Here is a 57671-nt window from a genome sequence, read left to right on the forward strand (position 1 = left end):
TCGAGGATTGATGCAGGGTTATGTTTAGCGAGCTCTTTAATAGCTCTCTTTCTCCATAATCTATCAATCTCTAATGACAAGCTATGGTTAAGGCTGTCATAAGTGGGAGCAATGTTATCAAACATTTGCTCCACTTGTTTGCCTTTATCTTCGTCACCTTTATAAGGTTTAATGTTCTCTTGTTTGTACATTAAATGCTTATTTTCTAGTTGCAAGATAGTTGTTAATGTTATCTTGAATACGTTTGTTTATATCCTCTGAATCTGTGGGCTTTACAAACTTATTGCCTGTAATATGTTCGTATAGTTCAATGTATCTTTCGCTAACACTGTTAATGTATTCGTCTGTCATTTCTGGCATAACTTGTCCAGGTTCATTCATAAAGTTATGACTAATGAGCCATTGACGTACAAACTCTTTTGATAATTGGCGTTGTGGTTCACCTTTAGCTAGCTTTTCTTCATAACCTTCTGCATAGAAATAGCGACTGCTATCAGGTGTATGAATTTCGTCGATGAGATAAACTTTACCATCTCTCTTACCAAATTCGTATTTAGTGTCAACGAGAATGAGACCGTGTTTTGCAGCTATTTCTTGACCACGAGCAAAGATCTTGCGTGTGTAGTCTTCCATAATAGCATAATCTTCAGCAGAAACAAGACCTTGTGCAATGATCTCTTCCTTTGAAATATTTAAGTCGTGGCCTTCGTCTGCTTTTGTTGTTGGAGTGATGATAGGCTCTGGGAAACGCTCATTTTCTTTCATTCCGTCAGGTAGTTGAATACCGCATATCTCACGAACTCCATTCTTATAATCTCTCCAAGCACTACCAGTTAAAATCGAACGGATAATCATTTCAACTTTAAAACCTTCGCATTTTAAACCAACTGTAACCATTGGGTCGGGTGTTGCCAATTTCCAGTTAGGACAAATGTCGGTTGTTGAATCTAGAAATTGTGCTGCAATTTGATTTAATACTTGTCCTTTAAATGGAATACCTTTTGGTAAAACCACGTCAAAGGCAGAAATTCTATCTGTAGCAACCATCACGATTAAGTCGTCGTTGATATTGTAAACGTCTCTTACTTTGCCATGATAAACACTCTTTTGACCATCAAAGTTGAAATTGGTGCTTGTTAATGCTTTCATAATTAATTCTTTGTTTTGAAGTTAATTTATTGGGGTTTCTTTCTTTTTGTCTTTAGAGTTTGCTTCAGTCTTATTGGATTTGTCGAATACTTCGTATGCTTTCACGATTTTGGTTACAAGCTTGTTTCTCACAATGTCTTTCTTGTCAAAATGTACAAACGAAATATCTTCGGTGGCTGATAGTATTTTTAAAGCTTCTTTTAACCCGCTTTTATGCCCATTGGGCAAGTCTATTTGGGTTATATCTCCAGTTATAATCATTTTAGTATTCCAGCCCATACGAGTTAAAAACATTCTCATTTGAGCAGGAGTGGTATTTTGTGCCTCATCTAATATCACGATAGCATCGTTCAAGGTACGTCCTCTCATGAATGCCAAAGGTGCTATTTGAATGACATTCTTTTCAATCATGTCTTGCAGTTTAGCAGAAGGAATCATATCTTCTAATGAGTCATAGAGTGGTTGAAGATAGGGATCGATTTTGTCTTTCATATCTCCTGGTAAGAAACCTAGCTTTTCTCCTGCTTCAACGGCAGGTCTACTAAGAATAATTTTTCTTACCATTTTCTCTTTTAAAGCCTTTACTGCAAGTGCAATACTTAAGTAAGTCTTTCCAGAACCTGCTGGTCCTATAGCGAAAATCATATCATTTTTGTTGAAAGAGTCAATTAGTTGTTGTTGATTCTTTGATTTCGCTTTGATAGGATTTCCAGATATATTATAAGCTAAAACACCTTTTATTTCATCTTTACGAGTGGTTCTACCTTTAATAATATCAAGTATGTCTTCCTCGGCAATGTTGTTGTATTTTGATATATGGCTACACATTTTATCAATTTGTAATTCTAGTTTAGCCATCTCTTCTTCATCGCCTATAATCTTAATGATATTGTCTCTGGCAACAATACGCAACTTGGGATAAAGTGACTTGATTATTTGAAGGTTACCATTGTTGGCACCATATAACATCAAAGGGTCGATGTCGCTTAATATGATATGCTTTTCTGTCAATGTTTTGTTGTGATTTAGCTACTATATTAATAATGTGATGCAAACTTACATAAAAAGTTTGATATATTGATTGCTTAGTGTAAAAACTTTAATAAAAATAAGTTAGTGTAGCCTTATTATTCTTTTTCTCTCTAGAAATTTACTAACTTTGCAGTAGACGAATAAAAAATAAGAAGACAATGTCGAAGAAAAGATATATACAAGGCTTTCTAATGGTAGTTGTATTATTAGCTATTGTTAAGTGTGTTTTCCCAGGAATAGCTTCTAATAAAGATACTCTTGCAAAAGAATTACTTGCTGAAACTGATACGGTTACTGCAAAGTCTGATTCTGTTGCTACGCAAACACGAGTGAACGAAAGCAATATATCGCTCTTAACATCAAAGTTTTTTAATGCAGACGGCTCTGAAGTTAAACACAGAATATACAGTGTTCCTAGTTATAAAGATGCTTTCCCCGACCAAAATGACGTGCAACTTCTTTCCGCACAGAAGTATGGTGTGCCTCCAGTTACTAACAGAGAAGAGGCTGAAACACGTAAGTCTGAATTGGTTTATGTAGGTAGTAATCCTTATTTTTATGTAGAAACACTTAAACAAAGTATTCCTTATCTCGTGCCAAGGGCATCAATCTTGTTACAAGATATTGGTAGAACATTCTTCGATAGTTTAACCGTTAAAGGTATTCCTTTGCATAAAATTATTGTAACCAGCGTAATGCGAAGCAAAGATGATGTTACAAAATTGAGAGGACACAATAGAAACGCCACAGTAAATAGTTGTCACTTGTATGGGACAACTTTCGATATTTGTTATAATAGATATCAAACTGTTGAGGCTCCCGATGGTGTTCAACGTCGCAAAGTGCGTAATGATACTTTGAAATGGGTATTGAGTGAGGTGTTGAATGATATGCGTTTAAGTAAGCGTTGTCATATAAAATACGAGGTTCATCAAGGTTGTTTCCATATAACAGTAAACTAAATGATAATGAGATAATTATTAATTTTAGTTCAATTAATAGTGAAATAGAAAAATAAACGAATTTATATAGGAAATAAAGGCGGATTGGAATGGTTCTAATCTGCCTTTATTTGTTATTGTAGTGTTATCAGATTGTAAAATAAAAGCATTCTTCTTATATGGTAAAAGCATTGCTTTTGAGGTGTAACTAATCAAGGAAAATGAAGAAATATCGAAAGATATGCAAACTAATTGGTAATGAGGTAGAAACGAGGCAATTTGCATAAAACTGCTCTATTTGTAAAAGGCAGGAAAGTGCGGATTTAAGCAGAAGTTCAGTTACTAAATCATTACCAAGATTTGAAGTAGGTAACTAAATGCAGATGTAGGTAACTGAAATTGTTTCTCTCGTGTGTTTGTTGCTTTGGTCGGCAGTTTTCTGCATAAGTGAGGAACGCTTTAATTTGGGTAACTTTGCCCATAAAAATTAAAGCGTATGAAAACAGAAAAGATGAAGGTGTTGCTCTACCTCAAAAAGAGCGGAAAGGATAAGCAGGGTAAAGCTCCCATTATGGGACGTATCACACTTGGAAGGAGTATAGTACAGTTTAGTTGCAAGCTATCTTGTGATATAGATTTGTGGAGTCCTCGTGAAAGTAGAATGAGGGGCAAGAGCCGTGAGGCGGTGGAAGTGAACGGAAAGCTGGATAGTTTAGTACTTTCCATTCAGTCCGCTTATCAAACATTGCTGTCCAAAGGACAGGCATTTACTGCCACGGACATCAAGGAGCAGTTTCAAGGGAGCGTACAATCTCGGTGTATGCTTATAGAACGCCTTGATAGGCTTATCAGGGAGAAAGAAGAACACGTTGGAATAGATATTAAGAAAGATACGCTATCTAATTATCACTCTACACGAAGCAATCTTTGCACATTCATCGAAGAGAAATATAAGGTAGAGGATTTAGCTTTCTCACAACTATCTGAAAACTTTATTTATGATTTTAGAGATTTTTTCTTGGGGACATTAGGTTTTCAAGAGAGCAGTTTCTATGGTGCAGCTTCCCAAATAAAAACCGTATGTAGGTTGGCATACCGTGAGGGATTGGCTGACACCTTGTTGTTTGCTAATGCAAAAATAGTAAGAGGAGATAAGAAGCTACCCAAAGCTCTTGATAGGTGTTCGCTTGACAAACTAATGAAGATACAGTTTGAAGAGTTAGAGGAGGAAATGGAAACCGCAAGGGACTTGTTTGTCTTTGCTTGCCATACGGGTGCAGCCTATTGCGATTTGATGGAGTTAAGCAGATTGCATCTTGTCCGTGATGATGAGGGAAGTCTTTGGCTGAAGTTCAACAGGCAGAAGACAGGCGTACTTTGCCGTATCAAGTTGTTGCCCGAAGCCATCAGGATAATAGAGAAGTACAAGAGCGATGAAAGGGAAAGCCTATTGCCACAGATGAAATATGCCACCTATCAATCGTATCTTAAAGCATTGCGCCTAAGAATCGGCATAGCCTTTCCCTTTACCACGCATACGGCAAGACATACCTTTGCCACGCTCATCACACTTGAGCAGGGAGTGCCGATAGAAACGGTGAGCAAGATGTTGGGGCATAGCAACGTGAGTATGACCGAACGGTACGCAAAGGTTACACCACAGAAACTGTTTTTGGAGTTTGAGCGTTTCCTTTCTTTCACGGAGGATATGCAGATGAGTATTTAGCAATAGTAGTATTAAAACTAAAATCATGATTAGAAGTACATTCAAGACACTGTTTTATATCAACAGACAAAAGACCAAAGCAAATGGTCTGACCTCCATACTCTGCCGTATCACGATAGATGGCAAGAACTCTGTCATTACTACAAACGAAGAATGTAAGCCTGCGGAGTGGAATGCCAAGCAAGGAATAACTACAGATAAGAAAACAAACCTTCGCCTGCAAGCATTCAGAGAACAAGTAGAAAAGACCTATCAGGAACTGCTCCTAAAAGACGGAGTGGTAAGTGCTGAACTGCTTAAAAACAGATTGCAAGGCATAGCAACTTCTCCCACCACTTTGTTGGAGCTAAGCAATACAGAACTACAATCGGTAAAGGAAGGTGTGGGCAAGTCTAAGGCAGAAGGTACATACACTAACCTTTGCTATGCTAACAGGATGCTGTGCGAGTTTATAAAGGACTTAGGTAGTACGGATATAGAAATCCGAAGTATAACGGAGGAACTGTTTGAAGAATACCGCTTCTTTCTTAAAAAGAAAGGGTTGAAAGGTTCTTCTATCAACAATTATCTTTGTTGGCTGAGCCGTTTGATGTTCCGTGCGGTAAGCCAGCGCATCATTCGTTATAATCCATTTGAGCATGCAGAATATGAAAAGGTGGAAAAGGCTATCCGCTTTCTTAGTAAGAGTGATGTGAAAAAACTGATGGCTATGAAGATATGTGATAGTGATGCCGAGCTTGCCAGACAGATGTTTATCTTCTCCTGCTTCACAGGTTTAGCCATTACGGATATGGAACACTTGACGTTTGGGCATATCAAGAGCGCAGCGGACGGACAGATGTATATAAGAAAGGAACGTCAGAAAACAAAAGTAGAATTTATAGTGCCGTTACATCCCATAGCCAAGACGATTATTGAGCAGCAAAGGCAACTAAAAGCGGTGAAAGAAGAAGGCAATAACACGGATATGGATAATCGCCTTATCTTTCAGCCCTGTTGCAGCAGAAGTGTGTTAGCAGCGAAGCTAAGCATCGTAGGCAAGGCTTGTGGTATCAAGCAACGCCTGTCCTATCACATGGGAAGACATACCTTCGGAACGATGTGTCTAAGTGCAGGTATTCCCATAGAAAGCATCGCCAAGATGATGGGACACACATCAATTGCAAGTACACAGATTTATGCACAGGTAACGGACTGCAAGATTTCCGAGGACATGGACAAACTCATCGCCAAACATCAGGAAAAGAACAAAGAAAACGATACAATGGAAACGGAAGCGATTACCATAGGGGCAATGACGATTGTCAACGCAAGCAGAAACAAAAGCATGGAGGAAACGGCATGAATACGGAAGATGGAATAAAGACCAAGGCTGAAATCCGTCTGGACACGGGGCGCAGCTACTTCGAGTGGGGAAATGGTATGCAGGTTATCCGCAGGGGAAAAGGCGAAGTAGCCATGACCGAGGGCGAGCTTGCAAGGTTCTTCGGAGTTACATGGAGAAAAGTCAATGGCAGACTTCGGACGATAACCGAAGAATCCGTCCTGCATCCAGAAGAAAGGGGCGCAGACGAAAGGAAAATAGTCACGGATAAGGAGGTAAGGGGCTACGCACCGCTCTACCCATTACCTACAATTATCGCCCTTTCCTTCTTGCTTGACAGCGTAGAAGTCCATCTGTTCAGAAAGCATGTGTGCAGTGAGTTGATGCGTCCAAGGAACTCTGTCATTCCTATCATCATATATGACAGGGGTGTCAATAGCTGAATATGTACCAATCCTTTTTCTTTCACTGTTATCTTACTACATCACTACAATACAAGATAATACGGTGAAAGAGAAAGGATTACGTTGTAGTTGGTAGATGACTATATGTGCACCTACGGTATGACTACATACTACCGATCCATGAACGGAAAGGATATGTTTTTTAGCCGTGGAATGCGGTCAGAGAGGTTTATGAACCTTCAGATATTTCAATCTATAAAATGGAGGAAACGGCATGAATACAAAAAACAAATCACAGATAGAAGTAAAATCCATTCAATACAAAGAGCGCAGTTATTATGAATGGGGCAGCAATATGCAAATAGTCCGCAAAGGAAATGGAGAAATTGCCATGACTGAGGGCGAACTTGCGAGGTTCTTCGGTGTAACGTGGAGGAAACTCAATAATAGACTTCAAGAGATAATTCACAATCCCAACCTGTACCCTGATGAAAGGAGTGCAGGTGAGAGGGTAATAGTCAGAGATAACGAGTTGGTAGGCTATGTACCGCTTTACCCCCTCCCAATCATCATTGCCTTGTCCTTTCAGTTGGATAGCACAGAAGCCCATTTCTTCAGAAAGTATATCATCCATGAGCTACAACGACCGTCCGCAACCATAACACCGATATTCCTTTTTGGAAGTACACACCATTAAATTATCTCTATCCTTTTCTTTCACCGATATTATCCTACTACATAACTACAAAAGGGATAAAACAGTGAAAGAAAAAGGATTATGTTGTATTTGGTAGTTGTTTATATGTACTACTACGATATGACTACATACTACCTATCCATGAACGGAAAGGAAACGCTTTCTTTAATAGTGGAATAAAGTCAAAACTATGGTATACCCCTCGGGCATGAAGAGAAAGAAACTGAACTTATCAAGTTTGCCGATAACTTTGAAGTACGGTGGAATGCAAGGCAAAATAGCTGAGTCCACTTTTAAAAGTCAAAGAACTCGATTTTTAAGTTCGCAACCCACCGATTATCAGTAGGAGATTTTTGGAGAAATCATTTTTTTAAGTGGACGCATAACCTTGATAATAGTGAACGAATCAGAGAAATTTATTTAGATAATAGGCATGCCATATTTGTTTTGAAGTTGGGAGTATCTTCTTTACTGGGCAGATGACGTTTAAGTAATAAAAATATTTATTAGGAATTATTCGTGCGTCATAGCGTATCTTTGCAACTAAGTTCAAAAGTTATTTCGTATCTTTGTTGCCAAATATGAAATTGATAGCATACATACTGAGCATTTACGTCTTTTTGTTGGCAGTGATTCCCTGTCAATGCAAGGAAGTTGTGTATGCACAAATTCAACATACAGAATCTGTGGCAGAATTCCATTCTGTCAACAATTACGAGAGCGGCATGCAGAAGTTTGATGCTGGTACGTGCTCACCTTTCTGTGTAAATGCCAGAGTGCATGCTTTCACCTTATATGTAACTAACGATTCTTTCCAACTATCCAAATTTGCGGCTATTGTAACAAATCCGCAAATAGTGCATTATGAGGCTGTTCTTCTGCAGGCGTATACTGCGGGCGTATGGCGTCCACCTATAGCTTTGATGTTTTATCCTTGTTCTTTTTTGATAAAATATTAATAGCTAATCCATCATGTTTGAAAAAATCATCAATTTTTCCATACAGAACAAATTGGTGATTGGTATCATGACATTGCTTCTTATAGTATGGGGAGCCGTGTCACTGGGCCAATTGCCATTTGATTCCACACCTGATATTACCAACAATCAGGTACAAGTCATCACTCAAGCTCCCACGCTTGGCGCAGAGGAGGTTGAGCAGTACGTAACCACGCCACTTGAAATGGCTTTTGCCAACATTCCCGACATTGTGGAGCGTAGAAGTATCAGTCGCAGCGGATTGAGCGTTGTGACGCTCGTATTTCGCGACAATGTGGACATTTACTGGGCGCGTCAGCAGGTGAGCCAACAGCTGAAGGAGGCAGAGGAGGAGATTCCACGCAGAGCAGGCAAGGTGAGCTTGGCTCCTATCTCCACTGGACTCGGCGAGATTTACCAATACACCATTCATCCAGAGAAAGGATATGAGAAAAAATTCTCTCTATCAGACATCCGTACCGTACAAGACTGGATTGTACGAAAGCAGTTTGCTGGTACCGAAGGTGTGGCCGAGGTGAACGGATGGGGCGGCTATGTAAAGCAATATGAAGTAGCCATTAATCCTGACCGTCTTGCCTCATTCGGTCTCACGGTGGTCGATCTTTATAAAGCCATAGAAGGTAACAATGAGAATACGGGTGGCAGTTATATAGAACAAGGCAACAATCAGTATTTTATCCGTGGTATCGGACTGGCGCGCACGTTGGATGATATCCGGCAAATTCCCGTAAAGACTGTCAATAGTATTCCTGTGCTTGTGAGTGATGTAGCAGAAGTGCGATATGGTTCGGCCATGCGTTATGGAGCTGTAACACGCAATGGTGAAGGCGAAGTGGTGAGTGGTATCACACTGATGCTCAAGGGAGAGAACTTCCAACAAGTCATCAAAAACGTAAAGGAACGCATGAACCAAGTGCAGAAGAGCTTGCCCAAAGGCTTGGTCATTGAACCGTTCATAGACCGCACGCAGTTGGTAGACCGCGTGACGTTCACTATCACCGAGAACTTGGTACTGGGTTTACTTATTGTGATATTTGTACTCATGCTATTTTTGGGCAATATCCGAGCAGGATTAGTGGCAGCATCGGTCATTCCGCTTGCCATGCTCTTTGCTTTCGGTATGATGAAGGCTTTCGGTGTGGGAGGCAACTTGATGAGTCTTGGTGCGCTCGACTTTGGAATTATTGTCGATGGTGCAGTCATCATCGTGGAGTGTATCACCACCTATATAGTCTCTTATGGCAAGAGTATCAATAAAAGTGTACTTTCGCAGGACGATATGGATCATGTGGTAAGCATGGGTGCCAACAAAATACGTAAGAGTGCAGCATTTGGTGAAATTATTATCATGACAGTCTACGTGCCCCTCTTCACATTGGTAGGCATCGAAGGAAAAATGTTCAGACCGATGGCAATGACAGTATTCTTTGCCGTTCTCGGAGCGTTTATTCTATCGCTCACGTATGTTCCTGCTGCCAGTGCATTGTTTCTATCACGAAAAACGGAGCATGGAAAGAATTTCTCTGATCGTATGATGCATCGTATCAGTGAGGTTTATTTGCCATTACTACGCGTCAGTCTTAAGCACAGCAAAGTCATCGTGGCAACAGGTATTGCCCTACTCGCCGTAGCCTTATTTATCTTCTTGCGTATGGGCGGCGAGTTTATTCCCAATTTAGAAGAAGGTGACCTCTGCGCCGAAGTAAGCATGAAACAGGGCACGAGTCTGTCGAGGATGATAGCCAAAACCACAGAGGCAGAGAAAATACTGAAGAAGCGTTTCCCCGAGGTGAAACAGGTGGTGACGCGCATCGGTAGTTCAGAAATTCCCACCGACCCCATGCCTATGGAGCGTGGCGACATGATGATACAACTCAAGCCCAAGAGTGAATGGACGAGTGCTAAAACGCAGGCAGAACTTTCTGAAAAGATGGAAGAGGCAATGAGTGAGGTAGAGGGATTGCGCGCGGAAATGTCGCAACCCATACAGATGCGTACCAACGAGCTCATTACGGGTGTAAAGCAAGATGTTGCCATCAACATCTATGGCAACAACATCGACTCGCTGGCAAACATTGCTAAGCGTGTGGCAGAGAAAATAGAAAATGTGGAGGGTGTCGGGACGCCTATCATGGAGCGTGTATCGGGACTGCCACAGTTACAAGTCATCTACGATCGTAGTCGCCTATCGGCTTATGGAATATCCATCAAGGAAGCGAATAGCATACTGGAATCAGCTTTCGCTGGAATAACGGCAGGCAGTATTTTCGAGGAAGACAAGAAGTTCGACATCGTGTTGCGCTTGGACGAGAAGATGCGCAACAAGATTGAAACCTTACAGAACCTACTACTCACTGTGCCAAGCGGAGGAACCGTACCTTTGTCGCAAGTGGCAGAGATAAAATATGTAAGTACACCATCGCAGATTACCCACGACGAGGGGCAACGACGCATCTACGTGGGCTTCAACGTGCGAGGCAGAGATGTGGAGACAACCATTGCCGATATAGAGAAAAAGTTGAACATTGAATTGCAGTTGCCAACAGGCTATCATTATACCTACGGCGGACAGTTTAAGAATCTCAAGGAGGCAAAGGCACGTCTTTTGGTTGCTGCACCAGCTGCATTAATCATCATTCTCTTCCTCCTATTCTTCACACTGCGCAGCATGCGTGAGATATTGATTGTGTTCACCGAAATTCCGCTTGCAGCCATCGGTGGTATCCTCGCCCTATGGTTGCGCGGCATACCTTTCAGCATCTCTGCTGGTGTTGGCTTTATTGCCCTGTTCGGCGTTGTGGTGCTTAACGGTATTGTGCTCATCAACCAGCTCGACGAGTTCAAGCGTAAGGGTATCACCGACATCAATCGCTGTATCATCAACGGCTGTATGGAACGTCTGCGCCCCGTGCTGATGACAGCACTCGTGGCTTCGCTCGGCTTCCTACCCATGGCCATCTCGACAGGCGACGGTGCTGAGGTGCAGCGACCTCTTGCCACGGTAGTCATCGGTGGTCTGCTCATTGCCACCATTCTCACGCTTGTGGTGTTGCCCTCTATGTACAAAATCTTTTCAAAGACAAAATAGATATGAAGAAACAATATATCATTTTCAGCCTATTCCTCTTTCTTCCCATCTTAGTATCGGCACAAAGCCGACAGATGACGTTGCAAGAGGTGTTGGCAATGGCTGCCGAGCGTAGCCTAACATTGCAGAACTCACGTATGGAGGTGGATAAGACCCGTATCCTTCAAGGTACTGCTTTTCATCTGGATGCCACATCCGTGTCGCTCTCTCAGGACCCCACCAGTGGCGGAAGTCCCGACAATGCCATCACGGTGAGTCAGTCGTTTGCTTTACCCAGTGTTTATTCTGCCAGACGCTCATTGCTCAAGTCCGAAACCAGCGCTGCCCAAAGTCGATTGGCGGTGAGCGAGAATGAGCTGCGACGAGAGGTGAGCTTGGCTTTCTACGACTTGCTCTACGCACAGGACGTGTTACACATTTATGCCCGTCAAGACAGTATCTATAAAAATTTCAACCGTGTGGCAGAGGCTAAACTCGGAGCTGGAGAGACTGGACGATTAGAGCAGATAAATGCAATCCGACTGAAACAGGAGAACGATATCAAAAATGACATTGCGCAGCGCGACTTTCTCACTGCCCAATTACAGTTGATGAAGTGGCTCAACAGCGATACGCTGGTAATACCTCTTGCCACAGCGACTAATGAACTCATATTTGCCGACCATTCCATTGCAGACGTTCCCCTCCTCGCCTTAGCGAAGAGTCAAGAAGAAGTTGCCAACCGACAACTGAAATTGGAGAAACGCAACGGACTGCCCACATTCTCTGTAGGAGCCAGCGTGCAGACCGTCATCAAGGGATTCAATCCCTACAACATTGACCGCAGCGCGTATGGTGGTGGCAACTTCATGGGCTTCTCCGTGGGAGTGAACATCCCCTTAGCATTCGGTGCACAAAAGGCGCGGGTGAAGGCGACTCGCAAGGAAGTGGAGATGGCACAACTCAACGTGCGCAATCAGGAGTACGTGCTCCGCAAAAGCTACGATGCAGCCTATAACAACTATGTGTCGGCATACAAAGCCTACAACTATTATCAAAAAATAGGAGTGCCCCAAGCTCGCGAGATGGAACGAATCTCTAAAGTGAGTTATGAATATGGACAGATAGGTTATGTGGAGTTAATGCAAAACCTACAGAGTGCATTGGAGGTTTGGAAAGACTTTGCTGATGCTACTCGCCAATATTATAAAGCTATTGTTGAACTGAATTATCTTCAAGGAAAATGAGAAAAATAGGATTTTATCTACTGATACTGCTTGCCATGGTTATGGTGATAAGCTGTGGTAACGATAAGAAAAGTGACAAGGAAGAGAATGCTGCTTCCGAGAAAGTGGAAACAGAAGAAGGTGAAGAGGAGGCTGATGCTGATCCAGCACCCGACTTAAGTAAAACTGTTAATGTTGTGCGTGTGACTGGAACATTGGCACTTGATCCACAAAACAAAGCAGAGGTTTCTCCCATTGCAAGTGGGGTGGTGCGGCGCATTACAACTAGGGAAGGTATTAGAGTGCGCCGCGGTCAAGTGGTGGCTTATATAGAAAATACACAAATAGTCGAACTGCAACGCCAGTATCTCACGGCTGTAAATGAGCTTTCTGCAGCCAAAACAGAACTTGCCCGACAGCAGGCGCTGATGAAACAAGATGCAGGTGTGCTGAAAACTTTGCAACAGGCTGAGTCGACCTATGCTATTGCTAATGCGCAAGTAGTAGGTATTGGACGTCAGTTGAGTCAGCTCGGCGTGAATCCGCCTTCAATATCAGCAGGCAAGCTCACCACTCTCATTCCTGTCACATCTCCCATCAGTGGTATTGTTGGGAAGATAAAAATCAGTATGGGCAGCTTCGTGGACATCTCCACTTCGCTCATGACGGTGGTCAACAACGTAAACCTGCATTGCGACCTGAAAATGTTTGAGAAAGATTTGCCCAAGGTGCGCATCGGTCAGATGGTGAAGCTGACGCTCACCAATGCCCCCGAGGTGACCTTCTGCGCCAAGATCTACGACATAAACTCCGTCTTCGACAACGATTCCAAGTCGGTCACGGTGCATGCCCGTATCATTGACCACCCCGCTACCAAGCTATTGCCCGATATGTTTATCAATGGTGTGATAGAATGAAACAGGTTATTATGATGTTTCTTCTCATGGTCAGTACTCTCTTGTCAGTAGAGGCACAGATTATGAGCATATATTGGCTCTATCCTAAGATTTTTACAGAGAAACGCAATCGCAAAGATGTATTCGTAGCCCCTTTATACGATGAGAAGAACATTGGTGCGACTGCGCAAATTATCTTTTAAATCAGATGTAGGGAATCTTTGCAAAAAAGTAGAAGTTGTGAAATTATGGAAAAGGAAAATAGAAACAAACTTATAAGGATAATCTCTGCTAGTGTACTCTTAGCAGGATCGGTATTGGTAGAACGGACAATGAACCTGCTGATATGGCAACTATTGCTTGTCTATCTTGTGCCTTACTTGGTTGTGGGCTACGACGTGCTAACGGAAGCTGCCGAGGACATTGCACATGGCAAGGGCATGGACGAAGACTTCCTCATGGCTATAGCTACATTAGGTGCCCTTTGCATCGGTTTTATGCCGGGGGCAGAACCACAGTTCACTGAAGCGGTGTTTGTGATGCTCTTCTTTCAAGTGGGCGAACTCTTTGAAAGTTTTGCCGAGGGTAGAAGTCGTAAGAGTATCTCTCAGCTGATGGACATCCGTCCCGACATCGCCCATGTAAAGCGTGGTGAAGAGCTGGTGGACGTGAATCCTGAAGAGGTGAAGGTGGGCGACATCGTTGTAATTCGACCAGGAGAGAAAGTACCGATGGACGGTATCGTTATCGATGGTGCATCAAGTCTGAATACAGTTGCATTGACAGGCGAGAGCGTACCGCGTACCATTCGTCCTGCCGATGAAATCATGTCAGGATGTATAAATCTCAATGGTGTGGTGACAGCAAAAGTAACCAAGGCATTTGGCGAGAGCACGGCGGCAAAGGTGCTCAACCTCGTGGAAAATGCCACAGAAAATAAGTCGAAGAACGAAAACTTCATCACCAAGTTTGCCAAAATATACACGCCCATAGTAGTTGTACTTGCCTTGTTGGTGGCAGTTATACCACCGTTGCTCGTCAATGAGCAGTTGTGGAGCGTGTGGATCTATCGCGCTCTCACATTCCTTGTAGTGTCATGCCCTTGTGCTCTCGTTATCTCCGTGCCTCTCACTTTCTTTGGAGGCATCGGTGGAGCATCGCGAAAGGGTGTGCTCATTAAGGGCTCTAACTATATGGAGACATTGGCAAAGGTGCGCACGATTGCCTTTGACAAGACTGGCACCATGACACACGGTGTGTTTGACGTTACTGCTATTCATCCCGAAAATATTGCCCCCAATGAATTATTGCACTTAGCTGCTCATGCGGAACGATATTCCACGCACCCCATTGCCCTCAGCATTCGCAAGGCTTTTCCTGACAAAAACGACGGCTGCGATGTAAAGGACATAGTGGAGACGGCTGGACAGGGCGTGATGGCTCGTATAAATGGCAAGTCGGTAAGTGTGGGTAATACGAATTTGATGAAGAGCGTGGGCGCAAAGTGGCAACCCTGTGAAAAAGTGGGTACCATTCTCCACATTGCCATCGATGGAGAATATGCAGGTCATATTGTAGTGTCAGACAAAATTAAGGAGGATGCCGCTGATGCGGTAAATGCTCTCAAGGCAGAAGGTGTGAAGAGATTGGTGATGCTCACGGGCGACAAGGAAGAAGTGGCTGTCGATGTGGCTAAGACCGTTGGACTTGCGGAATATCATGCTGAACTCTTGCCAGGCGACAAAGTGAGTCAAGTGGAAACAATTCTCAAAGAGAATGCAGAAGGGACAATGGCCTTCGTTGGCGACGGCATCAACGATGCTCCCGTGTTAGCACGTGCCGATGTGGGCATTGCGATGGGCGGACTGGGCAGTGATGCCGCCATCGAAGCAGCCGACGTGGTGTTGATGGACGACAAGCCGTCGAAGATAGCCGTAGCTATCCGCCAGGCTCGACGCACACTGCGCATCGCAAGGGAGAACACTTGGTTTGCCGTTGGTATCAAAATAGCAGTGCTCATCCTCGCTTTCTTCGGACTGGCTACCATGTGGATGGCAGTATTCGCTGATGTTGGTGTAACGGTGCTTGCTGTGCTGAATGCAGCTAGGACTCTGAAATAACAATCTGGCCACAAATGCCAACTAACTAAAGAGCCATAATGATAGCATGTAATTCCCCAAATTTCCATCGTCTATCATTATGGTTTTTTGTGCAAGTCATCGAAAAGGTGAAGGAAATAAAAAGAAGTTTGCCCATAATATGTAGCAACTATGTGCTAAAGTGCCAAGTGTCCAAAGTGCAAGCCTAAAAACATAAAGTTTTCATTTTTTTACTTTGACCAAGTATTACAATTAATGCAAATCATCACTATTAAAACTTGTTGGTTGAATTAAATTAAAGCATACTTAATTTGCCCGATAGGCCGATAATTGATAAAACTTGTATATTGCATAAAAGTCATGGCACCTATCTTGCATACCGTTCTTGTAAAGAGTCCGCGAGTTTGCTTGGCATAATTGCGTATCATCATCAGTGTGTCGTCCAATTGTGCGAATACGGTCTCGATACGCTTTCGGAACAAATTAATTCAACCAACGAGTTGTTAAAGACGGTTTTTATTCGTATTTCTTAAAATTCTTCTCCAGTAGCCTTTCCAAGTCCAAAACCTTATAGAGTATCTTCCCTGCAAACTGCGTGTAGGGAATAATCTTTCTGTCTCGATAGTCTTGCAAGGTGCGAGGGCTTATATACAGCCGCTCGCACACCTCCTTGCCCGTTAGGAAATGCTCACCGCCAAATAGAGGCTTGTGCGTTTGTGCCACTTCCTTAATTCTCCTGTTCACACTGTGGATAGCGGACAGCACTACCTGCATATCGTCCGTGTCCATGTTCAAATCTCTAATTGTTTCCATCTTTTCATTGTTTGTCTATTTGTTGCTCTTGGTTTTCTCTGATTTTGTCTGTAACAACCGCTCCACATCTTCACGCTTATAATAGCACTTGTGTCCGATTTGTGCAAACGGCAGCATGCCCGTATCTCGGTAATGCTGTAAGGTGCGCTTGCTGATGCCCAGTAGCCTACACACATCACCATTGTGCAGCCAATCTGTGTGCTTACTCGATTCTCCAAATACCTTATGGCAGGTCTGGGCAAGAGCGAGGATTTCGTCCCTAAGCATCGCCCATTGTTTGTCGGTAATGATAAAATATCCCATAGTGTTATATTGTTTTGTTTATATTTTCCTTTTGCGATTTGCTTTTCATCGCATGTTTCTGCGTGCAAAAGTATGCGCTTATTTCCAATCTGCAAAGCAGTGGGGAACAGCAGGGAAGAATAGGGAAACCGAAGGAAATGCGGTTATCTTTCTTACTATTCTGTAGTTCCCTATCTTCCTTTTTCTAGGTTTGTTTTAGTCAAAGCAATACAGTGCAGATTGGAGTAAATAAGTACATACTTTTCTTGTAGTATTTCTATACTTGCTCCCTTATATTAGCCTGAAATCCTTATTTTCCAGCTTCTTTCTGTCAGAAATCCGTGAGAAATTCATTGCCAATGAGTGCAACATTATGCAAGCATGCTCAGATTGCTTGGAACATTGATATTCTCACCGTAACTTCACTCTTGGAAACCAAAACGGGTAAACAATGAAAAATGAAGCAGATAAAAGCAGAATGAAAACAACAGGCAATTCTACCGAACGCAGGGGAAACACCTCCAAGAACAGCGAAATAGAAACCTATCTCCGTGCGCACTATGTGTTCAGGTATAATACCGTGCTGGACAGAACGGAATACCGTAGCAATAAAGATGTAGACTGTCGTTTTACAAAGGTTGGTCGCTATGAAATCAATTCTCTCCGTAGGGAGCTTGATTTAGATATGGGCATCATTACCTCCTCCGACAATCTCTATTCCATCATCGAAAGCAGCTTTTCTCCACGCATCAATCCCATACAGGAATACTTCAAGGCTTTGCCAGAGGTTGATGCTTCAGAAGTGCTGCACAAGATAGAGGTAAACCAAAGCACAATAGCCAACCTTGCATCGTGCGTTATCGTCCGCAACTCTGAAAAGTGGCTGCCATACCTTACCAAATGGCTGGTTGCAGTGGTTACCAACGCTATGGACGACCGTGAATGCCGCAACCATACCTGTCTTGTACTAACAGGGGAACAAGGAAAGTTCAAGACTACCTTTCTTGATTTGCTTTGTCCGCCCGCGCTTAAAGGTTACAGCTACACAGGAAAAATATATCCGCAGGAGAAGGACACACTTACTTATATCGGTCAGAACCTTATCGTAAACATTGACGACCAACTGAAAGCCCTCAACAAGCGTGATGAGAATGAACTCAAGAACCTTATTACCTGTCCTATGGTTAAATACCGTATGCCTTACGACAAGTATGTGGAGGAACACTCTCACTTGGCGAGTTTTGTAGCATCGGTAAACGGCAATGACTTTTTGACCGACCCGACAGGAAGCAGGCGTTTCCTGCCCTTTGAGGTACTTGCCATTGACATAGAACGAGCAAAGGAAATTTCTATGGATGCCGTCTATACCGAAGCGAAGGCCCTTTTAAAATCAGGCTTCCGCTATTGGTTCAATGATGACGAGATAGCGGAGCTATACAGGGAGAGTGAGGACTTCCAAGTGCAGACCGCTGAAATGGAACTACTATTACGCTGTTTTGAAAAGCCAACAGAGGACAATCCTCATTGTGCTTACATGACCACTACCGAAATACTCGCTTATTTAGGTGTTTATACGCATCAACCTTTGACATTCAAACGTATGGGCGAAGCACTCAAAAGAGCTGGCTTTGAAAAGGTAAGCAAGAGGCGTGAGGGTTGTAGTCCTGTCTATGTGTATAAGATTAGGAAAATCCACCCCTGCCCACTGGTAAATAGCTGTGGTAGTTTGATGTAGTAGCGTGTGTAGTATTGTTGTTTACTACAACTTATACCTGAATGTCAATCACTTACAATCAAAATATATGTAGTAAGAAAAAAGTGAAAAAAGTTTTTAGGGGAAAAACTTTATGAAACGAAAAAACATAAATGAAGTTTGCGCTATCAGCATAATCAAAATATAATCCGATATTAAAATCAGAATGAATAAATGTTCAACTAATAATTATAATGACAATGAAAGAAGAAGATTTATCACGCATTAAGCGATACCCCATAGTGGAGTATCTTGAAAGGAAAGGTATCAAACCAGTGCGCAGGACACCTGCCTATGCTCTCTACCGTTCACCATTTCGTGAAGACACGCATCCAAGTTTCAAGGTAGACACAGAGAAGAACCTCTGGATAGATTATGCCGAAGGCAAAGGCGGAAGTATTATCGACCTTTGTATGCGGTTAAAGGGCTGCACACTGTCGGAAGCCATCCGCATTTTGGGGCAGAATGCTCCCGATATAACGCACGTTCCTCGTAGAGAAAGTGTTCAAGGCTCTTCCAAGCAAGAAAGTATCAGACAAGCAGTGTCTACAAGTGGAGTAAGGAGACTGATAGAAGTATCAGACACCTTACCTCCACACTTATTAAAGTATCTTGAGGAAGACCGCTGCATCAATTTAGAAAAGGCTATGCCCTTTCTGCGTTGTATCAGCTATGAGGTAAGAGGGCAGCACTATCAAGCCATCGGCTTTGCCAATCAATCGGGAGGTTATGAGCTTCGAGATAATGGAACGTTCAAGGGAACAATAGCACCAAAGGACATTACTCCGATATTTTCGGACAGAGCAGAGCCAGTTTGCATATTCGAGGGATTTATTGACTTTCTATCCTTCCTTTCAATGAAAGAAGAAGTTATCAACCATTGTCTTGTGATGAACTCCGTGAGTAATGTGGCAAGGAGCATTTGCTATCTCAATGACAGGCAAGTATCCTCCATTCGTACCTTCCTTGACAATGACGAAGCTGGACGGAGAGCTACGGAGGATTTTATGGAGGCTGGTTTCAAGGTAGATGATATGTCCGTGCATTACAGGAACTTCAAAGACCTCAACGAATATCACATCCACAGGATGCGTGAACAGCAGAAAAGCCTATCATTGACGATGTCACAAACACAAACCAATCCCATAAAGGTAAAACAAGTTAAACATAAAATGAGATAAAGACATGGAAAAGAAGAAAACAACAGAAGAAGAGTATGACCTTTCATATTATTTGGGTGGTAACGAAGAAGATACCTATTCAAAGCCTAGCAAACAAAAAGACAAGTTTATCCCTGAACGGGAAGTGGTCAGGAAGCAGGAAAAAAGAACACCCATGAACCAGTCGGGTATTCCATCGGAGAACTCGGAACATGAGCAGCATGTTGTATCATCACAGGATGCAGTGCCATCACAGCACACAGAGAACACAGCCGTTCAAAGACGCATCAGCGCCAAGATGAGAAAGGAAACGCTTGAAGCCTACAAGCAAGCCTATCTTGTTCCAACTAAATTGATAGGCCGAAAGGCGGTCTATCTGAGCAGGGAGACACAGGAACGGGCGGACTTCATCGTGCGCAGATTGGGCGACAGGGGCAGCAACCTTTCAAGTTTTGTGGAGAACATCGTGCGCCTTCATCTGGAGGAATATGGTGAGGATATAGAGAAATGGAGAAGATTGTAAACCGACAGAAAGGGACGAGGGGGATAAGAGGAGGAACATCTCTTTCATTTTCACTTCTCCATCAACCCTTTTTCGGGAGTATGAAAACGGACATTTGTCAAGCATACTGAACGGTGGGAATGCCACGAACGCAGTCAGACACGGAATGTCGTGCATTCACTTTTTGGCAACAAAACGCCTTATGCGTAAACGGTCTGTTAGGGTAGCATTGCAAGACGTCAGTTTGTACCCACAAACTGCTCTTGCTCCCCTTGCTAAACTATCGGGGAGGTTAGACCGTAATCACTCCGGTCTCATCGGTCATCATTCAGAAATTAAGCAGCAACGAATCATCCATACTGATTAACTTTCAGAGAAACTTATATGAAGAAATACAGAAGAAAAGCTACCCAATGGCAGCAGAAGGACAATGAAGAAAAACAGATGAACAAGAAGGAATTCATCAAGGTTAGGTGTACTTTGGAGGAGAAGCAGCGCATCAAGGCAAAGGCAGAAAGCACAGGGCGGAAGTTCTCCGAGTACTGCCGTGAGATTCTTTTGAATGGTGAAGTGGTAGCCGTTCCCAAGATGACCGACAATGAAAAGGAAGCCATTGCCGTACTCCACCGAACGGGAATGTACTACGCACAGGTTTCCAACCTCATCAGGATAAAGGACGAGTCATGGGTGCCGATAACCAAGAACCTTTCCATATGTGCCAAAGAAGCATTTAAGCGTTTCTTCGACCCTCACTTTCGCATTGGTGACGATATATATAAGGTCTTAAATCTGCCGAGGTATGATAGGAAAGTGTAAGGCGATAGCGCACGGAAGTACGGCTTTAGACTATATTTTCAGAGAGGGCAAGTTAGGTAATCGGCTTGCCTTTCATAACCTTTGTAGCAGAGAATCAAAGGCTATTTACGAGGAAATGAAGTTGGTCAGCGATTACAATACCAGATGCAGAAACAAATTCCTGCGCATCGAAATCGGCATTGCACCACAGGACGAGAAGAAACTATCAGTTTCTGAACTTGTCCAAATAGCCCATCTGTTTGCCAAGAAAATGGGACTTAACAATCACCAATGGGTAGCAGTTACCCATAAGGATACAGACAATAGACACATTCATATCATCGCCAATCGCATCAGTCTGTACGGAGAGGTCTATGACACCACCTTCGTGAGCAACAGGGCAGCAAGGGTGGCGGAGGAAATCAGCAGGGAGAAAGGTTTGACCATCGCAAAGGAAGTCAAAGCCAAAAGGAAACATCAGAAAGCGAAAGCCAATGCCACGAGAGAGGAAACAAAGAAAGAACTACAAAGGGTATGCTACGTCCTGCTTGAAAAGTACAAAGGTATAGGTTTCACAGGACACTCCATGTTCCTCTACGAGCTGAACAAGCAAGGAGTAACCATAGAGCGCATGAAGAACAAACAGGGCAAGGTCTATGGCTTGAAGTTCTCATACGGAGAATATGCGTTCAAGGCATCGGAAGTCGGTAGGGAGTTTGGCTACCGTTCTTTGCAAAAGAACTTTGAGGCAAGTCGGAAAGCCGAAACGAATGTATCAGACCAAGTAATACGCAAATCGTCAGAAAATACAGATACCATGGAAACAGGCTATCAGCTCGTACCCCCAAGCCGTTCATATAGCCCACGACCAACAGAGGAAGTTCCACAAATTGCAAAGGCGGTAAGCGAAGTGTCAGATGCAGTCATCAGTGCAGCCGATGAAATAGTGGAAGAGTTAGGAGAAATGATTTCACCATCTTCACATAGCGAAGATTATGCAGAAGCAGCATGGCAGCGCAAGCTCAGATACCAAGCCAACAGAAAGAAGAAGCGAGGGAGAGGATTGTAGCCAACCCAAACCACACAGCAACAACCCAAAGTGCAGAAACGTAAATATTTCGTCATAAACGCTTGTTATTCGGTAACAAAGTATTATCTTTGCAAACAGAATAACAAGCGTTCTTTGTTAGGCAGAAAACAGCGACACCAAGTAGTTCGCTCGTTTCCAAATCGTTACCTATTCAGTTTAACAAACAAGGTAACTTGTTTATTTCCAATTAGTTGTATTTTAGAAATCATCTTGGTTGGTAAAAGCTATGCTTCTTCTATACAAAAATAAAGCTTTTATATAATGGTAAAAATGGTATGAGAAAACGACCGATAGTTATAATGAATACAAACTATCGGTCGTTACTATTTTAAAGATATGTAAAGCAACTCTGCAAGATTTGCAGTGAAGAGCCTATTACTTTGTTTATCTAGTGAAAGTAATACAAGCCCAGTTGTTGTCTTCTATCGTTTTTGCTTTTGTAAAGCCATATTCTTCAGCCTTTGCAATGAGCAATGGCACATCTTCGAGATAGAACCCACTGAGTATAAGTGTTGCAGTGTCGTGCATTACTGCATTGAATTGGGGGATATCTTCAAGCAAAATGTTGCGGTTGATGTTGGCTATAACAACATCAAAGAAGCCACAAACATGAGAAAGAGAATTAGAATCGCCATGCAAAATCTCAATATTTTCGGTGCCGTTTAATTCTGCATTATGCTTACTATTTTCAACACTCCATTCGTCAATGTCATATCCTACAATCTCTTCTGCGCCTAGTTTCGATGCTGTGATACTTAAAATGCCAGTTCCGCAACCACAATCTAAGACACGTTTGTTATGTAGGTCGATGTTAAGAAGCTCCGAAATAACTAGTCTAGTCGTTTCGTGTGTTCCTGTTCCGAATGCTTGTTTAGCCTCAATCCCAATCTTTATAACATCATTACCAACTATCTCAATAGCCGAGTCACTACTGTTTCTTGCATCGTATATAATGATTTTGTTATTGATATTAATGGGTTTGAAGCCATTTTTTTCCCATTCTTCGTTCCAGTTTTGTTCTTCAAGTTCTGTTGTGGTAAAAGTTATTGAGGCTTCTTGAATAGGGAAATGAAGTAATTCGTTTTCTAGTGCACTCTTGCTATATAGCATAGTGGGAATATATCCATTGATAATTCCATCTTCTTCATCGAACGATTCGTAACCAAGTTCGCCTGCTGCATCAATCAATAGTTCTTGAACTGCTAGTTTTAGTGGTTCACTACATGTTATAGTGAATGATGTTTTGTTATATTTCATGATTCAAAATTCAAACTAATTGCAAATTTACAAAAAATAGGGAAAAACCTATATGTGATTAGGGAAATTCCTTATTAAATTGTAAAATATAGTAGTATTTTTGCAACGTGATAAAGTATTTGAACGAAAAAGAATAAAATATAACGAGGAACAGGTATGAAAAAGAATGTATTTTTAGCAACTGTTATCATGTCGTTGCCACTTTTTGTAAACGCACAATCTGACGATGTGTATTTCACACCAAAGAAAAGTTCGGTGGAGAAAGTTGCAAATCGTTCAGCAAATAAAGACGAAAGTCGCACTACTTATTATAGTGGTAGTAATAGAGACGTTGATGAATACAATAGAAGAGGAAACTCTTGGACACATTATCAACAAATGGGTGTAGATGGAAAAGGACGTAAGGTGATGTCTTTGCGTAAAGGATATGGCACTTATCCCGATTCTATGTATCTTGATACTGTATTTGTTGAGCGTAATAGAAGAGCATACGATAACGATGAAGATTATCGTATGACACGTCGTATACGTCGCTTCAATGGCTATTATGATCCATGGTATGATGATTTTGCTTATGCTTACGGACCTTATTGGGGTAGCAGTTGGGCTTGGTATGATCCATGGTATAGCCCTTGGTATGGTGGATATTATGGATATATGGGCTTAGCAGGCTGGCATTATCCTTGGTATTATGGAGGAATAGGCCGTTATTATGATTGGGCTTGGTATAGTCCTTATCGCTATTATGGCTGGAATGGTTATTATGGATGGGGACGTCCAGGATACATTGCACAACGAGGACATACAGGAACATTACAATATTATGATCGTTCTAACTATGGAGGACGTTCGGGAAGACGCTCATCAACCTACACTCCTTCATCTTCTTATAACAGAGAAAGAAATTACACTCCAAGTAATATAACATTTGGTAATGGACGTAATTCTTCACCTTCTCGCTCATATAGCGAAAGCTCATTCGGAGGAAGTGGTTTCGGTGGAACACGCAGTGGTGGCTCTTTTAGCTCAGGCGGAGGCTTCGGAGGTGGAAGAAGCGGTGGATCTGTTGGCGGAGGAGGCACAAGTGGAGGCTTCGGAAACGGCGGAAGACGTTAGAGTTAAATATAAAGTAGGAGAGTAGACAATTTGTTATGTCCTTGCTTTATATAGTAAGGTGACCATAACAACTGCTCTTTTAAAAAGAAATATAAGGATAATATAAATAATAGGATATGAAAAAGAAATGTTTTTTCTTAGCTGCAATGAGTGTTTTGACACTTCCTATGCTTGCACAAGAGACTTATGAAAATACTAAGCTTATCGATAATGACTTAAACGGAACTGCTCGTTACGTCGGAATGGGTGGTGCAATGGATGCTTTAGGTGCAGACTTAACCACTATGGGAACCAACCCTGCTGGTATGGGATTGTATCGAAGTTCTGCAATTGCAGTATCTGGTGGTCTCTTATCTCAATCTGGTGCAAAGGCTATTAATGGCGCAAGTACAAGTCATTTCAGCTTAGACCAAATTGGAGGTGTGTATAGTATGCGTGGTTCTAACAATTCTATAATGAATATCGGTATTAATTATAGAAAGACAAAGAACTTTAATCATATTCTATCTGCAGCAAACTCGCTTAGTGGTTCTTCTCAAAATAAGTTGTCATATGCTAAAGCTATTGGCGGAAAAGATGCAAATGGTCTTTCAACTTGGAACTTAAAAGAAGAAAACTCAAGATTTAGAGGAACAGCTCCTTTTACAAGTCAGCTCGATAACCTATATTATAATACTTTAGTTGTTGATCCTCGAACAAGAGATGTTGGTTATAATGAAGCCGATGCTTTTGATATGAACCGAGTAAACAAAGGTTATATTGGAGAATTCGACTTTAACTTAAGCGGAAACTTAAACGACCGAGTGTATTTGGGTGTTACCTTTGGTTTGAAAGATGTTCATTATGATGGCGAAAGTGTATACAGAGAGACATTGAATAGTGTTTCTAGCTCTGCAGTTGGAGATGTTTATGTAAATGATTTCCGTAAGATCACAGGTACAGGATTTGATATTAAGGCTGGAGTTATATTCCGTCCATTTGAAAACTCACCTTTCAGAGTGGGTCTTTCAGTAGCAAGTCCAACTTGGTATGACTTGACAGCTTCTAATGAAACAAGATTAGTAAACAATACTAGTGTAGCAGGTTTAGCTAAAGATGCAAATTCTTCTGCTGCTTATAGCTATAAAGTGTACACTCCTTGGAAGTTTGGTTTGAGCTTAGGACATACTATTGGCAAGAACGTTGCATTGGGAGCGGTTTACGAATATTCTGATTATAGCGGCTTAGACTCACGTACCAATGATGATGGAGCATACTATGACATCTATACTGACTCTTATTACACTTCTAGTCACTCTGATGAAACAATGAATGAACACACAAAACAAACTTTGAAAGGTGTGTCTACATTAAAGCTTGGTGCTGAGGTGAAGGTGTCTCCAGAGGTTTCTCTTCGTGCAGGTTATAACTATGTTTCAAGCTTATACAATAAGAATGGCTTTAAAAATGGTGGACTTGACTCTTATGGATCAAACTATAGCTCTGCAACAGATTATGTAAACTGGGGAGCAACTAATAGACTTACACTAGGAGTTGGATATGCAGTGAAGAAATTTACAGTAGATTTGGCTTATCAATATAGTGGTACAAAGGGTGATTTCTATCCTTTTATGGGATTTGATGTAGATAGATACTACAAGGATTCTGCCACTAACAAAATTGTTTCTGAACATATCTCAGGAGGAACAACTTTAACAAAGGTTACTGATAACAGACACCAAGTGTTGTTAACTCTAGGATATCGTTTCTAAAACATTATTATTTGAGAATAGATAAAGGGGAATAGTCATCATTTGATTATTCCCTTTCTTTTTAATGTTATATTTCATTACACCTTATTTATATAATAGGTGTTGGTGCTTTATTCATTTATTATTTGTAATTTTGCACCTCAATAAAAACAATCAATAACAAGTTATGTCTAAATATTTATTTACAGATACAAAGAAGATAACTACTCAGAAGTTTATAGAGTTGAAAAAGCAGGGTGAAAAAATTACAATGCTCACAGCTTACGATTATACAACTGCTTCAATTATTGATCAAGCAGGAATAGAAGGAATTTTAGTTGGAGACTCTGCATCGAATGTTATGGCAGGAAACTCAACAACATTGCCTATAACTGTAGACGAAATGATTTATCATGCACGTTGCGTTGTGAATGGCGTCAAACGTGCTCTTGTTGTTTGTGACATGCCTTTTGGTTCTTATCAAATAGGTAAAGAAGATGCATTGAGAAATGCAATTCGAATTATGAAAGAGACAGGAGCAGATGCTTTAAAGCTCGAAGGTGGAGAAGAAATATTACCAACTATAAAAGGATTGATCGCTGCTGGTATTCCTGTAATGGGACATTTAGGCTTAACCCCACAAAGTGTGCATCAGTTGGGGGGCTATGGTTTGCGAGCAAAACAAGAAGAAGAAGCTAATAAGTTGCTTCAAGATGCTAAGTTATTGGCTGATGCTGGCTGCTTTGCAATAGTACTTGAGAAGATACCTGCGCTACTTGCAGAGTGTGTTTCTAAGTCTATTAATTGTCCAACTATAGGTATTGGAGCAGGAAATGCTACCGATGGACAAATTTTAGTATCTGCAGATATGCTTGGATTAACACAAGGTTTCCGTCCAAAGTTCTTACGCCAATATGCTAATCTTGCAGAGATCATGACAGATGCAATTGGTGGTTATATCTTAGATACAAAGGAAGGAACATTCCCTAGTGCTGCTGAATCTTACTAATATATAATAAGGTGGAACAAGATATTTGAGTAAGCTAGAACTAAAGCAATAAATTTTAAATTTCATCGTTATTATATTAATTATGAGAAATCCTTTTCAATATCTTGTATTAATATTTATGTTGTTGGGAGTTATTGCTTGTAGTGATAGCGATAGTTTCCCTAGTTCGCCTAATTCTCGGTTGGTATTTTCAAGTGATACCCTTCGTTTAGATACTGTTTTCTCTACCATTCAGAGCTCAACCAAAACGCTATGGGTGTATAATAGAGGTAATAGCAATATTCATTGTAATACCATTCGTTTGGAAAATGGCAATCAAACAGGCTTTCAAGTCAATGTAGATGGCATCTCTATAGGTAAGAATGTAGGTTATCAAACATCTGAAATAGATGTAAGAGCAAAGGATAGTATTCGTATCTTTGTAAAGTTTCTTGGGGAAAAAGTTTCAGTTGATTCGCCAAAGCAGGTGAAAGACAACTTGATTTTTGTTTTAGATAACGGAAGAGAAGAGCGTTTACAGCTTGAAACATATGTTTGGAATGCTAATATCATTCGCCATCTTAGTGTTAAGAATGATACCACTATTTCGACAACAAAGCCTACTGTGATTTATGGAGGAATAGATATTGCAGAGGGAAGTACATTAACTATTGCGGCAGGAACAACTTTATATTTCCATGGGGACGCAGGAATTAATGTAAATGGTCGTCTTATCTGTAATGGAACTGCAGATAAAAACGTGGTGTTACGTGGTGATAGACTCGACAAGTTGTTTGATAACTTGCCTTATGATAGGGTGAGTGGACAGTGGAAAGGAATCAAGATCAATTCGTCTTCTTATGGTAATGTGATGAATTATACTGATGTTCATAGTGCTTTTGATGGAATAAAAATCGATTCTTCGAATGTTGCAACAGAAAAGCTCTTCCTTAATTCATGTAGAATACACAACAACTTAGGTTATGGTTTATATGTGAATCATAGCAAGGTGCGCATTCAAAATACAGAAATAACCAATTCTGAAGCTGATTGTTTGTATCTTAAAGATGGTGATGTAGACATCTTAGCTTCTACAATAGCTCAGTTTTATCCATTTAATGCACGTCGAGGTTATGCGGTTAATCTATTATATCGCAAAGCAAATCCTTTGACTTTTAAATGTGATAATTGCATTATAACAGGTTTTTCTGATGATGTTTTCAATATCTCAACAGACGAAAAGGATTCGAATCTGAATAATATCACGATTAGTAATACGCTTTTAAGAACGCCAACTATAGATAAACCGAGAGGAATGGTCCTTAATAATATAATGTATGAGGATGTCAAGGATACGATTTCTTATGGTGAAAAGAACTTCAAGTCGATTGATTTAAAAACAATGTTCTTCGATTTTCGCTTAAAAGAAAAAGCAAAAGCACGAAACAATGCCTTTGCAACAACTCTTCCAAGTAATGATAGAAGAGGAGAAAGTAGAGTAGGACACCCTGACTTAGGAGCATTCATTTATAAAGAAGATTAATATTATGGAATATAAAAAGATAGAGATTAATTATCAATTATGTCAGCTTGAGGAACTCTCAGAGGTTGAACAAATGGTGGTAAAGAAGTCGATTGAGGCTACCAATACAGCCTATGCCAAATATAGTCACTTCTATGTTGGAGCCGCTGCGTTATTGAATAATGGAACAGTAGTGATGGGTTCAAATCAAGAGAATGCCGCTTTTCCTTCTTCTTTGTGTGCCGAACGTACTGCAGTATTTGCAGCACAGGCTACTTATCCCAATGAACCTATCAAAATATTGGCTATTGCTGCAAAGACAGATAATGGTCTTTTAAAAGATCCTATAACTCCTTGTGGAGCATGTCGACAGGTTATTTTGGAAGTGGAAGATCGATATTCACAACCCATAAGAATTCTACTTTATGGTCAGAATGGTATCTATTGTTTGAACTCTGTTAAAGACTTGCTGCCATTTTCTTTTGTAGAAAGTAATATGCAAGATTGATTTTATTTTATAATTTCTATATAAAAGATTTGGCAGAATAAAAATAAAACATTACCTTTGCAGCGCATTTAAAGATAATGTAGGGAAGTTTGGGTGAGTGGCTGAAACCACCAGTTTGCTAAACTGACGTGCGGGTTACCGTACCGGGGGTTCGAATCCCCCAGCTTCCGCAAAACTTTTAAAAGGGAATAGAATATTTTTCTATTCCTTTTTTTGTTTTTCTTCTTTCTTTTGTAATAAAATCTGTACCTTTGTTTAATATGTAATGTCCGCAAAGGCATTATATCTTGACTTGAAAGTATTATAAAACCTAAAAGAATTGATTATGTTATCAAAGAAGAATCTAGACCAAATTGCAAGACAGGGACTAACAGAGCAAATTATAGAACAGCAGTTGTCTCAATTTAAAAATGGTTTTCCTTTTCTTAAACTAAAGGCTGCTGCATCTGTAGAAGAGGGAATTGTAAAGACAAATGACGAACAAAGAGAACATTATATCAATCTTTGGAATTCATATAAACAAGGAAATAAGAAGATTGTTAAGTTTGTTCCTGCGAGTGGAGCAGCAAGTAGAATGTTTAAAAATCTGTTTGAATATTTAGATGCAGACTACAAAGAACCACGAACTTCCTTTGAAAAAACATTCTGTGATAACATAAAGCTTTTTGCTTTTAGAGAGGAATTGTGTGACAAGTGTAAGCAGAATGATAAGAAAAATATCAAGGGTCTTATTGAAGAAGGTGATTATAAAACCATCGTAAGAAATCTTTTAGATGAGAAAGGATTGAACTATTCTAATCTACCTAAAGGACTTTTATTATTCTATAATTATGAAGATGGACCCCGAACAGCGATGGAAGAGCATCTTGCAGAGGGTGCTTTATATGCATCTTCTCAAGGAAAAGTATTCCTACATTTTACTGTTTCTCACAATCATCTTGATTTATTCAAAGAGAAAGTGAAAGAGAAGACTCCTTATTTTGAGAATAAGTTTGGTGTAACTTATGATATTTCTTTCTCCGAACAAAAGGCCACTACAGATACAATTGCTGTAAATCTGGATAATACTCCATTCTTAGATGAAGATGATAATCTTGTATTTAGACCTGGAGGTCATGGAGCATTGATCGAAAATCTAAATGATATTGATGGCGATGTTATCTTTATAAAGAATATAGATAATGTGGTTCCAGATAGTTATAAAGAAGATACAGTAGTGTATAAGCAAGTGCTTGCAGGTCTTCTTATTGAGCTTCAAACTAAGATTTTTAATTATCTTGAGGTGCTCGAGGATAAAACTTACACTTCAGAAACACTTCAAGAAATTCGTTTTTTCTTAGAAAAAGAACTTTGTTGTGTAAAAGATGACGTTGAAACAATGTCTGACGAAGAACTCGCTAATTATCTATTTACAAAGCTAAATCGCCCCATTCGTATTTGTGGAGTAGTGAGAAATCAAGGCGAAGCAGGTGGAGGTCCATTCCTAGTTTATAACAATGACAATACAATAAGTCTTCAAATTCTAGAATCAAGTCAAATTGATAAGGATAATGAAGCTTATCTTTCAATGTTTAAAAATGGAACTCATTTTAATCCAGTAGATTTAGTTTGTGGTACAAAAGACTTCAAAGGAAGACCTTTCAACCTTGCTAATTATGTAGATAAGAATACAGGTTTCATTTCATTAAAGAGTAAGAATGGTAAAGAACTAAAAGCTTTAGAGTTGCCAGGATTATGGAATGGAGCAATGAGCGACTGGAATACAGTCTGTGTTGAGGTTCCTCTTTCAACATTTAATCCAGTAAAAACTGTTAATGATCTATTGAAGAAGTCATAATATAAGATATCTCTTAGATCACATTTATAGAAGAATAATTCTCTTATTTATTTTGAGAATTATTCTTTTTAGTATACCTTTGTGCAACAGAAAATAGAGATTTATAATATAAACACAAGAAACCAAAATATAAAACTATAGCAGTATGATGTTAAAAGTGCGCTTAGCTCTAATGAACTTTTTGCAATTTGCAATATGGGGAGCTTATCTAATATCTATGGGAACCTATTTATCAACAATTGGATTAGGCTCAAAGATTGGTATTTTTTATTCAATGCAGGGAATTGTTTCAATCTTTATGCCTGCTATTATGGGTATCGTGGCAGATAGATGGGTGCCTGCTCAGAAACTAATGGGCTTTTGTCATCTTATATCTGCAACATTTATGCTAGCTACAGGTTATTGTGGTATGGTTTTATCTAATAGCGGTGGGATAGAGGCAGCATCGTCTTTGATGGAAGCAAAACTGCTTTTCCCCTTCTATTCTCTAAGTGTTGCTTTTTATATGCCAACCCTTGCATTAAGTAATTCTGTTGCTTATACAGCATTGTCAAATGCAAATATGGATACAGTAAAGAGCTTTCCCCCTATTAGAGTCTTTGGAACTATCGGCTTTATCTTTACAATGTGGGTAGTCGATTTATTTGGTTTTCAGGCAAATCACAATCAATTCTTTGTTTCAGCATTCTGTGGATTATTGTTATTTGTTTATTCTTTTAGCTTGCCTAAGTGTAGTATTTCAAAGTCAACTCACAGCCAAGGTCTTGTTGAAGCTCTAGGTTTTAAATCTTTTGCCTTGTTCAAAGATAAAAGAATGGCTATTTTCTTCATCTTCTCAATGTTGCTTGGTGTGAGCCTTCAAATAACCAATAGTTTTGCAAATCCATTTATTACAAGCTTTAAAAATATAGCAGAATATGCTGATTCCTTTGGAGTTAATCATGCAAATATTCTTATTTCATTATCTCAAATCAGTGAAACATGCTGTATCTTGCTTATTCCTTTCTTTATGAAACGATATGGAATTAAAACCATTATGACAATGGCAATGATTGCATGGGTATTAAGATTTGGTTTATTAGGATTAGGAAATCCTGGTGATAGAGTATGGATGTTCGTTGCTTCTATGATTGTTTATGGCTTGGCATTCGACCTATTTAATATCTCAGGTTCTTTATTTGTTGACAATTCTGTAGACCATGAGATGCGTTCAAGTGCACAAGGATTATTTATGCTCATGACAAATGGTATTGGAGCAACAGTTGGAACACTTGCAGCACAAGCTGTTGTGAATAGCCATACCGTAGATGGTGTTACTGATTGGGTGTCTTGCTGGATGATTTTTGCTGGTTATGCCGCAGTCGTTGCTATTGGTTTTATGTTGATGTTTCGTTCAAAAACAGAGAAACTATAAATATGAGTAACATTCAATTAACATTTCATGGAATCTCAACAATTCTAGAAGGACAGGACGTTGGGTTATTACTTTTGGTAGATGAACAATCTAACCAACAAATAAGTGTAATCTGTACTACTGAGAAACTGAAGGAATTTAGATTTTATCTTTCTGCAAAGAAAACTCCTAATACATTGTTAAATGTGTTGTGGAGTGTTATTCGTAGTTACGAAGAATCGAATTTTGAGGTTGTCATTAATACGTTAATTGATGGAGAGTATAAAGCATATTTATACAATTCTACAACGCTTGATTTATATTCTATATCTGCAGTTGATGGAGTTTTATTGAGTATTATTGCAAAAATTCCTATCTTTATTGATGAGCATTTGATGAAAAGACAAAGTATGCCGTTTAATAAAGATTCTAAATCAATGGCACTTCCTGTTAATACGCTATCTGAGGAAATGTTAGGAGAGGCTTTAACGAAGGCCGTAGATAATGAAAATTATGAATTAGCAGCCGCTTTGAATCAAGAAATTGAACGAAGAAAGAAACTAAAGAACAATAAAGGATAATATAATAAGAATGAAAGAAGTTCGATATTTTTATGCTCCTGCTGCTTTAACAACAAACGAATTGCCAAGTGAAGAAGCAGCTCATGCATCGAAAGTGTTGCGTTTGCAACCTGGAGATGAAGTGGTGCTGATAGATGGAAAAGGTTCTTTTCATCAAGCGAAGATTGTAAATATTACAAAGAGTAGATGCGAATATCAAATTACTCATTCTCAAGAATATCCCAAAACGTGGAATAATAATATTCATTTAGCAATTGCTCCAACAAAGAATATTGATAGGATAGAGTGGCTAACAGAAAAGATTACGGAAATAGGTTTCGATGAATTATCTTTTCTGAATTGTAGATTTTCAGAACGTCGAGTAGTTAAGAATGAACGACTTGAGCGTATTATTGTATCTGCTGCCAAACAAAGTAGAAAATCGTGGATGCCCCAATTAAACGAAATGATTTCGTTTAAAGATTTCATTTCTATGCCATATAAGGGCTTAAAGTTTATCGCTCATTGTTACGATCAGTTCCCAAAGGTCGACTTCTGTTCAACTCTTCATAAAGAAGAGATAAAAGAAGATGTTTTAATACTTGTTGGGCCTGAAGGTGATTTCTCTGTAGATGAAGTTGACTTGGCTTTGAAAAATGGATTTCAATCAATTTCTTTAGGTGAGAATAGATTGAGAACAGAAACGGCAGGACTTGTTGCTGTAACAATTGCGCAATTCGCTTTAAGGAAGAACAAATAAAAAATAAAATACCAAGAGTCATCTATTAGTGTCTCTTGGTATTTCTTTTATGAGAATGTTTCTTATGTTTCTTTTTAGAACTCGACTTCTTTGAATTTATATGGTGTCGGTTTTTATTAGAGGTTTTTATTTTACTAATCTTATTTAAGTCAAGCTCTCCTGGTATAGTACTTTCGTTTTTTGCTATTGTAATCTCACCGGTAAATGAATTAATATCTAATTCTTCTACATCAGTAAGGTGCTTATCTTGTTTCTTTCCAGCTTTTATAGTGATTGTTTTACCGTCTTTTGAAAGTCTACTACCAATAATCTTATTTCTATTTTCTAAATTAATTTCGTCTTGACTATTATTAAGAACATCATATTTATATAGTCTGTTGTTCAATATGTAATATAGAGCATGACGCTTCATGTCGGTATATCTTGCAACAATCTCACTTCCTTCAGGAAGCGTTTTTACTAATACCTTCATTCTGTTTGCTATAGGTGTTTGTGCAAATATACTTGAATTAGGAATTAATAATAAAGCAAGAGTTAAAATCCTTATTTGTTTGTTTATTGCCATCATAATATAAGTTAATTGCGACGTTGTCACAAATTCGACTTCAAAGTTAGTACTTCTTCTTCTTTCCTCAAAACTATTCAACTTTTTTTGTATAATAATGACGTTGTAAAATCATAACTTTTACTTTATAATATCATTGTAATTGATTGGTAATAGGATAGGTATTGTAATGCATAAGTTATTCTTTTATATTTGAAAAGAAAATGCTAAGTGTAATATTATACGATGTATTTGAATAATTATACATTCTTAAATTTACCTCTTGCAACCTTTGTGGATTATTCTTTCAATCGAATTTGGGTAAAAATGTAAAATAGACTTTGCATTTTGGTATAAAATGTTTTGTTTATTGCTCTTTTTATTTTATCTTTGCAGTAATAAGAAACATTAAATGATAATTAAAAAATAAAGCTATGAACGAAAAGAGAGTTTATACTTTTGGCAATGGTAAGGCCGAAGGAAAAGCCGATATGAAAAATCTATTGGGTGGAAAAGGTGCCAATCTTGCTGAAATGAACCTAATAGGAGTGCCCGTTCCTCCTGGATTTACTATTACAACTGATGTATGTAATGAATACTTTGTAAAGGGCAAAGACACCGTTGTCGCTTTGTTGAAAAATGAAGTAGAAAACTCTGTTAAGCATATTGAGGATTTAATGAACTCTAAGTTTGGAGATGTAGAGAATCCTCTTTTACTGAGTGTACGAAGCGGAGCAAGAGCTTCTATGCCTGGTATGATGGACACAATTCTTAACCTTGGTTTGAATGATGAGGTGGTAGAAGGTCTAGCAAGAAAGACAGGTAACAAGCGTTTTGCTTATGATAGCTACCGTCGTTTTGTGCAAATGTATGGTGATGTTGTATTAGGTATGAAGCCTGTAAACAAAGAAGACATCGATCCATTTGAAAAAATCATTATGGATGTCAAAGCACAACGTGGCATTAAGTTGGATAACGATATGACTGTTGAGGAACTTCAACAACTCGTTACCTTATTTAAAGCAGCTATTAAGGAACAAACTGGACTAGATTTCCCAACCAATCCAATGGAACAATTGTGGGGAGCTATTTGTGCAGTATTCGATAGCTGGATGAACGAACGTGCTATCCTATATCGTAAGATGGAAGGAATTCCTGCAGAATGGGGTACTGCTGTTAACGTAATGGCAATGGTATTCGGTAATATGGGTGACTCTTCTGCAACTGGTGTGTGCTTCTCTCGTGACGCATCTACTGGTGAAAACCTTTTCAACGGAGAATATTTGTTGAACGCACAAGGTGAAGACGTTGTTGCAGGTATTCGTACTCCACTACAAATTACCAAAGAAGGTTCTGTACGTTGGGCTCAACTTCAAGGTATAGAAGAAAGCACTCGTGCTGCTGAATATCCTTCTCTTGAAGAAAGAATGCCTGAAATTTATAAGGAACTTGATGCGCTTCAAGATCGTCTAGAAAAGCACTATCATGATATGCAAGATATGGAATTTACTGTTCAAGAAGGTAAATTGTGGTTCTTGCAAACTCGTAATGGTAAGAGAACAGGTACTGCGATGGTTAAAATTGCAATGGATTTGTTAGCTGAAGGCGAAATTGATGAAAAGACAGCATTAAACCGTTGCGAACCAAATAAATTGGATGAGTTACTTCACCCAGTATTCGATAAGATGGCATTATCAAGTGCTAAGGTTCTAACAAGAGGTCTTCCTGCTTCTCCAGGTGCTGCTTGTGGTCAAATAGTATTCTTTGCTGATGATGCTGCAAGATGGAAAGAAGAAGGTAAGGACGTTATTATGGTTCGTATTGAAACTTCTCCTGAAGACCTAGTTGGTATGTCTGCATCACAAGGTATCTTAACTGCAAGAGGTGGTATGACTAGTCACGCTGCTGTAGTTGCTCGTGGTATGGGTAAATGCTGTGTATCTGGAGCAGGTGCAATCAATATCAATTACAAAGCAAGAACTGTAGAAATCGACGGAACAGTATTGAAAGAAGGTGACTACATGTCATTGAATGGAAGTACAGGTGAAGTTTATTTAGGTAAGATAGAAACTAAGCCAGCTGAAGTAACTGGTGACTTTGCAAAACTAATGGAATTGTGTAGCAAATATACACGATTGGTAGTACGTACTAATGCTGATACTCCTCATGATGCGCAAGTTGCTCGTGGCTTCGGAGCTGTAGGTATTGGACTTTGCAGAACAGAGCACATGTTCTTCGAAAACGAGAAGATCAAGGCTATGAGAGAAATGATTTTGGCTCGTACTAAAGAAGGACGTGAAAAGGCATTAGAGAAACTTTTACCTTACCAAAAACAAGATTTCTATGGAATTCTAAAGGCAATGGATGGATATCCAGTAAACATTCGTCTACTAGATCCACCTTTACACGAATTCGTTCCTCATGATCTTGAAGGTCAAAGAATTATGGCTGAAGAGATGGGAGTGAGTGTTGAAGAAATTCAACAACGTGTAAACTCATTGAGCGAGCATAACCCAATGCTTGGACATCGTGGTTGTCGCTTAGGTAATACCTATCCTGAAATCACTGCAATGCAAACAAGAGCTATTCTTGGAGCTGCTATTCAGCTTAAGAAAGAAGGCTTTGATCCTCGTCCAGAGATTATGGTTCCACTTATTGGTATTGTAAACGAGTTTGATAACCAAGAAGCAGTTATCAGAGAAACAGCAGAAAAACTATTTGCTGAAGAAGGTGTAGAACTTTCTTTCCACGTTGGTACTATGATCGAAATTCCACGTGCTGCGCTTACAGCTGACTATATTGCTAAGAAGGCAGAGTACTTTAGTTTCGGAACAAATGACCTCACTCAAATGACTTATGGATATAGTAGAGATGACATTGCTAGCTTCTTACCAACTTATTTAGAGAACAAAATTCTTAAAGTTGACCCATTCCAAGTACTTGACCAAGAAGGTGTTGGTCAGCTAATTGATATGGCTGTTAAGAAGGGACGTGCTACAAAACCAGAGCTAGTATGTGGTATTTGTGGTGAGCATGGTGGTGAACCAGAATCTGTTAAGTTCTGTGATAAGGTCGGATTGAACTATGTGAGCTGTTCTCCATTCCGTGTGCCTATCGCTAGACTTGCAGCGGCACAGGCAGCTTTAGAACATAAGTAATAAACTCTTAAATATCAATCAATTAGGCGGAGTATCACGTGTTTAAAAGGATATTCCGCCTATTTCGTATCACAAAAAGTGTGCATTTCAACTCACTATTTAGGCAGAATGAGCTCAAATGTTTACAATTTGTTTTACAGTTTGTAATACACTGGTTACAGGTCGTTTACAACTATATTTCAATTAATTACAATGATTTACGATTTCTAGTAGCTATCAAATAGGAGCACAGATAAGATTATGAGAGGTTGGTTTATACTAAATATTTATCAAGTGATATAAACTAAGAAAAAGAACTATGTGATAAGGCTCTTGATTATCTGTACTTTTGGGGGATAAATCCTTCGGAAGTCGTAGATAATCAAGTGCTTTATTCTATCGTAATAATAGTAAAAGATTTGGGAACTCAACAAATGATTTTAAGAAGATAGGCTTTTGTGCTTTGAGAAAATGATATTTTGTTCTTTTTGTCGATATATTTGCTTCTAAAAGTTGTCAGTTTCTAATAAAATGACTATCTTTGAACAAATAAACAATAAAAAATATCTATCTTTATGTATGATTTCTTGAATAACAATTTGTGGCTATTCTGGCTTTTTATTGGATTAGTCTGCCTTATTACTGAAATGACCTTGGGCACTTTCTTCGTGCTTTGTTTAGCAATAGGCGCATTTTTAACCGTTATTTTTTCACTACTTTCATGTCCATTTTGGTTTCAAATAGTTGCTTTCGCAGTACTTTCTGTGGTAAGTATATTCTTTGTGCGCCCTGTGATGATACGTTTTTTGCACAAAGAGCATAATGAACGTCTTAGTAATGTAGATGCACTCATTGGTAGAGTAGGAGTCGTTATTGAAGATATCAAAGGCGAATCAAATGGCTATGTTAAGATAGATGGAGACGAATGGCGTGCCGTGAGTTGCGATAGCAGTGATATTTTGAATGGCGAAAGAGTAAGAGTTGTGAAGATGGATAGTCTCGTTGTGACGGTAGAACGTTTGAATTAATAACTCACAAGTAGTACCTTTCGAATAGAAAAATAGATTGATAGAAAATAAAAGCATTAATTATAAACATTATTAATAACTAAAATACTCAGTTATGATTGATTTCACTTATGTAATAATTGCACTCGTTGTACTTGCAGTTATCTTTATTAAAATGTCGGTTGTGATTATTCCACAGTCAGAAACACGCATCATCGAGCGTTTAGGAAAATACTATGCAACCTTAAAACCAGGTATTAATATTATTATTCCTTTTATCGATAGAGCAAAGATAATAATGACATTAAATAGAGGAAGATACGTTTATTCTAGTACAATCGACCTACGTGAACAAGTATATGACTTTGATAAGCAGAATGTTATTACCAAAGACAATATTCAAATGCAAATTAATGCATTGTTGTATTTCCAAATTGTAGATCCATTTAAGGCGGTTTATGAAATTAATAACTTGCCAAACGCTATTGAAAAGCTAACTCAAACAACACTAAGAAATATCATTGGTGAACTAGAATTAGACCAGACTTTAACTTCTCGTGACACCATTAACACAAAACTTCGTGCAGTGTTAGATGATGCTACCAATAAGTGGGGTATCAAAGTAAATCGTGTAGAACTTCAAGATATTACACCTCCAGTAAGCGTATTGCAAGCAATGGAAAAGCAAATGCAGGCAGAACGTAATAAACGTGCTACCATTTTGAACTCTGAAGGAGAAAAGGCTGCAGTGGTTTTACGCTCTGAAGGTGAAAAGACATCAATGATTAATAGAGCCGAAGCGTCTAAACAACAAGCCATATTAAAGGCTGAAGGAGAGGCTCAAGCACGTATTAGAAAAGCCGAAGCCGAAGCAATTGCAATTAAACAAATTACAGAAGCTGTCGGAGATACATCAAATCCTGCCAATTATTTGTTAGCTCAAAAGTATATTGCAATGCTACAAGAACTTGCAACAGGCGATAAGACAAAAACAGTTTACTTGCCTTATGAAGCAACAAATCTCCTTGGTAGTATCGGAGGCATTAAAGATTTATTTAAATCAGAATAGTAATTTATGTTGCTGCTAGAATTCTTTTAAGATACACAGCACATTCAGTTGCAGATTTATAAAGAGTGGGGAAGAAGCCAAAAATGAATGATTCTCGTCTTTGTAAATCTGCTTCTATTGTAGAAATAAATAAACACTAAAACGTAAAAGCGTAAGAAAGTAACAAAACTTGGTTGAGGAGAAATTATAAGAAAAGTGATATTCTTATAGCTTTGTTTTTTATGCACATCATTTTCTTATGTGCGCATTTTAAAAGGAAACTATTTTAAAATACATTAAAAGCAAGTTCACTCTTTAAAATATAACCATTTTATTAGTTACTTTTGTGGTATTAGAAAATAAAAAATAAGAAAAAAGAAAATATGTTTGAAAATTTAAGCGATAGACTTGAACGTTCATTTAAGATATTAAAGGGCGAAGGCAAGATAACAGAGATTAATGTTGCAGAGACACTTAAGGATGTTAGACGTGCCCTTTTGGATGCCGACGTAAACTTTAAAGTGGCGAAAAGCTTTACAGATACAGTGAAGCAAAAAGCTATGGGTATGAATGTGCTTACCGCAGTGAAGCCAAGTCAACTCATGGTGAAAATCGTTCACGATGAATTAGCAGAATTGATGGGTGGTGAAACCGCTGAAGTGAAGCTAACAGGTCATCCTTCAGTTATCTTGATGAGCGGTTTGCAAGGTTCGGGTAAAACAACCTTTACAGGTAAACTCGCTAATCTTTTAAAGACAAAACAAAATAAAAAGCCTTTACTTGTAGCGTGTGACGTTTATCGTCCAGCTGCTATTGAACAGCTAAAGGTTGTTGGAGAGCAAATTGGAGTTCCCGTTTATTCTGAAATAGAGAATAAGAATGTAGTAGAAATTGCTCAACATGGTATTCAAGAAGCTAAGGCTAAAGGCTATGATGTTGTGCTTATAGACACCGCAGGACGATTAGCTATTGACGAAGAGATGATGAATGAAATCTCTAAGCTGAAAGAATCGGTTCAACCAACAGAAACATTGTTTGTTGTTGACTCAATGACTGGACAAGATGCAGTGAATACTGCAAAAGAGTTCAATGATAGATTAGATTTCGATGGCGTTGTACTTACCAAGTTAGATGGTGATACTCGTGGTGGAGCTGCATTGTCAATACGAACAGTTGTTACTAAACCTATTAAGTTTGTGGGTACAGGTGAGAAGATGGAAGCAATTGATTTATTCCATCCTTCACGTATGGCAGACCGTATTTTGGGTATGGGTGACATCGTATCTCTAGTGGAAAGAGCTCAAGAACAATTTGATGAAGAAGAAGCAAAACGCTTACAAAAGAAGATTCAAAAGAACAAGTTTGACTTTAATGACTTCTTAAAGCAAATTGAACAGATAAAGAAAATGGGTAATTTAAAAGACCTTGCATCGATGATTCCTGGTGTTGGAAAGGCGGTGAAGGACTTAGATATTGATGATAATGCATTTAAAGGTGTAGAAGCTATCATCAAGAGTATGACCCCAAAAGAAAGAACAAACCCTGAAATTATTAATACAAGTCGTCGCCAACGCATTGCTAAAGGCTCAGGAACCGATATTCAAGAGGTGAATAGATTGATGAAACAATTCGATCAAACACGAAAGATGATGAAGATGGTAACAGGCAATGGCATGGCGAATATGATGAATAGAATGAAGGGAATGAAGATGCCCGGAATGTAAATAATGACTAATTAAAATATTCTTATCATGCAACTCATAGATGGAAAAGCTGTTGCAGCTGCTATAAAAGAAGAAATTGCAGCTGAAGTAAAAAGTATTATGGCAAGTGGAGGTAAGCAACCACACCTTGCAGCGGTACTTGTTGGTCATGACGGAGGTAGCGAAACCTATGTAAAGAATAAGGTCTTAGCATGCGAACAATGCGGCTTTAAGTCTACATTAATTCGTTTTGAAGACGATATTACAGAAGAAGAACTTCTCAATTGTGTGAAGCAGTTAAACGAAGATAGTGATGTTGATGGTTTTATTGTGCAATTACCATTGCCAAAACATATCAATGAGCAACGTATAATCGAAGCAATAGACTATCGAAAAGATGTAGATGGATTCCATCCAATTAATGTTGGACGAATGAGTATCGGTCTTCCTTGCTTCATTTCTGCCACTCCTTTAGGTATCATCACATTACTTCAACGCTATAATATTCAAACATCAGGAAAAAGATGCGTTGTATTAGGTAGAAGTAATATTGTAGGTAAGCCTATGGCTCAATTGATGTTGCAAAAGGAATATGGTGATTCTACTGTAACAGTGTGCCACTCTCGTACCAAAAATATAGAAGAAATATGCCGAGAAGCAGATATTATTATAGCTGCAATTGGTATCCCTGACTTCGTAAAAGAAAATATGGTGAAAGAAGGAGCCGTTGTTATTGATGTAGGAACAACAAGAGTTCCAGATGCAACAAGAAAGTCGGGATTTAGATTAAGCGGTGATGTTGATTTTGAGAACGTATCTTCTAAGTGTTCATTTATTACACCTGTACCAGGTGGAGTTGGACCTATGACAATATGTTCTCTTATGAAAAACACATTAATAGCGGGCAAGAAGGAATATTATAAATGATGAACGCACAAGAATTTTACGATTTAGGTTGTCTTCATCAACAGAAAGGAAATCTACAAGAAGCATTGTCTTGCTATATGCAGGCAATAGAACTAGATCCCAATTCACCAGCCGTTGAGGCTAAAAAGATACTTGATAGTATTTTCAATTTTTATTGCAAAGACATTTATAATCCATAGTTTAGAAATGAGTAAGATGAAAGGTGCCATTGTAGTGGACACTGATCGTTGCAAGGGTTGTATGCTCTGCGTAGTTGCATGCCCTAAAGACGTGATTTCATTAACACAGAACAAGGTTAATGTTTCAGGCTATTCTTATGCTGAATCCATACATCCTGACGATTGTGTTGGATGTGCAGCATGTGGAATTGTGTGTCCTGATGGCTGTATAACCGTATACAGAACAAAAGAAGAGAAAGGGTAAACCTTTATGAACGAACAAGAAATTAAATTGATGAAGGGTAATGAAGCCATTGCGCATGCCGCTATTCGATGTGGATGCGATGGTTATTTCGGTTACCCAATAACCCCTCAAAGTGAGATAATAGAAACCTTAGCACAGCTTAAACCGTGGGAAACAACTGGTATGGTGGTGCTACAAGCAGAGAGCGAAGTGGCTTCTATTAACATGCTTTATGGTGGAGGAGGCTCTGGAAAGAGAGTTATGACGACCTCATCTTCGCCTGGTATTGCGTTAATGCAAGAGGGAATATCTTATATGGCTGGTGCGGAAGTACCAGGAGTTATTGTTAATGTACAGCGAGGAGGTCCTGGATTGGGAACCATTCAGCCCTCTCAAAGTGACTACTTCCAAGCTACTCGTGGTGGAGGTAATGGCGATTACAATGTAATTGTGCTTGCTCCTAACTCAGTACAAGAGATGGCAGACTTTGTTGATGATGCCTTTGAACTGGCTTTCAAATATCGAAATCCAGTGATGATATTAAGCGATGGTATCATAGGACAAATGATGGAAAAGGTAGTTTTGCCTCCTTTTAAGCCACGAAAGACAGAAGAAGAAATTATAAAAGAATGTCCATGGGCATCTACAGGTAAAAGAAAAGATCGTGATGTAAATGTTATTACATCATTAGAGCTTATGCCCGATGCTATGGAAAAACATAATCATCGTCTACAAAGCAAGTATCAAACAATAAAAGAGAACGAAGTGCGTTACGAATTAACGCATAATGAAAATGCAGATTATTTAATTGTTGCCTTTGGTAGTGCAGCTCGAATTGCAGAAAACGCTATTGAAGTAGCAAAAGAAGAAGGTTTGCATATTGCTCTTTTCCGTCCTATTACTTTGTGGCCTTTCCCTGAAAAAGAATTGAGAGAAGCCATAAAAGGAAAGAAAGGTTTGTTAGTTGTTGAGATAAATGCAGGACAAATGGTTGAAGACGTACGTCTTTCTGTTGGCGAGAATATCAAAGTAGCACAGTTTGGACGTCTTGGAGGAATTGTTCCTGAACCAGAGGAGATTATAAAAGCATTAAAGGAGAGAATACAATGAACAGAGAAGCTATTATAGATCCTAAGAATTTGGTGTATGAAAAGCCCAAATTGATGAATGATAGTAAGATGCATTATTGTCCAGGTTGTTCTCATGGGGTGGTTCATAAGCTTGTTGCTGAGGTGATCAACGAAATGGGAATGGAAGAAAATGCAATTGGAGTATCTCCTGTTGGATGTGCAGTTTTCGCTTACAAGTATATAGATATAGACTGGCAAGAGGCTCCACATGGTCGTGCTCCAGCCATTGCAACTGGTATAAAACGCTTATGGCAAAACAAATTGGTGTTTACCTATCAGGGAGATGGCGACTTGGCATGTATTGGAACTGCTGAAACTATCCACGCATTAAATAGAGGTGAGAATATAACCATCATCTTTATCAATAATGCTATTTATGGTATGACAGGTGGACAGATGGCTCCAACAACTCTATTAGGACAGCCAACATCAACTTGTCCTTTTGGTAGAGATGCTGATTTGCATGGTTATCCGCTTAATATGAGTGACCTTGCAAGTAGACTTCAAGGTACTTGTTATGTCACAAGACAAAGTGTTGAAACAGTAGGAGCTATCGCAAAAGCAAAAAAAGCCATTCGCAAAGCGTTTGAAATGTCAATGGAAGGCAAAGGTTCTTCATTGGTAGAGATTGTTGCAACCTGTAGTAGTGGTTGGAAAATGACTCCAGTTGATGCTAATAAATGGATGCAAGATAATTTGTTTGACCAATATCCAAAGGGAGATTTAAAAGACATTACAAAGCTATGAAGAAAGAATTTATAATTGCAGGATTTGGTGGACAGGGTGTACTTTCTATGGGAAAGATGCTTGCCTACACAGGCTTGATGGAAGATAAAGAGGTGACTTGGATGCCTGCTTATGGTCCTGAACAACGAGGTGGAACAGCAAACGTAACTGTAATTGTTAGTGACAATAGAATATCATCACCTATTTTAAGTAAGTATGATGTTGCAGTAGTCCTTAATCAGCCATCTTTAGATAAGTTTGAACCTAAGGTAAAGGAAGGTGGAATATTGATATATGACGGCAACGGAATAATCAATCCTCCTAAAAGAAAAGATATACAAGTATATCGAATTGATGCAATGAAGAAGGCTATAGAATTGAAGAATGCTAAAGTTTTCAATATGATTGTATTAGGAGGAATGCTTAAGGTTTGTCCTATTGTAAGTGTTCAAGGTTTGGAGAAAGCATTGTTTAAATCGCTTCCTGAACGCCACCACCACCTTATTCCTTTGAACATGAAGGCGGTGAATGTAGGTCTTGAATCTATTGAGCAGCAATAAAAGTATATAAAGAATACTTGTTTCAATAAGATTCGTATTCTGTCAATTTATAAAAGCATTGTTATTGTCACTTAAAAGCTATGTTCTTTGGGTGTAATAACAATGCTTTTAATTATTAATATGTCTCAAGTTACAAATGAAAGAGTAGGGGAATACGAGTAAGATAATGTGAAGGGTGTTATTTTATAGGTAAGAATACAAATTAAATAGACATTTGATATTATCTATATACGATGGATATTAAAAAGAAAACTGGAAAATGTAATAATGCTTACATCTTCCAGTTTTCTTTATTTTGTTTCTATTTCTTCTTGCATATCGATAAATTGCTTTTGATCATCGAAGAACTCATATTGTAGAAAGGCAAGTTTTTGTGAAGGAATTACATGAACTCCAAAGCCATATTTAAATTGCCATTTTCTTTTGATTGAGATGAGACCTTTGTTGATATATGCAGCAACATAAGGATGTACATGAAGAAAGAATTTCTTGATACCAATCTTATTGACTAGTCGGTCGATTTTACTCTCTAGTTGTTCTGTAAATAAAACACTCGATCTAATTTTGCCTTTACCAAAACAAGTGGGGCATGTTTCTTCAACATTGACGTCCATTGCTGGTCGAACTCGTTGACGAGTAATCTGCATTAAGCCGAACTTACTTAGAGGAAGAATGTTGTGACGTGCTCTATCTTTTTGCATGTTCTTACACATTCTTTCGTATAATAGTTGTCGATCTTCTGCTAAATGCATATCAATGAAGTCGATAACAATAATACCACCCATATCTCTAAGTCTTAATTGACGAGCAAGTTCGTCTGCAGCACCAAGGTTTACGTCTAGTGCATTGGCTTCTTGACCACTTTCAGAGCGTGTTCTATTTCCACTATTAACATCTACCACATGTAGTGCTTCGGTATGTTCAATGATGAGGTAAGCCCCATGTTTATAATTAATTGTCTTACCGAAACTAGATTTAATCTGTTTAGTGACATTGAAGTTATCAAAAATTGGCACTGAACCTGAGTACATTTTTACAATTGATTCTTTCTCAGGTGCTATGAGTCCGATGTAATTTTTTACTTCATTAAAGACTTCATTGTCATTAACATAAATATTTTCGAAAGAGGAGTTAAATAGGTCTCTTAGTAGAGCTATTGTTCTTCCTGTCTCTTCATAGATGAGTTGAGGACGCTTTTGTGTCTTCTGTACTTTGGTAATAGCAGCTTCCCAACGTTTGTTGAGGATTTTTAATTCAGCGTCTAGTTCAGCAACTCGTTTGCCTTCTGCTACGGTTCTAACAATAACACCGCAGTTTTGTGGCTTAATACTGTGGATAAGTTGTTTTAGTCTTGCACGTTCTTCGCCACTCTTAATCTTTGAAGAAACTGATACTTGGTTACTGAATGGAATTAAAACCAAATATCTTCCGGCAAAGCTAAGTTCTCCTGTTAATCGAGGACCTTTGGTAGATATTGGTTCTTTAACAATCTGAACTAATACCTCTTGTCCAACACTTAGAGTATTTTGAATGCTGTTATCCTTTTTTATATCAGGTAACTTTGTTGCCTTCGAGAATGGGAATAAGCGTTTTCTATCGCTCTGTACTTGTTTTAAATACTTATCGTAAGAGTTAAATTGGCTTCCTAAGTCAAGATAATGAAGAAAGGCATCGCGCTCATAACCTAAATCAACAAAGCACGCATTGAGCCCAGGCATAAGCTTTTTTACTTTAGCAATGTAAACATTACCAACAGAAAAAGAAGCTGAACGAGGCTCTGTTTGATACTCTACCAGGTTTTTGTCTTCAAGTAAAGCAATAGAGATCTCTTTCTCTTGTGCATCAATTATGATTTCACTTGTCATTCTTTTCTTCCTGCTTAGTTTAAAATTGAAAGGGTATGTCAAAAATATTCTGATGAAATCTCTGACATACCCCTCTTTCGATAGACGTTAGAGGGCAATTATTTGCTCTTATGTCTATTCTTTCTTAATCTCTTTTTACGTTTGTGAGTAGCCATCTTGTGGCCCTTTTTCTTTTTACCGTTTGGCATAATTGTATTGTTTTAAAATTATTATTGTGTTATTTTAATCTCTTAATCTTATATCCTTCGATGCAGATTGGGGATTATCCTTGCTTCATTTTTTCAGCAAAACTCTTTGCTGGTTTGAAACTTGGGAAGTCATGTGCATCAATAGTCATAGTGGTATTCTTAAGAATATTGCGTGCAGTTTTTGCTGCTCTGTGCTTAATTATAAAACTACCAAATCCTCGAAGATACACGTTTTCCTTTTTGTTGAGTAGGCTATCCTTGATAGTTCCCATCAAACTCTCAACAACAACTGCAACGTCTTTCTTTTGTAAGCCTGTTGATAAGGCTATTTCATTAATGATATCCGCTTTTGTCATTTTATCTTTTCTTTTTATATATCTTTTTCCTTATTCTCCAAATAAGGTGTGCAAATATACGATTTTTCGATGTTATATGGAAATTTATTATTACTTTTTTCTCATAAATGCCTGTTAATCTTGCATTTTTACATCATTCTGTATCAGTATTTTGGTATTTCTAACGAAAGATTCTTTTATCTTTTGATATTTATTTTTAATCTTCTGTCTGTCAATGTCATTTGATATTCTTCTGTTATTTTGTCCTAAAATATCCTATAATACTTCCTTTGTTGTGCTTATTGATAGTTCTTAAGACGTATTCTCCTTGTGGAATACCCTTTATATTTACTTTGTTATCCTTTATACTTCTTGTGTATAATGGAGTTCCTTGTAGCGTTTCAATAGCAACAAGTGATGATGTGTATTGCATATCTTGTGATAGTAGGACGCTATTTTCAGTCGTATTGAGCCACAATAGGGGTGCTTCTACAGTGTAAATGCTATTCTTTTTCTCTTGAATAGCATTGCTTTCGTTGCCATATCTGTCCATTGCTGTCACGGCATAGAATAGCTTGTCATTATTAGGAATGGTGGTAGTCTCTTCTTTTAAGCGTGTTTGAACAAGGTTTCCAGGGTTATTGATGTCTACAGGGAACTTGTTATCGGCATATATATTATATAATAGGTAGGGAGCATTACTGTTATCTTTTGCGCCACTCCATGATATTTTGCCATTAGTCTTGTCTACATTTATGGTTTGAGGAGCACTTGGTGCAACATTATGACGCCATGTTATAGCAGGAATAAGGGCAGGATATCTATTATAATCGTTTGCCACGAAAGAGTAGAGTCCTTTTAAATTATCTGTAAAGAACTTACTTCTAAAGTAAGCATTGCCAAGATGATATTGTCTTAAAACATTGAGTTCTTGTGTAATTGTTTCAAGACTCCAATTCTTTTCCTTTGGATCCATAAAGTAAATACCTAGTCCTGGAGCGATAGTCTTGCCGTAGTTGTTCTCTGCCCAGTCTATTGCGAATGGATAAAACTGGTTTCCTTTGAAATACATCATAGGATATAACTCATCCATAAGATTGTCTTTTAACCATAATTGGGCATCTTGACATACCTTGTGATAGGCATTCCAACCATGACTCCAATATCTACTAAGATCGTTAAACTTTCCAATAGGAGAGCAACTCATCTTAACCCATGGCTTGAGTCCATATACCTTTGAACTTATAGCTTTTACAATGTTGGTGATATGGTTTCTTCCTGTTTCTCTAGAAACCTTTATGTTCCATGTCTCAGGATAACGAATATAGTCCAAATGTATGCCGTCAATATCATATTTGTTTGTTATTTCTCCGCAAATATCAGCAAGATATTGAGCAGTTTGAGGATTTTCCATGTCCATAAAACCTTCTTCTCCAATCTTTTTCACTAAAGCAGGATATCTATTGCGAAGATTTTTACAGCCTGCTTGATTCCATTTACCGATAGGAATGGTTACAATCCATGCCTGAATTTCCATACCTCTTTTATGACATTCTTCGATAGCAAACTCTAAAGCATCATATCCTGGTGACTTGTTAGGCACACCTGACAAGCATCCGTCCCATGGTTCGTAATCTGAAGAATATACAACAGTACCTCTAATACGTGTTTGGAATAAGACAGTATTGATGCCTGCTGCTTTTAATTGGTCGAGTATTATTTGTAATTCTTTCTTTTGTTTGCTGATTGAAGCAGGATTTTGAGCATAATTATGGGGCCAATCTAATCCGCCAATAGTGGTTAGCCACACTGCACGAACTTCTCTTTTAGGTGATAAACCCGATTGAAAGTTGAATAAAGCAGAATTGAAAGATGTTTGACCTTTTATTGTTTGTATTGCAAATAATGTCAATATTAGAAATAGAACCTTTTTCATTTGTATAAATATTTCACACACTTGTGTTTTAATATGTTGTTTATAAACCGTTTGCAAAGATAGCATAATTATTAGAAATAGCTCTATCACTTAGGCAAAATATATGTTATAGAATGGCTTAATAATTCAATATTAAGCAGAAATGATTTGCAATTTTATTGTCAAATTACTGCCAAATGTGTCTTTGGCATAGTTTTTGATAATTCAGGTTGCAAGAAAATAATATAAGTAATAAATATAAATTTAATGATTATGAATATTAAACCATTGGCAGACAGAGTGCTTGTACTACCTGCACAAGCTGAAGAAAAAGTAGGAGGAATCATTATTCCTGACACAGCAAAAGAGAAACCATTAAAGGGAAACGTTGTTGCTGTTGGCGAAGGAACTAAAGATGAGCCTATGATTTTGAAGGAAGGTGATGAAGTTCTTTATGGAAAATATAGTGGTACAGAACTTGAATTAGAAGGAGTTAAATACCTTATAATGCGTCAAAGTGATGTATTGGCAGTTTTTAATAAATAAAAATACAGAACAACAATATAAATAATTATCATTATGGCTAAAGAAATTAAATTCAATATAGATGCACGTGATCTTTTAAAACGTGGTGTAGACCAACTTGCAGATGCTGTAAAAGTAACCTTAGGTCCTAAAGGTCGCAATGTAGTTATCGAGAAAAAGTTTGGTGCTCCACTTATTACTAAGGACGGAGTGAGCGTTGCAAAGGAGATAGAACTAGAGGATAAATTTGAAAATACTGGTGCTCAACTTGTTAAAAGTGTAGCAAGTAAGACTGGAGATGACGCTGGTGATGGAACAACAACTGCAACTATCTTGACTCAAGCGATTGTAACTGAAGGTTTAAAAAATGTAACTGCAGGTGCTAATCCAATGGATCTTAAGAGAGGTATTGATAAGGCTGTGAAGACAGTTGTTGATTATATCAAAACTAACTCTGAGCAAGTAGGAGACAATTATGATAAGATTGAGCAAGTTGCAACAGTGTCAGCGAACAACGATCCTGAAATAGGTAAGTTGCTTGCAGATGCAATGCGCAAGGTAAGTAAAGACGGAGTGATTACTATTGAGGAAAGTAAAAGCCGTGAAACTTATATTAACGTAGTTGAAGGTATGCAGTTTGACAGAGGTTATCTCTCTGGTTATTTCGTAACAGATTCTGAAAAAATGGAGTGTGTTATGGACAATCCATACATTCTTATCTATGATAAAAAGATCAGTAACATCAAAGATTTCCTTCCAATTCTTCAACCTGCAGCAGAAACAGGCAGACCTTTATTGGTGATTGCAGAGGACGTTGACAGTGAAGCTTTGACTACTTTGGTAGTAAACCGTCTACGTGCTGGTTTGAAGATTTGTGCAGTTAAGGCTCCAGGTTTTGGTGATCGTCGTAAAGCTATGCTTGAAGATATCGCTATTTTAACAGGTGGAACTGTTATAAGTGAAGAGAAAGGATTGAAGCTTGAACAAGCAACTCTTGAAATGTTAGGTACTGCAGAGAAAGTAACTATCGATAAAGAGAACACAACTATCGTAAATGGTGCAGGCTCAAAGGAAAGCATTCAAGATCGTGTTAACCAAATAAAGAATGAAATTGCAAGTACAACAAGCTCTTATGATAAAGAAAAGTTGCAAGAAAGACTTGCTAAATTAGCCGGTGGTGTAGCTGTTCTTTATGTTGGTGCAAATAGCGAAGTCGAGATGAAAGAAAAGAAAGACCGTGTTGATGACGCTTTCTATGCAACTCGTGCAGCTATTGAAGAAGGTGTAGTTGCTGGTGGTGGCTCTACTTATATCCATGCTCTTGACGCACTAAAAGAACTTAAGGGTGATAACCAAGACGAACAAACAGGTATCAACATCGTTGAGCGTGCAATCGAAGAACCATTGCGTCAGATTGTAGCTAATGCAGGTGGAGAAGGTGCTGTCGTTGTTCAAAAGGTGCGTGAAGGTAAGAATGACTTCGGCTATAACGCAAGAACAGATGTTTATGAGGATCTACGTAAGGCTGGAGTTATCGATCCTGCAAAGGTTTCTCGTGTGGCTTTAGAGAATGCAGCATCAATTGCTGGAATGTTCTTAACAACTGAATGTATCATAGTTGATAAGCCAGAAGATAACGCAATGCCTGCAATGGGACAACCAGGAATGGGTGGAATGATGTAAAAATAATTATTTCTAACATAGGAATGAGGGTGAAGCATTTATTGTTTTACCCTCTTTTTATGTCTTAAAATTCATCTTTTGATGTAAAATAACTACCCTTTTGATCGATAATAGCAATTGTTTTGTTGTCTAATAGCAGTCCTTTTATTATTAAAATACTATTTTTATAGCATGATATTAATCCTTCTGCTATCAACTTATTTACCCTCGGGTTTTATCATAAATGAGTATATAATGTATTATTTGTCAGTTATTTTTTATCTATGTCGTAAAAAATGTATATTTTTGTTTGTATTTCTTTCTTGTATCTATTATCTTTGTAAAACCATAAAATAAAGACTGCTAAGTTGGAAATTACTAAATACTAAACAACTATAAATCAATCTATCACCATGCGTAATATATTTATAATTCTTTTTACCCTTTTATGTGTTGCAACTTCTTGTTCTAAAGTTGATAAGAAAACGCAAAATAAGCCCAAACAAGAGGTGAATAATGGTGCCCGCTACGAATTGTATCCAACACAAAACATGTGGACCTTCTTAAAACTTGATACAAAGACCGGAAAGATATGGCAGGTTCAATATAGTCTTGAGTCAGGAAAGCAAGGCGAATGGGTATTGAACGACCAATCTTTAACTCAGAATAGTGAAGGTGAAAACGGACGTTTTGAACTTTATTCAACTAGCAATATCTATAATTTTATGTTGCTTGACCATTTTAATGGTAAGACTTATCAAGTGCAATGGAGTCAAAAAGAAGAGCTTCGTATGGTTGTTCCCATAACAGATGCAGCTGTTTTGCAGGGCGACTCAATATAGAAAATCTTCCTACCTTTATTATAAATAAGCCAAACTAACCTTTTTGAAATATGGATGATAGTCGATTATCATCAAAATGGTGCTATCCAACACTTTGTAAGTTATTAGTTGCACTTTGCATAACTATTCTTTTAATCTTTAAAAGTATAGGTATAAGGCGATATGCTTTTTATTTTTGTATTTCGAAAACAACTCTTCTACGACTCGTTTTCATCGTTTGTACTTACTTTTCTGTAGCTTTAGTTCATGCTCAATCAAAGACCGACTGGGTAAAAGACTATGAAGAGTTTGTAAATATAAATATGTTAGAGCACGAAGCAGCACAAGAGTTATATGATGTTCTAAGTGAGCATGCTGATAATAAAATGAGTATCAACTCTATAACAAAAGAAGAGTTAGAGGCTTTAACTTTTTTATCTGGAGAGCAAATAGAAGGCATTGTTGAGTATGTTTATAAGTATAAGCCATTAAAAACACTTTCCGAATTGGTTTTGGTTGAGCCTTTAGATGCTGTAAGTCGGAATCTTTTGCTTCATTTCTTAACCCTTGATGCCATTCAAGCAGAAACTTTTCCAGGGTTTGAAACGGCCTTTAAGTATGGACATTCAACTTTTATGGCTATGGCAAAAGTGCCTTTAGAAAAGCAAAACCTCAGCGGAAATAGATACTTAGGCTATGCTCTTAAACATCAATTGCGTTATAAATTTCAGTTTTCAGATTATTTAAAGGTGGGTTTTACGACTTCTCAAGACATGGGGGAACCATTCTTTCAATATAAGAATAAAGATGGATACGATTTCTACTCTTATTATCTTGCATTGCAGCGAGTTGGTATTATCAAGCAAATGGTGATAGGACGGTATCGTTTAAAAACAGGAATGGGACTTGTTATCAATAATGATTTCAACTTTGGAAAACAGATATCACTTGCAAGTATCGATAAAGTCAACACCAACGTAAGGGGTCATTCTTCGGCTTCTTCTGCTAATTTTATGCAAGGGTTAGCTACTACTTTAAGCTGGTCGAAATGCTTTGAAACAACATTATGGACGTCTTATAGGGCTGTTGATGCTACTTTAACCAAAGACAAAGAGTCTATTGTAACCCTTTTAAAGACAGGATTGCACCGCACAGAGAGTGAGATGGATAGAAAAAATAATGCTTATCAATGGGTGGGAGGATTGAGAGTTGGTTGGAAGAGAAATGGATTTGGAGTTGGATTAACAACGGCATTCACAGGATTTAGTAAACCTCTTCTTCCTAATAAAAATCAAATATACAAGCAGTTCTATCCTGAAGGTTCTACCTTTTATAATATAGGAGTAGACTATAGCTATTTAAGTAGGCGAGTGGTGGTACATGGTGAGACGGCAATGAATAATCAGAAAGCCTTTGCAACTATTAATTCAATCAATTACCAGTTAACAAGTTTACTAAAACTTACCTTGCTTCAAAGATGGTATAGCTATCGATACTATTCTCTTTTAGGTAATGCTTTTAATGAAGGAAGACATCTACAAAATGAAAGTGGCTTGTTTTTAGGTGCTTCTTATAATCCCATTCAATCTTTATCTATAACAGGTTATGTAGATTTTGCTTATTTCCCCTGGCCTAAATATCAAATATCAGAAGCCTCTTGGGCTGTCGAGCCATTTCTAAGTGTCAAGTTGCAGCAAAAAAAATGGACCTACTTATTGCGCTATAAATGTAAAATGAGACCGAAAGAGGATAAGAAGAATGAGTTAATAACCAATGAAATAATTCATAAAGCCCGCTTTTCTTTGGGATATGATGGAATTCAATGGGGTACACAAACAAACTTCGATGTGGTTTATCATCATTTTTTAGAGAATAGTTTAGGGTGGAGATTGGAACAAAGTGGATTCTTTAAAACTAATACTTGTAATATCTTTGGAACTATTTCTTATTACAATACCGATGATTATGATAGTAGGATATATGCTTATGAGCGTGGTCTTCTTTATCAATTTTCTTTTCCTATGTTCTATGGAAAAGGTTTTCACTATGCATTAGGTAATCGTTGGGATATCAATAATAGTTTAATGCTCATTGCAAAGGTAAGTGGTTCTTTTTATCATCATAATAAGAAAATCAATAGAAAAGATGCTGTAAATGTGAAAGAATCTAAGAATTATGTAGAGATGCAATTGCGTTGGAAATTTTGATAATAGCTCATTTCGTTTTAATTATTTTCAACTAAAGATGTAATTATGTAGGATATAATTGCTTGTTATCTGTTTTTTTTATACTTTTGTAGTGCCAATAAAACAAATGCAGATGAAACTCGCAGTAATGACCCATTCTACATTCTTTGTAGAAGAAGATAAAATACTTACAACTCTCTTCAACGAGGGTATGGAAAATCTACATCTTTGTAAATGGGAAGCATCTCCAATTTATTCAGAAAGATTGCTTTCTTTATTGAATGAGGATAATAGAAAAAGAACAACCGTTCATGATAATTTTTATTTGAAGAATGAGTTTGAACTCGGAGGAATACATCTTGACACTATTGATACACCAATACCAGAAGGATACAAGGGGAAAGTTAGTAGAACATGTGGCGATCTTTCGTTGTTAAAAGACACCGTAAAGATTTCTAAATATGTGTTTTTCTCGAACTTCCTTTTGCCTAAACAAGAAAATTCAGATACTAAAACATACTCTTTAGACCTTTTAGAAAAGGCTGCAAAGAGTGGTTATATAAATAAAAATGTGTACGCAATGGGCAATATTAATTTAGAAACTATACCTGTTGCGAAGGCATTAGGCTTTGGAGGAGTTGTGCTGTGTGAAGATCTTTGGAATAGATTTGATATTCAAAACCAAACTGATTACAGAGATTTAATTCATCATTTCCAAAAGATAAAAAGAGCCATAGGTTAATAAGTAACAAATAAATTCAGAATAATTATATATCGATTCTTATTTCTAAAATATTAAGATGATGAGTGAAAATAACTCTTTTTTAATTTTCTCGGGCACTAGTTCGAGATATCTTGCAGAGAAAATCTGTAAAAGTTTAAATTGTCCTTTGGGTAATTTAGTCGTTACTCGCTTCTCAGATGGTGAGTTTGCGGTATCTTATGAGGAGTCTATTCGTGGACGAGATGTATTCTTGGTACAGAGTACTTTCCCTACTTCAGACAACTTGATGGAGCTTTTGCTCATGATAGATGCAGCAAAACGTGCGTCAGCTCGTAATATTATTGCTGTTATTCCTTACTTTGGTTGGGCACGTCAAGATAGAAAAGACAAGCCTAGAGTTAGTATTGGAGCAAAGCTTATTGCTGATCTTTTAATGGTTGCAGGTATCGATCGTCTTATAACAATGGATCTTCATGCAGACCAAATTCAAGGTTTCTTCGATGTTCCTGTAGATCACCTTTATGCTTCTGGAGTTATTTTACCTTATCTTCAAAGCCTAAAACTAGACAATTTAGTTATTGCTAGTCCTGATGTTGGTGGTAGTAAGCGTGCTAATACTTATGCAAAATACTTAGGATGTCCGCTTGTTTTGTGTAACAAGACACGTGCTCGTGCTAATGTTGTAGACACAATGCAGATTATTGGTGATGTCGTAGGAAAGAATGTTGTTATTGTTGACGACATGGTTGATACAGCAGGAACAATTGCAAAGGCTGCAGATATTATGAAAGAAGCTGGAGCATTGAGCGTACGTGCATGTGCTTCACACTGTGTAATGAGTGGTCCTGCAACAGAAAGAGTAAATGCTTCTGCCTTAGAAGAAATTGTTTTCACTGATTCTATTCCTTATTGCAAGGATAGTTCAAAGGTAAAACAACTTTCAGTTGCTGACATGTTTGCTGAGACAATACGCAGAGTTGTTTCTAATGAAAGTATTTCTTCACAATATTTAGTGTAAAAGTATGAAAATGAAGTATTTATTCTTTGCAATAATTGCATCAGTTTGTTTAGTAGGTTGTAAGAAGAAAGAAGCGAAACCTGTAATTGCTTCAACTGAAGAGGTGAGCGATTCTACAAACTATACACCTACTGTAGAGATGATAAAAGATTTTACTATGACTAGTGTTAATGGTAAAAAGATATCATTAAAAGATGAAGTTGCAAAGCACGAAATTACAATTGTAGATTTTTGGGCAAGCTGGTGCGGACCTTGTATGCATGAAGTTCCTAATCTTGTTAGTTTATATAACAAATATAAAGACTGTGGGCTTGGTATCGTTGGCATTTCTTTAGATGAAGATGAAGATAGCTGGAAGAGTGCAATTGAAGAGAATAAAATGTCGTGGACACAACTTTCTGACCTTCAAGGATGGGATAATGCAGCCGCAAGATTATATGGAGTAGAATCTATTCCACATATCTTAGTAGTTAATAAGAAAGGTGAGATTATCGCAAAAGATCTTAGAGGTGAAGATCTTAAGAGTTGTATTGAAGATCAGCAGTTCTGTGAAAACTAAATACTTTATATAAAATATAACTTTAATCCCGATGCCATATATTTAAAATAGTATCGGGATTTTTGTTTAATTAAAATAGAGTAGATGCGTATAAGTATTGACTTATGCATCTTTTGCACCACGTTCTGTAAGCTCTTTTGTTATTCTTTTAGCTTCTTCTCCTTTTAGATTATGGCTTTCAAGATAGTTCTTGAGTATTAGTGTCTTCTCCTTAAAGTCAAAGTCTTTAGATAGTTTACCAATCAAAGTTCTTAGTGGAAGATTTCTAAAATATAGATTCTCATCCCCAATGCCTACTCTTGAAGAATACATTAGATAACTTTTATCTCTAAGATCTTCTTCTTTATCTGCTAAGAAAAGTGCTTGTTTGTTCTCTATAAAAGGAAAAATAGCACTCATCGTGAAACCTCCTTTTCTTTTATTTTCAAAGAAACTAGGATCTATGATATTGAGTTTCTGATTAATCAGCTGAACAAAGTGAGTTAAAACGTTATTAGGACCGAAAAGTATTGTGCCGTCTTCGAATCTTGCACTGCGAATAAGTACACTATAAAAATAATTATCAGAGTTGGAAAGAACAATACCCATGCACACTCTATTATCCATCTTATATTTACTTGTCGCATCTTTTCCGAGCCGATGAACATACAACTCGCCAAAATGATTCTTTTGAATTTCATTTAAATGGACATAACAATCTTCGAAAACTTGAGGTTTAAAATAATAGTTCTCGATCTCGATAGGATAGCATCTTATTCCTTCAACTTCTATCATATACTTACTTAATATTAGCTTAGATGTTTCATTTAAACTATTTAATATAACATCTTTATTATCAGAATCTTTTATTTTATATAATAACTCATTAAGTGTCATGTCTAAACCTCCTACTTTTAAATTCTAATTATTACAAGATCGAGCGAAGAAATAAGCAATTTACGATGTAAACTTTCTCTTTCTTATTTAAAATAACTAATAGTCAAAGGTAGTAAAAAGACCAATAATATCAATAATAAGAGCTATATTTTAAGCTAAAAAAACATTTGATAAAAGTTTCTTTTGAT

General features: G+C 38.2%; 52 protein-coding genes, 1 tRNA gene and 1 pseudogene (1 of these 54 running past the window's edge). 42 read left to right on the forward strand and 12 right to left on the reverse strand.

Translation table 11 applies throughout. The features are described from left to right. The 3 genes in view from ubiE to A3GM_RS0100765 are tightly spaced (at most 21 nt apart) and all read right to left on the reverse strand, a layout consistent with a single transcriptional unit that may run on beyond the window. Nucleotides 1–191: the 5' portion of a bifunctional demethylmenaquinone methyltransferase/2-methoxy-6-polyprenyl-1,4-benzoquinol methylase UbiE gene (gene ubiE, locus A3GM_RS0100755; RefSeq protein ID WP_018361479.1), read on the reverse strand. It extends 544 nt beyond the left edge of the window; 191 of the gene's 735 nt are visible here — the first part of the coding sequence; it begins with the start codon at nt 189–191; its stop codon lies beyond the left edge, outside the window. Nucleotides 192–198: 7 nt separating this feature from the next. Then, nucleotides 199–1149, reverse strand: a complete 951-nt coding sequence (locus tag A3GM_RS0100760) for a phosphoribosylaminoimidazolesuccinocarboxamide synthase (RefSeq protein WP_018361480.1) — start codon at nt 1147–1149, stop codon at nt 199–201. A gap of 21 nt (nt 1150–1170) precedes the next feature. After that, nucleotides 1171–2160 carry a PhoH family protein gene (locus A3GM_RS0100765; protein ID WP_018361481.1) on the reverse strand — a complete coding sequence of 330 codons (990 nt, stop codon included), beginning with the start codon at nt 2158–2160 and terminating at the stop codon, nt 1171–1173. Between the two features lie 179 nt (nt 2161–2339). Here A3GM_RS0100765 and A3GM_RS0100770 point away from each other — a divergent pair, with 179 nt between their 5' ends. From A3GM_RS0100770 to A3GM_RS0100820, 10 genes are all read left to right on the forward strand, one after another. After that, nucleotides 2340–3143, forward strand: coding sequence for a DUF5715 family protein (locus tag A3GM_RS0100770; protein ID WP_018361482.1), 804 nt, complete (start codon nt 2340–2342; stop codon nt 3141–3143). Between the two features lie 475 nt (nt 3144–3618). Then, nucleotides 3619–4848 carry a site-specific integrase gene (locus tag A3GM_RS0100775; RefSeq protein ID WP_020967939.1) on the forward strand — a complete coding sequence of 410 codons (1230 nt, stop codon included), beginning with the start codon at nt 3619–3621 and terminating at the stop codon, nt 4846–4848. 25 nt (nt 4849–4873) lie between these two features. Further along, nucleotides 4874–6193, forward strand: coding sequence for a site-specific integrase (locus A3GM_RS0100780; protein WP_009228736.1), 1320 nt, complete (start codon nt 4874–4876; stop codon nt 6191–6193). Beyond that, nucleotides 6190–6615 carry a hypothetical protein gene (locus A3GM_RS0100785; protein WP_009228735.1) on the forward strand — a complete coding sequence of 142 codons (426 nt, stop codon included), beginning with the start codon at nt 6190–6192 and terminating at the stop codon, nt 6613–6615. Before A3GM_RS0100780 ends, A3GM_RS0100785 begins: the two co-directional genes overlap by 4 nt. Before the next feature lie 235 nt (nt 6616–6850). Further along, nucleotides 6851–7273, forward strand: a complete 423-nt coding sequence (locus tag A3GM_RS0100790; protein WP_009228734.1) for a hypothetical protein — start codon at nt 6851–6853, stop codon at nt 7271–7273. A 972-nt stretch (nt 7274–8245) separates the two neighbouring features. Then, on the forward strand, nt 8246–11359 hold the full coding sequence (locus A3GM_RS0100800) for an efflux RND transporter permease subunit (protein WP_009228733.1): 3114 nt from the start codon (nt 8246–8248) through the stop codon (nt 11357–11359). A 2-nt stretch (nt 11360–11361) separates the two neighbouring features. Then, on the forward strand, nt 11362–12585 hold the full coding sequence (locus tag A3GM_RS0100805) for a TolC family protein (protein WP_025829755.1): 1224 nt from the start codon (nt 11362–11364) through the stop codon (nt 12583–12585). Further along, nucleotides 12582–13481, forward strand: coding sequence for an efflux RND transporter periplasmic adaptor subunit (locus tag A3GM_RS0100810; RefSeq protein WP_009228732.1), 900 nt, complete (start codon nt 12582–12584; stop codon nt 13479–13481). The genes A3GM_RS0100805 and A3GM_RS0100810 overlap by 4 nt, the downstream gene beginning before the upstream one ends. Further along, nucleotides 13478–13663 carry a hypothetical protein gene (locus tag A3GM_RS11485; RefSeq protein ID WP_044045481.1) on the forward strand — a complete coding sequence of 62 codons (186 nt, stop codon included), beginning with the start codon at nt 13478–13480 and terminating at the stop codon, nt 13661–13663. Before A3GM_RS0100810 ends, A3GM_RS11485 begins: the two co-directional genes overlap by 4 nt. Nucleotides 13664–13708: 45 nt before the next feature. Beyond that, nucleotides 13709–15580 carry a heavy metal translocating P-type ATPase gene (locus A3GM_RS0100820; protein ID WP_018361487.1) on the forward strand — a complete coding sequence of 624 codons (1872 nt, stop codon included), beginning with the start codon at nt 13709–13711 and terminating at the stop codon, nt 15578–15580. Nucleotides 15581–15849: 269 nt separating this feature from the next. Here A3GM_RS0100820 and A3GM_RS11730 read toward each other — a convergent pair. The 3 genes and pseudogenes from A3GM_RS11730 to A3GM_RS0100830 form a co-directional block, all read right to left on the reverse strand. Next, a pseudogene (locus tag A3GM_RS11730) lies at nt 15850–16035 on the reverse strand (IS982 family transposase); the annotation flags it as partial. Between the two features lie 40 nt (nt 16036–16075). Then, on the reverse strand, nt 16076–16372 hold the full coding sequence (locus A3GM_RS0100825) for a helix-turn-helix domain-containing protein (protein WP_018361488.1): 297 nt from the start codon (nt 16370–16372) through the stop codon (nt 16076–16078). Nucleotides 16373–16387: 15 nt separating this feature from the next. Then, nucleotides 16388–16675 carry a helix-turn-helix domain-containing protein gene (locus A3GM_RS0100830; RefSeq protein WP_009229098.1) on the reverse strand — a complete coding sequence of 96 codons (288 nt, stop codon included), beginning with the start codon at nt 16673–16675 and terminating at the stop codon, nt 16388–16390. 430 nt (nt 16676–17105) lie between these two features. Between A3GM_RS0100830 and A3GM_RS0100835 the strand changes: the two genes are divergently transcribed. The 5 genes from A3GM_RS0100835 (at nt 17106) to A3GM_RS0100855 (ending at nt 21933) form a co-directional block, all read left to right on the forward strand. Further along, on the forward strand, nt 17106–18389 hold the full coding sequence (locus tag A3GM_RS0100835; RefSeq protein WP_018361489.1) for a virulence-associated E family protein: 1284 nt from the start codon (nt 17106–17108) through the stop codon (nt 18387–18389). A gap of 218 nt (nt 18390–18607) precedes the next feature. Beyond that, nucleotides 18608–19588 carry a toprim domain-containing protein gene (locus tag A3GM_RS0100840; protein WP_026216078.1) on the forward strand — a complete coding sequence of 327 codons (981 nt, stop codon included), beginning with the start codon at nt 18608–18610 and terminating at the stop codon, nt 19586–19588. 4 nt (nt 19589–19592) lie between these two features. Further along, a complete protein-coding gene (locus tag A3GM_RS0100845; RefSeq protein ID WP_018361491.1) occupies nt 19593–20090 on the forward strand; it encodes a DUF3408 domain-containing protein in 498 nt (165 codons plus the stop codon). A 363-nt stretch (nt 20091–20453) separates the two neighbouring features. Further along, complete coding sequence (locus A3GM_RS0100850) at nt 20454–20885, forward strand: plasmid mobilization protein (protein ID WP_009227789.1); 432 nt, start codon at nt 20454–20456, stop codon at nt 20883–20885. Next, nucleotides 20869–21933, forward strand: coding sequence for a relaxase/mobilization nuclease domain-containing protein (locus tag A3GM_RS0100855; protein WP_018361492.1), 1065 nt, complete (start codon nt 20869–20871; stop codon nt 21931–21933). Before A3GM_RS0100850 ends, A3GM_RS0100855 begins: the two co-directional genes overlap by 17 nt. A gap of 405 nt (nt 21934–22338) precedes the next feature. Here A3GM_RS0100855 and prmA read toward each other — a convergent pair whose 3' ends face one another. Beyond that, nucleotides 22339–23211: a 50S ribosomal protein L11 methyltransferase gene (prmA, locus tag A3GM_RS0100860; RefSeq protein WP_018361493.1), complete on the reverse strand. Its 873-nt coding sequence runs from the start codon at nt 23209–23211 to the stop codon at nt 22339–22341. Between the two features lie 156 nt (nt 23212–23367). Between prmA and A3GM_RS0100865 the strand changes: the two genes are divergently transcribed. From A3GM_RS0100865 to A3GM_RS0100910, 10 genes are all read left to right on the forward strand, one after another. Beyond that, nucleotides 23368–24327, forward strand: coding sequence for a hypothetical protein (locus A3GM_RS0100865; RefSeq protein WP_018361494.1), 960 nt, complete (start codon nt 23368–23370; stop codon nt 24325–24327). Between the two features lie 116 nt (nt 24328–24443). Beyond that, nucleotides 24444–26078, forward strand: a complete 1635-nt coding sequence (locus A3GM_RS0100870; protein ID WP_018361495.1) for an OmpP1/FadL family transporter — start codon at nt 24444–24446, stop codon at nt 26076–26078. Between the two features lie 166 nt (nt 26079–26244). After that, nucleotides 26245–27066 (forward strand): 3-methyl-2-oxobutanoate hydroxymethyltransferase, encoded by an 822-nt coding sequence (panB, locus tag A3GM_RS0100875; RefSeq protein ID WP_018361496.1) that lies wholly within the window; start codon nt 26245–26247, stop codon nt 27064–27066. 82 nt (nt 27067–27148) lie between these two features. Next, nucleotides 27149–28588 carry a hypothetical protein gene (locus A3GM_RS0100880; RefSeq protein ID WP_018361497.1) on the forward strand — a complete coding sequence of 480 codons (1440 nt, stop codon included), beginning with the start codon at nt 27149–27151 and terminating at the stop codon, nt 28586–28588. A 4-nt stretch (nt 28589–28592) separates the two neighbouring features. Then, nucleotides 28593–29075 (forward strand): cytidine deaminase, encoded by a 483-nt coding sequence (gene cdd / locus A3GM_RS0100885; protein WP_018361498.1) that lies wholly within the window; start codon nt 28593–28595, stop codon nt 29073–29075. Nucleotides 29076–29158: 83 nt separating this feature from the next. After that, a tRNA-Ser gene (locus A3GM_RS0100890) sits at nt 29159–29245 on the forward strand. Nucleotides 29246–29400: 155 nt separating this feature from the next. Then, nucleotides 29401–30912, forward strand: a complete 1512-nt coding sequence (locus A3GM_RS0100895) for a DUF4301 family protein (RefSeq protein WP_018361499.1) — start codon at nt 29401–29403, stop codon at nt 30910–30912. 145 nt (nt 30913–31057) lie between these two features. Further along, nucleotides 31058–32326 carry an MFS transporter gene (locus A3GM_RS0100900; RefSeq protein ID WP_018361500.1) on the forward strand — a complete coding sequence of 423 codons (1269 nt, stop codon included), beginning with the start codon at nt 31058–31060 and terminating at the stop codon, nt 32324–32326. A gap of 2 nt (nt 32327–32328) precedes the next feature. Beyond that, nucleotides 32329–32886 carry a bifunctional nuclease domain-containing protein gene (locus A3GM_RS0100905; RefSeq protein WP_018361501.1) on the forward strand — a complete coding sequence of 186 codons (558 nt, stop codon included), beginning with the start codon at nt 32329–32331 and terminating at the stop codon, nt 32884–32886. 10 nt (nt 32887–32896) lie between these two features. Next, a complete protein-coding gene (locus A3GM_RS0100910) occupies nt 32897–33625 on the forward strand; it encodes a 16S rRNA (uracil(1498)-N(3))-methyltransferase (RefSeq protein WP_018361502.1) in 729 nt (242 codons plus the stop codon). 25 nt (nt 33626–33650) lie between these two features. On the opposite strand, the gene A3GM_RS0100915 is transcribed toward A3GM_RS0100910, so the two are convergent. Continuing rightward, nucleotides 33651–34271 carry a hypothetical protein gene (locus A3GM_RS0100915; RefSeq protein WP_238299193.1) on the reverse strand — a complete coding sequence of 207 codons (621 nt, stop codon included), beginning with the start codon at nt 34269–34271 and terminating at the stop codon, nt 33651–33653. Between the two features lie 332 nt (nt 34272–34603). Here A3GM_RS0100915 and ppdK point away from each other — a divergent pair, with 332 nt between their 5' ends. From ppdK to A3GM_RS0100965, 10 genes are all read left to right on the forward strand, one after another. After that, nucleotides 34604–37327, forward strand: a complete 2724-nt coding sequence (ppdK, locus tag A3GM_RS0100920) for a pyruvate, phosphate dikinase (RefSeq protein ID WP_018361504.1) — start codon at nt 34604–34606, stop codon at nt 37325–37327. A 554-nt stretch (nt 37328–37881) separates the two neighbouring features. After that, nucleotides 37882–38334, forward strand: coding sequence for an NfeD family protein (locus tag A3GM_RS0100925; RefSeq protein WP_018361505.1), 453 nt, complete (start codon nt 37882–37884; stop codon nt 38332–38334). 94 nt (nt 38335–38428) lie between these two features. Then, nucleotides 38429–39382 carry an SPFH domain-containing protein gene (locus A3GM_RS0100930; RefSeq protein ID WP_009227751.1) on the forward strand — a complete coding sequence of 318 codons (954 nt, stop codon included), beginning with the start codon at nt 38429–38431 and terminating at the stop codon, nt 39380–39382. Between the two features lie 362 nt (nt 39383–39744). Continuing rightward, nucleotides 39745–41085 carry a signal recognition particle protein gene (gene ffh, locus A3GM_RS0100935; RefSeq protein ID WP_018361506.1) on the forward strand — a complete coding sequence of 447 codons (1341 nt, stop codon included), beginning with the start codon at nt 39745–39747 and terminating at the stop codon, nt 41083–41085. Nucleotides 41086–41112: 27 nt separating this feature from the next. Continuing rightward, on the forward strand, nt 41113–41991 hold the full coding sequence (folD, locus tag A3GM_RS0100940; RefSeq protein ID WP_018361507.1) for a bifunctional methylenetetrahydrofolate dehydrogenase/methenyltetrahydrofolate cyclohydrolase FolD: 879 nt from the start codon (nt 41113–41115) through the stop codon (nt 41989–41991). Then, the gene (locus A3GM_RS0100945; RefSeq protein WP_025829749.1) at nt 41991–42170 is read left to right on the forward strand and encodes a tetratricopeptide repeat protein; all 180 of its coding nucleotides are present in this window, start codon (nt 41991–41993) and stop codon (nt 42168–42170) included. Before folD ends, A3GM_RS0100945 begins: the two co-directional genes overlap by 1 nt. Nucleotides 42171–42177: 7 nt before the next feature. Further along, nucleotides 42178–42414 (forward strand): 4Fe-4S dicluster domain-containing protein, encoded by a 237-nt coding sequence (locus A3GM_RS0100950; RefSeq protein WP_018361508.1) that lies wholly within the window; start codon nt 42178–42180, stop codon nt 42412–42414. Nucleotides 42415–42420: 6 nt separating this feature from the next. Further along, entirely contained in the window at nt 42421–43503 is a 1083-nt protein-coding gene (locus A3GM_RS0100955) for a 3-methyl-2-oxobutanoate dehydrogenase subunit VorB (RefSeq protein ID WP_018361509.1), read from the forward strand. Beyond that, entirely contained in the window at nt 43500–44270 is a 771-nt protein-coding gene (locus A3GM_RS0100960; protein WP_018361510.1) for a thiamine pyrophosphate-dependent enzyme, read from the forward strand. The genes A3GM_RS0100955 and A3GM_RS0100960 overlap by 4 nt, the downstream gene beginning before the upstream one ends. Further along, entirely contained in the window at nt 44267–44809 is a 543-nt protein-coding gene (locus tag A3GM_RS0100965; RefSeq protein ID WP_018361511.1) for a 2-oxoacid:acceptor oxidoreductase family protein, read from the forward strand. Before A3GM_RS0100960 ends, A3GM_RS0100965 begins: the two co-directional genes overlap by 4 nt. 290 nt (nt 44810–45099) lie before the next feature. Here the strand turns inward: A3GM_RS0100965 and A3GM_RS0100970 are convergent, their stop codons facing one another. From A3GM_RS0100970 to A3GM_RS0100985, 3 genes are all read right to left on the reverse strand, one after another. Beyond that, a complete protein-coding gene (locus tag A3GM_RS0100970; protein WP_018361512.1) occupies nt 45100–46674 on the reverse strand; it encodes an Rne/Rng family ribonuclease in 1575 nt (524 codons plus the stop codon). 262 nt (nt 46675–46936) lie between these two features. Beyond that, entirely contained in the window at nt 46937–47218 is a 282-nt protein-coding gene (locus tag A3GM_RS0100980) for an HU family DNA-binding protein (RefSeq protein ID WP_018361513.1), read from the reverse strand. A gap of 235 nt (nt 47219–47453) precedes the next feature. Beyond that, nucleotides 47454–49133 carry a glycoside hydrolase family 10-like protein gene (locus A3GM_RS0100985; protein WP_018361514.1) on the reverse strand — a complete coding sequence of 560 codons (1680 nt, stop codon included), beginning with the start codon at nt 49131–49133 and terminating at the stop codon, nt 47454–47456. Between the two features lie 252 nt (nt 49134–49385). Here A3GM_RS0100985 and A3GM_RS0100990 point away from each other — a divergent pair, with 252 nt between their 5' ends. The 7 genes from A3GM_RS0100990 to A3GM_RS0101020 all read left to right on the forward strand — a co-directional run bounded on the left by A3GM_RS0100990 (nt 49386) and on the right by A3GM_RS0101020 (nt 56607). After that, a complete protein-coding gene (locus tag A3GM_RS0100990) occupies nt 49386–49658 on the forward strand; it encodes a co-chaperone GroES (protein WP_025829747.1) in 273 nt (90 codons plus the stop codon). Nucleotides 49659–49691: 33 nt separating this feature from the next. Continuing rightward, nucleotides 49692–51320: a chaperonin GroEL gene (gene groL, locus A3GM_RS0100995; protein WP_018361516.1), complete on the forward strand. Its 1629-nt coding sequence runs from the start codon at nt 49692–49694 to the stop codon at nt 51318–51320. A 392-nt stretch (nt 51321–51712) separates the two neighbouring features. Further along, nucleotides 51713–52141, forward strand: a complete 429-nt coding sequence (locus A3GM_RS0101000) for a hypothetical protein (protein WP_018361517.1) — start codon at nt 51713–51715, stop codon at nt 52139–52141. Nucleotides 52142–52191: 50 nt separating this feature from the next. Then, nucleotides 52192–54327, forward strand: a complete 2136-nt coding sequence (locus A3GM_RS0101005) for a helix-hairpin-helix domain-containing protein (RefSeq protein WP_202898614.1) — start codon at nt 52192–52194, stop codon at nt 54325–54327. A 112-nt stretch (nt 54328–54439) separates the two neighbouring features. After that, the gene (locus tag A3GM_RS0101010; protein WP_018361519.1) at nt 54440–55048 is read left to right on the forward strand and encodes a beta/alpha barrel domain-containing protein; all 609 of its coding nucleotides are present in this window, start codon (nt 54440–54442) and stop codon (nt 55046–55048) included. Nucleotides 55049–55109: 61 nt separating this feature from the next. After that, on the forward strand, nt 55110–56048 hold the full coding sequence (locus A3GM_RS0101015) for a ribose-phosphate pyrophosphokinase (RefSeq protein WP_018361520.1): 939 nt from the start codon (nt 55110–55112) through the stop codon (nt 56046–56048). A 4-nt stretch (nt 56049–56052) separates the two neighbouring features. Continuing rightward, the gene (locus A3GM_RS0101020; protein ID WP_025829746.1) at nt 56053–56607 is read left to right on the forward strand and encodes a peroxiredoxin family protein; all 555 of its coding nucleotides are present in this window, start codon (nt 56053–56055) and stop codon (nt 56605–56607) included. 102 nt (nt 56608–56709) lie between these two features. Here A3GM_RS0101020 and A3GM_RS0101025 read toward each other — a convergent pair whose 3' ends face one another. Continuing rightward, complete coding sequence (locus A3GM_RS0101025; protein ID WP_018361522.1) at nt 56710–57483, reverse strand: hypothetical protein; 774 nt, start codon at nt 57481–57483, stop codon at nt 56710–56712. Nucleotides 57484–57671: the final 188 nt, after the last annotated feature.

This window comes from Hoylesella nanceiensis DSM 19126 = JCM 15639 (assembly GCF_000379965.1).
GTDB lineage: Bacteria > Bacteroidota > Bacteroidia > Bacteroidales > Bacteroidaceae > Prevotella > Prevotella nanceiensis.

Bases quoted from the DNA above. Each gene is read 5' to 3' on its own strand.
- A3GM_RS0100760 (WP_018361480.1), bottom strand. From the start codon at position 1,149: ATGAAAGCATTAACAAGCACCAATTTCAACTTTGATGGTCAAAAGAGT.
- A3GM_RS0100770 (WP_018361482.1), top strand. From the start codon at position 2,340: ATGTCGAAGAAAAGATATATACAAGGCTTTCTAATGGTAGTTGTATTA.
- A3GM_RS0100775 (WP_020967939.1), top strand. From the start codon at position 3,619: ATGAAAACAGAAAAGATGAAGGTGTTGCTCTACCTCAAAAAGAGCGGA.
- A3GM_RS0100780 (WP_009228736.1), top strand. From the start codon at position 4,874: ATGATTAGAAGTACATTCAAGACACTGTTTTATATCAACAGACAAAAG.
- A3GM_RS0100785 (WP_009228735.1), top strand. From the start codon at position 6,190: ATGAATACGGAAGATGGAATAAAGACCAAGGCTGAAATCCGTCTGGAC.
- A3GM_RS0100790 (WP_009228734.1), top strand. From the start codon at position 6,851: ATGAATACAAAAAACAAATCACAGATAGAAGTAAAATCCATTCAATAC.
- A3GM_RS0100800 (WP_009228733.1), top strand. From the start codon at position 8,246: ATGTTTGAAAAAATCATCAATTTTTCCATACAGAACAAATTGGTGATT.
- A3GM_RS0100805 (WP_025829755.1), top strand. From the start codon at position 11,362: ATGAAGAAACAATATATCATTTTCAGCCTATTCCTCTTTCTTCCCATC.
- A3GM_RS0100810 (WP_009228732.1), top strand. From the start codon at position 12,582: ATGAGAAAAATAGGATTTTATCTACTGATACTGCTTGCCATGGTTATG.
- A3GM_RS11485 (WP_044045481.1), top strand. From the start codon at position 13,478: ATGAAACAGGTTATTATGATGTTTCTTCTCATGGTCAGTACTCTCTTG.
- A3GM_RS0100820 (WP_018361487.1), top strand. From the start codon at position 13,709: ATGGAAAAGGAAAATAGAAACAAACTTATAAGGATAATCTCTGCTAGT.
- A3GM_RS0100825 (WP_018361488.1), bottom strand. From the start codon at position 16,372: ATGGAAACAATTAGAGATTTGAACATGGACACGGACGATATGCAGGTA.
- A3GM_RS0100830 (WP_009229098.1), bottom strand. From the start codon at position 16,675: ATGGGATATTTTATCATTACCGACAAACAATGGGCGATGCTTAGGGAC.
- A3GM_RS0100835 (WP_018361489.1), top strand. From the start codon at position 17,106: ATGAAAAATGAAGCAGATAAAAGCAGAATGAAAACAACAGGCAATTCT.
- A3GM_RS0100840 (WP_026216078.1), top strand. From the start codon at position 18,608: ATGAAAGAAGAAGATTTATCACGCATTAAGCGATACCCCATAGTGGAG.
- A3GM_RS0100845 (WP_018361491.1), top strand. From the start codon at position 19,593: ATGGAAAAGAAGAAAACAACAGAAGAAGAGTATGACCTTTCATATTAT.
- A3GM_RS0100850 (WP_009227789.1), top strand. From the start codon at position 20,454: ATGAAGAAATACAGAAGAAAAGCTACCCAATGGCAGCAGAAGGACAAT.
- A3GM_RS0100855 (WP_018361492.1), top strand. From the start codon at position 20,869: ATGATAGGAAAGTGTAAGGCGATAGCGCACGGAAGTACGGCTTTAGAC.
- prmA (WP_018361493.1), bottom strand. From the start codon at position 23,211: ATGAAATATAACAAAACATCATTCACTATAACATGTAGTGAACCACTA.
- A3GM_RS0100865 (WP_018361494.1), top strand. From the start codon at position 23,368: ATGAAAAAGAATGTATTTTTAGCAACTGTTATCATGTCGTTGCCACTT.
- A3GM_RS0100870 (WP_018361495.1), top strand. From the start codon at position 24,444: ATGAAAAAGAAATGTTTTTTCTTAGCTGCAATGAGTGTTTTGACACTT.
- panB (WP_018361496.1), top strand. From the start codon at position 26,245: ATGTCTAAATATTTATTTACAGATACAAAGAAGATAACTACTCAGAAG.
- A3GM_RS0100880 (WP_018361497.1), top strand. From the start codon at position 27,149: ATGAGAAATCCTTTTCAATATCTTGTATTAATATTTATGTTGTTGGGA.
- cdd (WP_018361498.1), top strand. From the start codon at position 28,593: ATGGAATATAAAAAGATAGAGATTAATTATCAATTATGTCAGCTTGAG.
- A3GM_RS0100895 (WP_018361499.1), top strand. From the start codon at position 29,401: ATGTTATCAAAGAAGAATCTAGACCAAATTGCAAGACAGGGACTAACA.
- A3GM_RS0100900 (WP_018361500.1), top strand. From the start codon at position 31,058: ATGATGTTAAAAGTGCGCTTAGCTCTAATGAACTTTTTGCAATTTGCA.
- A3GM_RS0100905 (WP_018361501.1), top strand. From the start codon at position 32,329: ATGAGTAACATTCAATTAACATTTCATGGAATCTCAACAATTCTAGAA.
- A3GM_RS0100910 (WP_018361502.1), top strand. From the start codon at position 32,897: ATGAAAGAAGTTCGATATTTTTATGCTCCTGCTGCTTTAACAACAAAC.
- ppdK (WP_018361504.1), top strand. From the start codon at position 34,604: ATGAACGAAAAGAGAGTTTATACTTTTGGCAATGGTAAGGCCGAAGGA.
- A3GM_RS0100925 (WP_018361505.1), top strand. From the start codon at position 37,882: ATGTATGATTTCTTGAATAACAATTTGTGGCTATTCTGGCTTTTTATT.
- A3GM_RS0100930 (WP_009227751.1), top strand. From the start codon at position 38,429: ATGATTGATTTCACTTATGTAATAATTGCACTCGTTGTACTTGCAGTT.
- ffh (WP_018361506.1), top strand. From the start codon at position 39,745: ATGTTTGAAAATTTAAGCGATAGACTTGAACGTTCATTTAAGATATTA.
- folD (WP_018361507.1), top strand. From the start codon at position 41,113: ATGCAACTCATAGATGGAAAAGCTGTTGCAGCTGCTATAAAAGAAGAA.
- A3GM_RS0100945 (WP_025829749.1), top strand. From the start codon at position 41,991: ATGAACGCACAAGAATTTTACGATTTAGGTTGTCTTCATCAACAGAAA.
- A3GM_RS0100950 (WP_018361508.1), top strand. From the start codon at position 42,178: ATGAGTAAGATGAAAGGTGCCATTGTAGTGGACACTGATCGTTGCAAG.
- A3GM_RS0100955 (WP_018361509.1), top strand. From the start codon at position 42,421: ATGAACGAACAAGAAATTAAATTGATGAAGGGTAATGAAGCCATTGCG.
- A3GM_RS0100960 (WP_018361510.1), top strand. From the start codon at position 43,500: ATGAACAGAGAAGCTATTATAGATCCTAAGAATTTGGTGTATGAAAAG.
- A3GM_RS0100965 (WP_018361511.1), top strand. From the start codon at position 44,267: ATGAAGAAAGAATTTATAATTGCAGGATTTGGTGGACAGGGTGTACTT.
- A3GM_RS0100970 (WP_018361512.1), bottom strand. From the start codon at position 46,674: ATGACAAGTGAAATCATAATTGATGCACAAGAGAAAGAGATCTCTATT.
- A3GM_RS0100980 (WP_018361513.1), bottom strand. From the start codon at position 47,218: ATGACAAAAGCGGATATCATTAATGAAATAGCCTTATCAACAGGCTTA.
- A3GM_RS0100985 (WP_018361514.1), bottom strand. From the start codon at position 49,133: ATGAAAAAGGTTCTATTTCTAATATTGACATTATTTGCAATACAAACA.
- A3GM_RS0100990 (WP_025829747.1), top strand. From the start codon at position 49,386: ATGAATATTAAACCATTGGCAGACAGAGTGCTTGTACTACCTGCACAA.
- groL (WP_018361516.1), top strand. From the start codon at position 49,692: ATGGCTAAAGAAATTAAATTCAATATAGATGCACGTGATCTTTTAAAA.
- A3GM_RS0101000 (WP_018361517.1), top strand. From the start codon at position 51,713: ATGCGTAATATATTTATAATTCTTTTTACCCTTTTATGTGTTGCAACT.
- A3GM_RS0101005 (WP_202898614.1), top strand. From the start codon at position 52,192: ATGGATGATAGTCGATTATCATCAAAATGGTGCTATCCAACACTTTGT.
- A3GM_RS0101010 (WP_018361519.1), top strand. From the start codon at position 54,440: ATGAAACTCGCAGTAATGACCCATTCTACATTCTTTGTAGAAGAAGAT.
- A3GM_RS0101015 (WP_018361520.1), top strand. From the start codon at position 55,110: ATGAGTGAAAATAACTCTTTTTTAATTTTCTCGGGCACTAGTTCGAGA.
- A3GM_RS0101020 (WP_025829746.1), top strand. From the start codon at position 56,053: ATGAAAATGAAGTATTTATTCTTTGCAATAATTGCATCAGTTTGTTTA.
- A3GM_RS0101025 (WP_018361522.1), bottom strand. From the start codon at position 57,483: ATGACACTTAATGAGTTATTATATAAAATAAAAGATTCTGATAATAAA.